Origin of the sequence: Nocardiopsis valliformis DSM 45023, assembly GCF_000340985.1 — a bacterium.
In the GTDB taxonomy this organism is placed as follows: Bacteria; Actinomycetota; Actinomycetes; order Streptosporangiales; family Streptosporangiaceae; genus Nocardiopsis; species Nocardiopsis exhalans.
On the sequence record NZ_ANAZ01000001.1, the window covers coordinates 55,228 to 112,604 of the forward strand.

49 protein-coding genes, 4 tRNA genes and 1 riboswitch (1 of these 54 running past the window's edge) are annotated in these 57,377 nt (G+C 69.7%); of the genes, 21 read left to right on the forward strand and 32 right to left on the reverse strand.

The genetic code is table 11. The annotated features are described in order from the left end of the window. From rpsL to rplJ, 6 genes are all read right to left on the reverse strand, one after another. Positions 1–360: the 5' portion of a 30S ribosomal protein S12 gene (rpsL, locus tag D457_RS0100310; RefSeq protein WP_014912437.1), read on the reverse strand. Its footprint begins 12 nt before the window's first position; 360 of the gene's 372 nt are visible here — the first part of the coding sequence; the start codon lies at positions 358–360; its stop codon lies beyond the left edge, outside the window. Between the two features lie 471 nt (positions 361–831). Beyond that, positions 832–3,702, reverse strand: a complete 2,871-nt coding sequence (locus tag D457_RS0100315; protein WP_026116175.1) for a hypothetical protein — start codon at positions 3,700–3,702, stop codon at positions 832–834. 149 nt (positions 3,703–3,851) lie between these two features. Next, entirely contained in the window at positions 3,852–7,730 is a 3,879-nt protein-coding gene (locus D457_RS0100320; RefSeq protein WP_017578646.1) for a DNA-directed RNA polymerase subunit beta', read from the reverse strand. A 34-nt stretch (positions 7,731–7,764) separates the two neighbouring features. Then, positions 7,765–11,232 carry a DNA-directed RNA polymerase subunit beta gene (gene rpoB, locus D457_RS0100325; RefSeq protein WP_017578647.1) on the reverse strand — a complete coding sequence of 1,156 codons (3,468 nt, stop codon included), beginning with the start codon at positions 11,230–11,232 and terminating at the stop codon, positions 7,765–7,767. A 787-nt stretch (positions 11,233–12,019) separates the two neighbouring features. Beyond that, positions 12,020–12,403: a 50S ribosomal protein L7/L12 gene (gene rplL / locus D457_RS0100330; protein WP_017578648.1), complete on the reverse strand. Its 384-nt coding sequence runs from the start codon at positions 12,401–12,403 to the stop codon at positions 12,020–12,022. A gap of 97 nt (positions 12,404–12,500) precedes the next feature. Then, positions 12,501–13,028: a 50S ribosomal protein L10 gene (gene rplJ, locus D457_RS0100335; protein WP_017578649.1), complete on the reverse strand. Its 528-nt coding sequence runs from the start codon at positions 13,026–13,028 to the stop codon at positions 12,501–12,503. Between the two features lie 323 nt (positions 13,029–13,351). On the opposite strand from rplJ, the gene D457_RS0100340 reads away from it, so the two are divergent. The 3 genes from D457_RS0100340 to D457_RS0100350 all read left to right on the forward strand — a co-directional run bounded on the left by D457_RS0100340 (position 13,352) and on the right by D457_RS0100350 (position 16,052). Then, on the forward strand, positions 13,352–14,143 hold the full coding sequence (locus D457_RS0100340) for a LolA-like protein (protein ID WP_017578650.1): 792 nt from the start codon (positions 13,352–13,354) through the stop codon (positions 14,141–14,143). A gap of 58 nt (positions 14,144–14,201) precedes the next feature. Continuing rightward, complete coding sequence (locus D457_RS0100345; protein ID WP_152514093.1) at positions 14,202–15,074, forward strand: hypothetical protein; 873 nt, start codon at positions 14,202–14,204, stop codon at positions 15,072–15,074. A gap of 135 nt (positions 15,075–15,209) precedes the next feature. Beyond that, positions 15,210–16,052, forward strand: a complete 843-nt coding sequence (locus D457_RS0100350; protein ID WP_017578652.1) for a LolA-like protein — start codon at positions 15,210–15,212, stop codon at positions 16,050–16,052. 100 nt (positions 16,053–16,152) lie between these two features. On the opposite strand, the gene rplA is transcribed toward D457_RS0100350, so the two are convergent. The 5 genes from rplA to D457_RS0100375 all read right to left on the reverse strand — a co-directional run bounded on the left by rplA (position 16,153) and on the right by D457_RS0100375 (position 19,114). Then, entirely contained in the window at positions 16,153–16,830 is a 678-nt protein-coding gene (gene rplA, locus D457_RS0100355; RefSeq protein WP_017578653.1) for a 50S ribosomal protein L1, read from the reverse strand. 88 nt (positions 16,831–16,918) lie between these two features. Next, positions 16,919–17,347, reverse strand: a complete 429-nt coding sequence (rplK, locus tag D457_RS0100360; RefSeq protein ID WP_017578654.1) for a 50S ribosomal protein L11 — start codon at positions 17,345–17,347, stop codon at positions 16,919–16,921. Positions 17,348–17,641: 294 nt separating this feature from the next. Next, positions 17,642–18,454, reverse strand: a complete 813-nt coding sequence (nusG, locus tag D457_RS0100365; RefSeq protein WP_017578655.1) for a transcription termination/antitermination protein NusG — start codon at positions 18,452–18,454, stop codon at positions 17,642–17,644. A 226-nt stretch (positions 18,455–18,680) separates the two neighbouring features. Then, positions 18,681–18,935: a preprotein translocase subunit SecE gene (gene secE, locus D457_RS0100370; protein WP_017578656.1), complete on the reverse strand. Its 255-nt coding sequence runs from the start codon at positions 18,933–18,935 to the stop codon at positions 18,681–18,683. A 106-nt stretch (positions 18,936–19,041) separates the two neighbouring features. Then, positions 19,042–19,114, reverse strand: a tRNA-Trp gene (locus D457_RS0100375). A gap of 227 nt (positions 19,115–19,341) precedes the next feature. Here D457_RS0100375 and D457_RS0100380 point away from each other — a divergent pair. Both D457_RS0100380 and D457_RS0100385 read left to right on the forward strand, forming a co-directional pair. Next, on the forward strand, positions 19,342–20,550 hold the full coding sequence (locus D457_RS0100380) for a pyridoxal phosphate-dependent aminotransferase (RefSeq protein WP_026116176.1): 1,209 nt from the start codon (positions 19,342–19,344) through the stop codon (positions 20,548–20,550). Between the two features lie 139 nt (positions 20,551–20,689). Next, positions 20,690–21,733: an adenosine deaminase gene (locus D457_RS0100385; RefSeq protein WP_026116177.1), complete on the forward strand. Its 1,044-nt coding sequence runs from the start codon at positions 20,690–20,692 to the stop codon at positions 21,731–21,733. A 576-nt stretch (positions 21,734–22,309) separates the two neighbouring features. On the opposite strand, the gene D457_RS37410 is transcribed toward D457_RS0100385, so the two are convergent. Together D457_RS37410 and D457_RS0100395 are read right to left on the reverse strand one after the other, a co-directional pair. Next, positions 22,310–22,519 carry a DUF3060 domain-containing protein gene (locus D457_RS37410; RefSeq protein ID WP_083926622.1) on the reverse strand — a complete coding sequence of 70 codons (210 nt, stop codon included), beginning with the start codon at positions 22,517–22,519 and terminating at the stop codon, positions 22,310–22,312. After that, positions 22,519–23,112, reverse strand: a complete 594-nt coding sequence (locus D457_RS0100395) for a TMEM165/GDT1 family protein (protein WP_026116178.1) — start codon at positions 23,110–23,112, stop codon at positions 22,519–22,521. The genes D457_RS37410 and D457_RS0100395 overlap by 1 nt, the downstream gene beginning before the upstream one ends. A 416-nt stretch (positions 23,113–23,528) precedes the next feature. On the opposite strand from D457_RS0100395, the gene D457_RS0100400 reads away from it, so the two are divergent. After that, positions 23,529–23,837, forward strand: a complete 309-nt coding sequence (locus D457_RS0100400) for a hypothetical protein (protein WP_017578661.1) — start codon at positions 23,529–23,531, stop codon at positions 23,835–23,837. Positions 23,838–23,879: 42 nt separating this feature from the next. Here the strand turns inward: D457_RS0100400 and D457_RS0100405 are convergent, their stop codons facing one another. From D457_RS0100405 to D457_RS0100480, 16 genes are all read right to left on the reverse strand, one after another. Beyond that, complete coding sequence (locus D457_RS0100405; protein WP_017578662.1) at positions 23,880–24,956, reverse strand: UDP-N-acetylmuramate dehydrogenase; 1,077 nt, start codon at positions 24,954–24,956, stop codon at positions 23,880–23,882. Between the two features lie 50 nt (positions 24,957–25,006). Then, positions 25,007–25,435 (reverse strand): MaoC family dehydratase, encoded by a 429-nt coding sequence (locus tag D457_RS0100410; RefSeq protein WP_017578663.1) that lies wholly within the window; start codon positions 25,433–25,435, stop codon positions 25,007–25,009. A gap of 17 nt (positions 25,436–25,452) precedes the next feature. Then, a complete protein-coding gene (locus D457_RS0100415) occupies positions 25,453–25,896 on the reverse strand; it encodes a MaoC family dehydratase N-terminal domain-containing protein (RefSeq protein ID WP_017578664.1) in 444 nt (147 codons plus the stop codon). Positions 25,897–26,009: 113 nt separating this feature from the next. After that, positions 26,010–26,174, reverse strand: a complete 165-nt coding sequence (rpmG, locus tag D457_RS0100420; RefSeq protein WP_026116180.1) for a 50S ribosomal protein L33 — start codon at positions 26,172–26,174, stop codon at positions 26,010–26,012. 101 nt (positions 26,175–26,275) lie between these two features. Then, a tRNA-Met gene (locus D457_RS0100425) sits at positions 26,276–26,351 on the reverse strand. A 102-nt stretch (positions 26,352–26,453) separates the two neighbouring features. After that, positions 26,454–26,529: transfer RNA gene (locus D457_RS0100430), tRNA-Thr, on the reverse strand. 353 nt (positions 26,530–26,882) lie between these two features. Next, the gene (locus D457_RS0100435; RefSeq protein WP_017578666.1) at positions 26,883–28,988 is read right to left on the reverse strand and encodes an ATP-binding protein; all 2,106 of its coding nucleotides are present in this window, start codon (positions 28,986–28,988) and stop codon (positions 26,883–26,885) included. A 204-nt stretch (positions 28,989–29,192) separates the two neighbouring features. Next, a complete protein-coding gene (locus D457_RS0100440) occupies positions 29,193–33,905 on the reverse strand; it encodes an SbcC/MukB-like Walker B domain-containing protein (RefSeq protein ID WP_017578667.1) in 4,713 nt (1,570 codons plus the stop codon). Next, positions 33,859–35,247 (reverse strand): TIGR02678 family protein, encoded by a 1,389-nt coding sequence (locus D457_RS0100445; RefSeq protein ID WP_017578668.1) that lies wholly within the window; start codon positions 35,245–35,247, stop codon positions 33,859–33,861. Before D457_RS0100445 ends, D457_RS0100440 begins: the two co-directional genes overlap by 47 nt. Next, positions 35,247–36,362 carry a DUF2397 family protein gene (locus D457_RS0100450; RefSeq protein ID WP_026116181.1) on the reverse strand — a complete coding sequence of 372 codons (1,116 nt, stop codon included), beginning with the start codon at positions 36,360–36,362 and terminating at the stop codon, positions 35,247–35,249. The genes D457_RS0100445 and D457_RS0100450 overlap by 1 nt, the downstream gene beginning before the upstream one ends. Positions 36,363–36,559: 197 nt before the next feature. After that, a complete protein-coding gene (locus D457_RS0100455) occupies positions 36,560–37,108 on the reverse strand; it encodes a hypothetical protein (RefSeq protein ID WP_017578669.1) in 549 nt (182 codons plus the stop codon). A 131-nt stretch (positions 37,109–37,239) separates the two neighbouring features. Then, positions 37,240–37,515 carry a hypothetical protein gene (locus D457_RS0100460; RefSeq protein ID WP_017578670.1) on the reverse strand — a complete coding sequence of 92 codons (276 nt, stop codon included), beginning with the start codon at positions 37,513–37,515 and terminating at the stop codon, positions 37,240–37,242. 11 nt (positions 37,516–37,526) lie between these two features. Continuing rightward, positions 37,527–37,772, reverse strand: coding sequence for a hypothetical protein (locus D457_RS0100465; RefSeq protein ID WP_017578671.1), 246 nt, complete (start codon positions 37,770–37,772; stop codon positions 37,527–37,529). Positions 37,773–37,784: 12 nt separating this feature from the next. Then, entirely contained in the window at positions 37,785–38,030 is a 246-nt protein-coding gene (locus D457_RS0100470; RefSeq protein ID WP_017578672.1) for a hypothetical protein, read from the reverse strand. Positions 38,031–38,086: 56 nt separating this feature from the next. Next, a complete protein-coding gene (locus D457_RS0100475; protein WP_017578673.1) occupies positions 38,087–38,332 on the reverse strand; it encodes a hypothetical protein in 246 nt (81 codons plus the stop codon). Between the two features lie 393 nt (positions 38,333–38,725). Continuing rightward, a tRNA-Tyr gene (locus D457_RS0100480) sits at positions 38,726–38,807 on the reverse strand. Between the two features lie 222 nt (positions 38,808–39,029). On the opposite strand from D457_RS0100480, the gene D457_RS0100485 reads away from it, so the two are divergent. Further along, complete coding sequence (locus tag D457_RS0100485; protein WP_017578674.1) at positions 39,030–39,527, forward strand: YajQ family cyclic di-GMP-binding protein; 498 nt, start codon at positions 39,030–39,032, stop codon at positions 39,525–39,527. 56 nt (positions 39,528–39,583) lie between these two features. On the opposite strand, the gene D457_RS0100490 is transcribed toward D457_RS0100485, so the two are convergent. After that, complete coding sequence (locus D457_RS0100490) at positions 39,584–40,444, reverse strand: M48 family metalloprotease (protein WP_017578675.1); 861 nt, start codon at positions 40,442–40,444, stop codon at positions 39,584–39,586. A 473-nt stretch (positions 40,445–40,917) separates the two neighbouring features. On the opposite strand from D457_RS0100490, the gene D457_RS0100495 reads away from it, so the two are divergent. From D457_RS0100495 to D457_RS0100520, 6 genes are all read left to right on the forward strand, one after another. Continuing rightward, positions 40,918–42,768, forward strand: a complete 1,851-nt coding sequence (locus D457_RS0100495) for a 2-oxoacid:acceptor oxidoreductase subunit alpha (RefSeq protein WP_017578676.1) — start codon at positions 40,918–40,920, stop codon at positions 42,766–42,768. After that, a complete protein-coding gene (locus tag D457_RS0100500; protein WP_017578677.1) occupies positions 42,761–43,867 on the forward strand; it encodes a 2-oxoacid:ferredoxin oxidoreductase subunit beta in 1,107 nt (368 codons plus the stop codon). Before D457_RS0100495 ends, D457_RS0100500 begins: the two co-directional genes overlap by 8 nt. Positions 43,868–44,010: 143 nt before the next feature. Further along, entirely contained in the window at positions 44,011–44,673 is a 663-nt protein-coding gene (locus tag D457_RS0100505; RefSeq protein WP_017578678.1) for an NAD(P)H-binding protein, read from the forward strand. A gap of 245 nt (positions 44,674–44,918) precedes the next feature. Further along, the gene (locus tag D457_RS0100510) at positions 44,919–45,461 is read left to right on the forward strand and encodes a hypothetical protein (protein ID WP_026116182.1); all 543 of its coding nucleotides are present in this window, start codon (positions 44,919–44,921) and stop codon (positions 45,459–45,461) included. Between the two features lie 349 nt (positions 45,462–45,810). Continuing rightward, the gene (locus D457_RS0100515; protein ID WP_017578679.1) at positions 45,811–46,023 is read left to right on the forward strand and encodes a hypothetical protein; all 213 of its coding nucleotides are present in this window, start codon (positions 45,811–45,813) and stop codon (positions 46,021–46,023) included. A gap of 111 nt (positions 46,024–46,134) precedes the next feature. Continuing rightward, a complete protein-coding gene (locus D457_RS0100520) occupies positions 46,135–46,350 on the forward strand; it encodes a hypothetical protein (protein WP_017578680.1) in 216 nt (71 codons plus the stop codon). A 108-nt stretch (positions 46,351–46,458) separates the two neighbouring features. On the opposite strand, the gene D457_RS0100525 is transcribed toward D457_RS0100520, so the two are convergent. Beyond that, positions 46,459–46,995, reverse strand: coding sequence for a GNAT family N-acetyltransferase (locus D457_RS0100525; RefSeq protein WP_017578681.1), 537 nt, complete (start codon positions 46,993–46,995; stop codon positions 46,459–46,461). A gap of 145 nt (positions 46,996–47,140) precedes the next feature. Between D457_RS0100525 and sigJ the strand changes: the two genes are divergently transcribed. Next, the gene (sigJ, locus tag D457_RS0100530; protein WP_039830850.1) at positions 47,141–48,049 is read left to right on the forward strand and encodes an RNA polymerase sigma factor SigJ; all 909 of its coding nucleotides are present in this window, start codon (positions 47,141–47,143) and stop codon (positions 48,047–48,049) included. A gap of 113 nt (positions 48,050–48,162) precedes the next feature. On the opposite strand, the gene D457_RS0100535 is transcribed toward sigJ, so the two are convergent. Then, positions 48,163–48,531, reverse strand: a complete 369-nt coding sequence (locus D457_RS0100535; RefSeq protein WP_017578683.1) for a VOC family protein — start codon at positions 48,529–48,531, stop codon at positions 48,163–48,165. A 145-nt stretch (positions 48,532–48,676) separates the two neighbouring features. Here D457_RS0100535 and D457_RS0100540 point away from each other — a divergent pair, with 145 nt between their 5' ends. From D457_RS0100540 to cobM, 7 genes are all read left to right on the forward strand, one after another. After that, entirely contained in the window at positions 48,677–49,276 is a 600-nt protein-coding gene (locus D457_RS0100540) for a Uma2 family endonuclease (protein WP_017578684.1), read from the forward strand. 156 nt (positions 49,277–49,432) lie between these two features. Next, positions 49,433–51,319 carry an ABC transporter ATP-binding protein gene (locus tag D457_RS0100545; protein WP_017578685.1) on the forward strand — a complete coding sequence of 629 codons (1,887 nt, stop codon included), beginning with the start codon at positions 49,433–49,435 and terminating at the stop codon, positions 51,317–51,319. Then, complete coding sequence (locus D457_RS0100550) at positions 51,316–53,118, forward strand: ATP-binding cassette domain-containing protein (RefSeq protein WP_017578686.1); 1,803 nt, start codon at positions 51,316–51,318, stop codon at positions 53,116–53,118. The genes D457_RS0100545 and D457_RS0100550 overlap by 4 nt, the downstream gene beginning before the upstream one ends. Before the next feature lie 130 nt (positions 53,119–53,248). Beyond that, a riboswitch (cobalamin riboswitch) is annotated at positions 53,249–53,453 on the forward strand. Between the two features lie 54 nt (positions 53,454–53,507). Then, complete coding sequence (locus tag D457_RS31645) at positions 53,508–54,455, forward strand: hypothetical protein (RefSeq protein WP_017578687.1); 948 nt, start codon at positions 53,508–53,510, stop codon at positions 54,453–54,455. Then, positions 54,452–55,117, forward strand: coding sequence for a precorrin-8X methylmutase (locus tag D457_RS0100565; RefSeq protein ID WP_017578688.1), 666 nt, complete (start codon positions 54,452–54,454; stop codon positions 55,115–55,117). Before D457_RS31645 ends, D457_RS0100565 begins: the two co-directional genes overlap by 4 nt. Then, positions 55,114–56,628 (forward strand): precorrin-2 C(20)-methyltransferase, encoded by a 1,515-nt coding sequence (locus D457_RS0100570; RefSeq protein WP_017578689.1) that lies wholly within the window; start codon positions 55,114–55,116, stop codon positions 56,626–56,628. Before D457_RS0100565 ends, D457_RS0100570 begins: the two co-directional genes overlap by 4 nt. Beyond that, entirely contained in the window at positions 56,613–57,365 is a 753-nt protein-coding gene (gene cobM, locus D457_RS0100575) for a precorrin-4 C(11)-methyltransferase (protein WP_017578690.1), read from the forward strand. Before D457_RS0100570 ends, cobM begins: the two co-directional genes overlap by 16 nt. Positions 57,366–57,377 lie beyond the last annotated feature (12 nt).

A 57,377-nucleotide genomic window follows, 5' to 3' on the forward strand; every position in this document is an offset into this window, starting at 1 on the left:
CTTGGCGCCGTAGTGGCTACGGGCCTGCTTGCGGCCTCGGACACCCTGGGTGTCGAGCGAACCGCGGACAATTCGGTAGCGAACGCCCGGCAGGTCCTTCACACGACCGCCACGAACCAGCACGATGCTGTGCTCCTGGAGGTTGTGACCAATGCCGGGAATGTAGGCCGTGACCTCGATGCCGCTGCTCAGCTTGACGCGAGCGACCTTACGCAGAGCGGAGTTCGGCTTCTTCGGCGTAGTGGTGTAGACACGCGTGCACACACCACGACGCTGCGGACTCCCCTTCAGCGCCGGGGTCTTGTTCTTTGCGACCTTGTCCTGTCGGCCCTTGCGGACCAGCTGCTGGATGGTGGGCACCGCGTCTCCGTCTTCCTCGTGACCTACGCCGGTTCTCGTAGCCGATATCGCTATTGACCTGCTGAATTTCCCGAATCTCCCCGACCCCCGAGGTCGGGCGTGTCGCCCTCGTTCCCACGCATGGTGAACGGGCAAGCACCCGGCCGAAAGGCCGATTCACAGGAGGGGGTTCACGTGCGCAGCGCGCCTTCTGTCCGTCCTGTGGAGGACTGGGGCGCCGCACACACACGTGTGACCCGTCGACTCACGGGCACAATCACACAGGCTACCGCTAACCGAACATGCGGTCAAAACGGTGTGCGACATGGCGAGACAAGCGGAACCGGATCTCGCGTAGCCGTGGGTCAACCTCAGTCTACGCGCTTCCAGACTCGTTTCGCCCCAGATTCCCGCCAAAGGGCGGGTGGAAGGCCGTCAACAGTAAACGGCCGCCCCCGGAGAACCCATTGTTCACCGGAAGCGGCCGAGAAGCTACACCACGAACCAGATCGCGACGGAGATCACCGTCACGACGATACCGATGACCGCGAAGACGGTACCGGTGGTGATCAGGCCCAGGCCGTCGAGGGTGCCGCGCGACTCGCGGATCGCCTTCTTCGCCTTGGGGCCGGTGACGAACAACGCCAGGATCGCGGTGATCACACCGACGACCGGGATCAGCGAGGCAAAACCCAGCCACAGGGTCACGTTCGCCCCGGGCTCGGTGTCGGCCAGGAAGTCGATGCTGTCGTAACCGGGGTAGTCGCCGTCGTCGCGGGCCTCGTCGAAACCGGGGAAGTCCTCGGCGATCTTGTCCCGGCGGCGCTTGGCCGGCTTGGGCTGCTCCGGCATCCCGTAGTCCGCGGGGGTGAAGCCGTCCTCGTAGTCCGACTCCCCTTCGGGGGCGCGATCCTCAGCCGGACGGCCGGCACGCTCCGGGGCTTCGGGGATTTCCGGGGCCCCGTCGAAGCGGTCCTCGGTGAACGGACCGGCGGCGGACTCGTGACCGCGGTCGGCGTAGCCCTGTCGGCCGTGGCCCTGCTGGTCGTCACCCTGGTCATCGGCGTAACCCTGATCGCCATAGCCACGGTCGTCGTAGGCCTGCTCGTCATAACCCCGACCGGTGTCCGGGCCGTCGAAGTCGCCGTAGCCGCGGTCGTCGTAACCCTGGTCACGGTGATCCTGGTCGGTGTAGCCCTGACCGGCAAAGCCCTGCTCGCCGTAACCCTGGTCGGGGTGACCGCGCTCACCGCGGCCGCGGTCGTCGAAGCCGAGCTCGTCGTAGTCGGAGTAGTCCCGGGTCCGGGCACTGCGAGCATCGGGCTCGGGGGCCTGCTCGAACGAGGGCGCGGTGAACATCTGGGTCGCACCCTCACCGCCCCGCCAGGACTCGTCGCCTTCCCCGGGCGTCCCGCCCCAGGCGGCGGGTTCGGACTGTTGGAGCGGATCCCGGAGCGGGTCCTGGTCCCAGGCCGCCTCGGCCCGGGCGGGCGCGTCCCAGGAATGGTCGTCCCACTGCTGCCCGGACTCGGGCCCGGAGGCGTACTCGGTCCGCTCGGGCCGCGAAGCCCAGGCTTCCGCCTCTGTCCGCTCGGGCCGTGAGGCCCAGGTTTCCGCCTCCCCCGCCTCCTGGGGTTCCTTGGCCTTGGCCCGCGACTGCATGTCGGCGATGGCGGCCAGGGGGTCGTCGGAGGTGGCCACGGCGGCGGACAGCTCGCCCGTGTCGGGGCCGCTCTCCCGCTCCGGAGCGCTCTGCGCGGTGTTCTCGCTCTCGGGCTCGACGCCCCAGTCGGAGTAGACGGGCTCCTCCGGGGCCAACTCCCGACGGCGGCGCTCGGCGTCGCGGACGACGTCCGGCAGGCGCGGGTCGTTGCGGTCAAAGGCCCAGGTGTTGCCGCTCCCGCTGCCCAGACCGCCCTCGTCGGCGGGCACCGCGTCGGAGGGAGCCGGGGCCGGGGTCGGGGGAGAAAGCTCGTCGTCGTAGCGGTCGGTGCCGTAGGACGGGGCCGGGGCGGAGGCCGGCTCGCCAACCTTCGGCGCGGGCCGCGGGGAGAGCTCGTCGTCGTACTGGTCGCCGGTGGGGGGCGGGGTGTGGGCGGGCTCGGACCACTGCTGGTCGGCCGGGTCGGCCCACGGCTCGGTGGTGCCCGCGCCCTTCCAGGCCTCCCCGGTGTCCGGGGTGGGGCTCCAGCTGTCCAGGCCGCCGGCGCCCGGCCACTCGTCCGGCTGTTCTCGGGCCGGTTCGGGCTGCCGGAGTTCCTCGGCCGGAGGCGTCCAGTCGCTCTGGGCGGACCGCGGACTCCACGGCTCGTCCACGGCTGGCACCGCGGGCTCCGGAGCCGCCTGCGGGGCCCAAGAGGCCTCGGCGGGCGGTGTCCACGCGTCTTCGGGCCGCGAGGCCCAGGCTTCCGCCTCGGTCCGCTCGGGAGCCCAGGCTTCCGCCTCCGTCTGCTCGGGCCGCGAGGCCCAGGCTTCCGCCTCGACGGGCCCCGGACTCCACGGCTCGTCCTCGACCGGCCGCTCGGTCCGCGGGCTCCAGGTGTCGGCCTCGGGAAGAGGTGCTTCGGGTACGAGGGCTTCCGGGGTCCAGGTGTCCTCGGTCCGCTCGGGCCGCGGGGCCCAGGCCTCCGCCTCGGCGGGCCGCTCGGCCTCGAACCGCTCCGGTGCGGGCTCGGGGGTCCACGAGTCGTTGGTGCCGGTCGCCCAGCTGTCGTGCGCCGGTTCCGAGGGGACCTGGGGGTCCTCGGGGGGCAGCGGCACGTCGGCGCTCGCGGCGATACCCGGATAGCCGCCGGTGGGGGCGGGTTCCTCGGGGGCCGGAGGCGCCTCGTAGGTGGGTGCTTCGTAGGTCGGCGCCTCGTATGCCTGGGGTGCCGCTTGTGCTTCCGGAGCTTCGGGGGGCCGCGGCCCCTCGTCCACGGGGAACCCTCCGGGCTCGCGGGGCGCCTGCGGCTCCCAGGGCACCGGACGCTCCTGCGGGGCCGCCAGCGGGTCGCTCTCCCCCGGGATCCGGGTGACCGGCTGGTAGGCCGACGCGCCCGCGCCCGGGTAGGAGATGGCGCCGGGGGCGTACGGGGGCTGCTCGGTGGCGGGCGGTGCCGCCGGAGGCGTCACGGGAGGAGCCCCCAGGTCCGGGTAGGGCTCGACCATGGCCGGACGCGACGCGCTCAGCCCCGCGTATCCCCCGCTGTCCGGGAAGACCGCACCACCCTCAGGGGCGTCGCCCTCGGGCGCGCCCTCCTGTTCCAGCGGATCCTGGTACTCCGACTGTGTGCGGTTGCGGTTCTCACTGGGCTTGAACCACGAGTCCGCATCCGCTTCGGAGCCCCGGTTACCCGGCGCTCCGCCCCCGTTTTCAGTCACTTGCCTGCTCTCCCGCCGGCGCCGTAGCGCCCTCTCCCCGTCCGCACCGCAGTGTACGAACCGACAACGACGAAAACGGCGGCGGGGCCACCCCCGGAGTGGGGATGGCTGACCGCCGCCGTCAGCTCAGCCAACGTTCAGGTTGGCGCTTACCGGTTGTACGGCCCGAAGTCGTACTCCTCCAGCGGAACGGCCTCGCCCGATCCCTGACCGAAGGTGTACTCGCTCGGCTCCTCGTAACCGGAGACCGAGTACATCGAGGCCTTGGCCTCCTCGGTCGGCTCCACCCGGATGTTGCGGTACTGCGGAATACCGGTACCGGCCGGGATGAGCTTACCGATGATGACGTTCTCCTTGAGGCCGAGCAGCGGGTCGCTCTTGCCGTGGATCGCGTTCTCGGTCAGCACGCGGGTGGTCTCCTGGAAGGAGGCCGCCGACAGCCAGGACTCCGTGGCCAGCGAGGCCTTGGTGATACCCAGCAGCACCGGACGTCCGGCGGCCGGCTGGCCGCCTTCGGACACGACGCGTCGGTTGATCCGCTCGAACTTCGGACGCTCGACCATCTCACCGGGCAGAAGCTCGGTGTCGCCCGACTCCAGGATGTTCACTCGCTTGAGCATCTGGCGGACGATGATCTCGATGTGCTTGTCGTGGATGGACACACCCTGCGACTTGTACACGTCCTGGACCTCCGACACGAGGTGCTGCTGCACCGCGCGCGGACCCTGGATGCGAAGCACCTCGTGCGGGTTGATCGCACCCTGGATGAGCTGCTGGCCGACCTTGACGTGGTCGCCGTCGCTCACCAGGAGCTGCGCACGCATCGGGACCGGGTAGGCGATCTCGTCCGTGCCGTCGTCGGGAATGACGACGATCTTGCGGCTCTTCTCGGTGTCGTCGATCCGGATCCGGCCCTCCATCTCGGAGATCGGGGCCATACCCTTCGGGACACGGGCCTCGAAGAGCTCCTGGACACGGGGCAGACCGTGCGTGATGTCCTGACCGGCCGAACCACCCATGTGGAAGGTACGCATGGTCAGCTGGGTACCGGGCTCACCGATGGACTGGGCCGCGATGATACCGATCGCCTCACCGACGTCCACCGGCTTGCCGGTCGCCATGGAGCGGCCGTAGCAGGTGGTGCAGACGCCGATCTTCGCCTCACAGGTCAGCGACGAGCGGATGCGCACGCGGGTGACCCCGTGGGCGACCAGCTTGTCGATGTTCTGCTCGGAGGTGTCGGACAGGGCCGGGAGCACGAGGTTGCCCTCGGGGTCCAGCGTGTCCTCGGCGATGGTCCGGCCGAAACCGGTGTTCTCGACGTTGTGCTTGCGCACGACGACACCGGCGGCGTTCTTCTCGCCGATCTCGTGCCAGAGCGAACGGTCGGTGCCGCAGTCGATCTCACGGACGATGACGTCCTGCGCGACGTCCACCAGACGACGGGTCAGGTAACCCGAGTCGGCGGTACGCAGGGCGGTGTCGGCCAGACCCTTGCGCTGACCGTGCGTGGAGATGAAGTACTCCAGCACGGACAGGCCCTCACGGTAGGAGGACTTGATCGGACGCGGGATCGTCTCACCCTTGGTGTTGGAGACCAGACCACGGATACCGGCGATCTGGCGCACCTGCATCGGGTTACCACGCGCACCAGACTGGACCATCATCCACACCGGGTTGTCGGCGGGGAAGTTGTCCTCCATGTCCTTGGCGACCTCGGCCGTGGCCTGGGTCCACACCTCGGTGAGCTCCTGGCGGCGCTCGTCGTCGGTGATCAGACCGCGGTCGTACTCCCGCTGGATCTTGTCGGCCTTGCGGTCGTAGCCACCGAGGATCTCGGCCTTGCGCGGAGGCGCGACGACGTCCTCGATACCGATGGTCAGACCGGACCGGGTGGCCCAGCGGTAACCGGCGTCCTTCAGGGCGTCCAGGGTCGTGGCGACCTGGACCTTGGGGTAGTTCTCGGCGAGGTCGTTGACCAGGACCGAGACCTGCTTCTTGCCCACCTGGAAGTTGACGTACGGGTAGTCCACCGGGGTGGCCTCGTTGAAGAGGTACCGGCCCAGAGTGGTCTCCAGGACGTAGACGTCACCCGGCTCCCAGCCCTCCGGCGGCGTCCAGTCCTTGGGCGCGGGAGCGCCGTCGGCGATACGCAGTCGGATCTTGGCCTGCAGGTCCAGGGCGCCCAGGTCGTAGGCCATGATGGCCTCGGCCGGGGAGCGGAAGGCACGGCCCTCACCGGCGGCGCCGGCGCGCTCCGTCGTCAGGTAGTACAGACCGATGATCATGTCCTGGGTGGGCATGGTCACGGGCTTGCCGTCGGACGGCTTGAGGATGTTGTTGGTCGCCAGCATCAGCAGTCGCGCCTCGGCCTGAGCCTCGGCGGACAGCGGAAGGTGGACGGCCATCTGGTCACCGTCGAAGTCCGCGTTGAACGCGGTGCACACGAGCGGGTGGATCTGGATGGCCTTGCCCTCGACCAGCTGTGGCTCGAAGGCCTGGATGCCCAGACGGTGCAGCGTGGGAGCACGGTTCAGCAGAACCGGGTGCTCGGTGATGACCTCTTCGAGGACGTCCCACACGACGGGGCGAGACCGCTCCACCATGCGCTTGGCGCTCTTGATGTTCTGCGCGTGGTTCAGGTCGACCAGGCGCTTCATCACGAACGGCTTGAAGAGTTCCAGAGCCATCTGCTTGGGCAGACCGCACTGGTGCAGCTTCAGCTGCGGGCCGACGACGATGACCGAACGGCCGGAGTAGTCGACTCGCTTACCGAGCAGGTTCTGACGGAAACGACCCTGCTTGCCCTTGAGCATGTCGGACAGCGACTTGAGCGGACGGTTACCGGGACCGGTGACCGGGCGACCGCGGCGGCCGTTGTCGAACAGCGCGTCGACGGCCTCCTGCAGCATCCGCTTCTCGTTGTTGACGATGATCTCGGGCGCACCGAGGTCCAGCAGCCGCTTGAGGCGGTTGTTCCGGTTGATGACGCGACGGTACAGGTCGTTGAGGTCGGAGGTCGCGAAGCGGCCACCGTCCAGCTGCACCATCGGACGAAGGTCCGGCGGGATGACCGGGATGCAGTCCAGCACCATGCCCATGGGGCTGTTGGTGGTGTTGAGGAACGCCGAGACGACCTTGAGCCGCTTCAGGGCGCGGGCCTTCTTCTGGCCCTTGCCGGTGCGGATGGTCTCCCGGAGCTTCTCCGCCTCCTCGTCCAGCTCGAAGTTGGACAGGCGGTCCTGGATGGCCTGGGCGCCCATGCCGCCACGGAAGTACTTCCCGAAGCGGTCGCGCATCTCGCGGTAGAGCATCTCGTCGCCCTCGAGGTCCTGGACCTTGAGGTTCTTGAAACGGCTCCACACCTCGTCGAGGCGGTCGATCTCGCGCTGGGCGCGGTCGCGCAGCTGGCGCATCTCACGCTCGGCGCCCTCGCGCACCTTGCGGCGGGCGTCGCCCTTGGCACCCTGCTCCTCGAGCTCGGCCAGGTCGGCCTCGAGCTTGCGGTGGCGCTCCTCAATGGTGGAGTCGCGGCGCTGCTCCAGGTGCTGCTTCTCGACCGAGATCCGTGCCTCGAGCGACTGCAGGTCGCGCTCACGCGCCTCGGTGTCTACCCACGTGACCATGTAGGCGGCGAAGTAGATGATCTTCTCGAGATCCTTCGGCGCCAGGTCCAGCAGGTAGCCCAGGCGGGAGGGCACGCCCTTGAAGTACCAGATGTGCGTGACGGGAGCGGCCAGCTCAATGTGGCCCATCCGCTCACGGCGCACCTTGGCACGGGTCACCTCGACGCCGCAGCGCTCACAGATGATGCCCTTGAAGCGGACGCGCTTGTACTTACCGCAGTAGCACTCCCAGTCCCGGGTCGGACCGAAGATCTTCTCGCAGAAGAGTCCGTCCTTCTCGGGCTTGAGGGTTCGGTAGTTGATGGTTTCGGGCTTCTTGACCTCGCCGTGTGACCACTGGCGAATGTCGTCGGCGGTGGCGAGGCCAATCCGCAGCTCGTCGAAGAAGTTGACGTCGAGCACTTAATTCGTCCCCTGCTCTCGAATCCCGCGGAAGTTAGACCTCTTCGACACTGCTCGGCTCTCGCCTGCCCAGGTCGATTCCCAGTTCTTCCGCGGCGCGGAAGACGTCCTCGTCACTGTCCCGCATCTCGATGGACATACCGTCACTGGACAGCACCTCCACGTTCAGACAGAGCGACTGCATCTCCTTGATGAGCACCTTGAAGGACTCAGGGATACCCGGCTCAGGGATGTTCTCGCCCTTGACGATGGCCTCGTAGACCTTGACGCGACCCACCACGTCGTCGGACTTGATGGTGAGCAGCTCCTGGAGCGCGTAGGCGGCACCGTAGGCCTCCAGCGCCCAGACCTCCATCTCACCGAATCGCTGGCCACCGAACTGCGCCTTACCACCCAGCGGCTGCTGCGTGATCATGGAGTACGGGCCGGTGGAGCGGGCGTGGATCTTGTCGTCCACGAGGTGGTGAAGCTTCAGGATGTACTTGTAGCCGACGGAGATGGGCTCGGCGAAGGGCTCACCGGTGCGGCCGTCGAACAGGCGGGCCTTGCCGTCCTCGTTGATGAGGCGGTTGCCGTCCTTGTTCGGGCGGACCGACTGGATGAGACCGCTGAGCTCGTCACCGTGCAGGCCGTCGAAGACCGGCGTGGCCACGCGCGAGTTCGGGTCGACCTCGGCCGCTCCGATCGCGTGCAGCGACTTCTGCCACTCCTCCTCGACCCCTTCAACCAGCCAGCCGTTCTTGGCCAGCCAGCCCAAGTGGACTTCGAGCACCTGACCGACGTTCATTCGGCCGGGGACGCCCAGCGGGTTGAGGATGATGTCGACGGGCGTGCCGTCCTCCAGGAAGGGCATGTCCTCCTGGGGCAGGATCTTCGAGATGACGCCCTTGTTGCCGTGACGGCCGGCGAGCTTGTCACCATCGGTGATCTTGCGCTTCTGGGCCACGTAGACGCGGACCATCTCGTTGACGCCGGGGGCGAGCTCGTCGCCCTCGTCGCGGCTGAAGACGCGGACGCCGATGACCTTGCCGGTCTCGCCGTGCGGCACCTTCAGGGAGGTGTCGCGGACCTCGCGGGCCTTCTCACCGAAGATGGCGCGCAGCAGGCGCTCCTCCGGGGTCAGCTCGGTCTCGCCCTTGGGCGTGACCTTGCCGACGAGGATGTCCCCGTCGACGACCTCGGCGCCGATGCGGATGATGCCCCGGTCATCGAGGTCGGCCAGGACCTCCTCGCTGACGTTGGGGATCTCGCGGGTGATCTCCTCCGGGCCCAGCTTGGTGTCACGGGCGTCGACCTCGTGCTCCTCGATGTGGATCGAGGAGAGGACGTCGTCCTGCACCAGGCGCTGGCTGAGGATGATCGCGTCCTCGTAGTTGTGGCCCTCCCAGGACATGTACGCCACGAGGAGGTTCTTGCCCAGCGACATCTCGCCCTGGTCCGTGGACGGACCGTCGGCGAGGACCTGCTTGACCTCGATGCGCTGACCCTCGTGCACGATGGGTCGCTGGTTGAAGCAGGTGCCCTGGTTGGAGCGCTGGAACTTGCCCATGCGGTACGTCTTGCGCGTGCCGTCGTCGGCCATGACGGTGACGTAATCGGCGGTGACGTCCTCGACGACACCGGCCTTCTCGGCGATGACGACCTCACCGGCGTCGGTGGCGGCGCGGTACTCCATGCCGGTGCCGACGAAGGGCGACTCGGCGCGGAGCAGCGGCACGGCCTGGCGCTGCATGTTGGATCCCATGAGCGCGCGGTTGGCGTCGTCGTGCTCCAGGAACGGGATCATGGCAGTGGCGACCGACACCATCTGGCGCGGCGACACGTCCATGTAGTCGACCTCGTCGGTGCTGACCTGCTCGAACTCCCCGCCCTTACGGCGGACGAGCACGCTGGCCTCGGCGAAGGTGCCGTCCGGCTTCATCGGGGTGTTCGCCTGCGCGATGACGTAGAGGTCCTCTTCGTCAGCGGTCAGGTAGTGGACCTCGTCGGAGACCTTGTTGTCGATGATCTTGCGGTACGGGGTCTCCACGAAACCGAAGGAGTTCACCCGGCCGTAGGCGGCGAGCGAGCCGATCAGACCGATGTTCGGGCCTTCGGGCGTCTCGATCGGGCACATGCGGCCGTAGTGGGACGGGTGCACGTCTCGGACTTCGAAGCCCGCGCGCTCACGGGACAGACCGCCCGGACCCAGCGCCGAGAGGCGGCGCTTGTGGGTCAGACCCGCGAGCGGGTTGGTCTGGTCCATGAACTGGGACAGCTGCGAAGTGCCGAAGAACTCCTTGATGGAGGCCACGACGGGACGGATGTTGATCAGGGTCTGCGGCGTGATCGCCTCGACGTCCTGGGTGGTCATCCGCTCGCGGACGACGCGCTCCATCCGGGCCAGGCCCAGACGGACCTGGTTCTGGATGAGCTCGCCGACGGTGCGCAGGCGACGGTTGCCGAAGTGGTCGATGTCGTCGGTCTCGACCGGGCGCATGCCCAGGACGGTTTCCTTCTCGATCTCACCGGCGTGCAGGCGCACGAGGTAGTCGATGGTGGCGACGATGTCCTCTTCGGTGAGGGTCCCCTGGGTGAAGTCGGTGTCGAGGCCGAGCTTCTTGTTGATCTTGTACCGGCCGACCTTGGCCAGGTCGTAGCGCTTGGGGTTGAAGTACAGGTTCTCCAGCAGCGCCTGGGCCGACTCCTTCGTGGGCGGCTCTCCCGGACGCAGCTTGCGGTAGATGTCCAGCAGCGCGTCGTCGGTGCCCGCGGTGGGGTCCTTCTCCAGGGTGTTGCGGATCGACTCGTACTGGCCGAAACGCTCCAGGATCTGGTCGGTGGTCCAGCCGAGCGCCTTGAGCAGGACGGTGACGCCCTGCTTGCGCTTGCGGTCGATGCGGACGCCGACGAAGTCGCGCTTGTCGACCTCGAACTCCAGCCAGGCACCGCGGGACGGGATGACCTTGCAGCCGAAGAGGTCCTTGTCCGAGGTCTTGTCGACGGAGCTGTCGAAGTACACACCCGGGGACCGGACCAGCTGGGAGACAACGACGCGCTCGGTGCCGTTGATGATGAAGGTGCCCTTGACGGTCATGAGCGGGAAGTCGCCCATGAACACCGTCTGGCTCTTGATCTCACCGGTGTCGTTGTTGATGAACTCCGCCGTGACGAACATCGGCGCGGAGTACGTCATGTCCTTGTCCTTGCACTCCTCTTCGGAGTACTTGGGCGGCTCGAACCGGTGATCCCGGAACGAGAGGGACATGGTGCCCGAGAAGTCCTCGATCGGGCTGATCTCCTCGAAGATCTCTTCGAGACCGGACTGCTCCGAAACGTCCTTGCGGCCGGCGTTGCGGGCCGTCTCGACCCGCGTCTTCCACGTGTCGTTGCCAAGCAGCCAGTCGAACGACTCGGTCTGCAGGGCAAGAAGGTTGGGAACCGCGAGGGGTTCCTGAATGCGAGCGAAAGAAACGCGGTGCGGACCAAGGGCGTTAGCGGAGGCGTTGCGCGAGGCTGCCAACAGGGGTCCTTCCGAAGGCTTGTGGCGGTTGAAGCGCGCACGCCAGACGATCCGTCACGAGAAGGACCGCCGCAACGCGGTTGAGACGGTCACATCGAGCGGGAACGGGCCTTCCGGATTCCAGAAGAATGGGATGGCGGAAGCCGAACTCCGACACAGGGATCACCAAAGGGCAGCGCAAAAGAGCAGTGTAGCCGAACACCACACCGCTGTCCACTCACGGTCCACAGCGCCACTCACGACACCGGCAGGATCACCCCTGAAGGGCGATCCGTCAAGCCCGCTCCCCGGGAGGGAGCCCTGGACCATCAAGGTGAAACAGCGCGCCTGCCCTGGCCCCACGGGGGATGTGAGCCAACGGACACCCGGAAAGGTTCCCCCGCCCAAGGCGGGTAAACACTCTGCCCGGGGCCCGTCAAGATTCCCGGGACGGGAGATTACCGCGTCCAAGGGACAGTTCGCACACGCGCACCCGGGGTTCCCCCGCTCGGACCGCCCCAGCTTCGCACATCGCCCAGGTCACGACGGTTCAGACACGGCGTCGTTCACGACAAACGGGACGTCGGACCACGGTGCGCGGGGACGTTCGGGCGCCGAGCACCGGACCGGAACGGCGGGGGTTCCCGGCAGACCGAATCCCGGGGTGTCAACGGCGGGCCCACGGCACGTCCCCGCTACCGACGAGTACACGCTCCAGCGACCCCAGGACACAGGAAAGCGGCCGCCCCTCCCGGAGGAGGAACGGCCGCTTCACGCAGACCAGCGGGCATCTGAGGCCCGCGGAGGACTACTTGAGGGTGACGGAGGCGCCAGCGCCCTCAAGAGCGGCCTTGGCCTTCTCCGCGGTCTCCTTGTTGACGCCCTCGAGGAGCGGCTTCGGGGCGTTGTCGACGAGGTCCTTGGCCTCCTTGAGGCCCAGGCTCGTGAGGCCGCGGACCTCCTTGATGACCTGGATCTTCTTGTCGCCGGGGCCCTCGAGGATGACGTCGAACTCGTCCTTCTCCTCCTCGGCGGCCGGGGCGGCACCGGCGGGGCCGGCGGCGACGACGGCGGCCGGAGCGGCGGCGGTGACGTCGAACTTGTCCTCGAACAGCTTCACGAACTCGGAGAGCTCGAGGAGGGTCATCTCCTCGAACGCGGCAAGCAGGTCCTCGTTGCTGAGCTTCGCCATGATGCGATCTCTCTTTCTCTAACGACACGCGCGCCCGACGGCGCATCGTGCGAGCCAATGGCCGGGCGCCGTCGGCACCCGCCGTGGTTCATGGGGTTTAAGCGGCTTCCTCGTTGCGCTTGTCCGCCAGGGCCTGCGCGAGACGCACAGTCTTGGACGGGAGCGCCTGGAAGACGGCGGCGGCCTGGCCCTGCTTGGCCTTGAGCGCACCGGCCAGCTTCGAGAGGAGAACCTCTCGGGACTCCAGATCGGCCAGCTTGGTGACGTCCTCGGCGCTCATCGACTTGCCGTCGATGATGCCGCCCTTGATCACCAGGGGCGAGTTCGCCTTCGAGAAGTCACGCAGACCCTTGGCGGCCTCGACAACGTCCCCGTGGACGAAGGCGATGGCGGACGGGCCCTCGAGCAGATCGTTGATCTGCTCGTCGACGCCGGCCTCCTTGACCGCGATCTTGGTCAGCGTGTTCTTGACGATGCGAAAACGCGTTGTCTGACCGAGGCTGCGGCGCAGTTCAGAGATCTGCGCGACAGTGAGCCCCCGGTATTCGGTCAGCACGGCGCCGTTCGACTCACGGAACTCGTCCGTGAGTTCGGCGACCGCAGCTGCCTTGTCCGGCCTCGCCATGGGACTCCTTCCAACAGTGAACGCTGGTTGACTCCCAAGGACTCCACGATCGGCGTCAGCACGAGAAAAAGCCCCGAGCGCGAGGCGCACGGGGCACGACCGCGTTCTCAGTACGTGGCTGGCACGCTCCGGAACGGGAAAGCTCTGGTGACACCTGCGCGGGCGCCCATCTATGGGTCCTTAAGGCCACCCGAGCGGGTGACTACCAGCGGTCTTCGGCAATTACTGATACTAGCCGACCGCGGGAGTGCTTTGGCATGCGGTCTGATACGGATACGTATGACCGTCGCCACCTCCCCCGCGCAGAAGGAGCCTGTCGCCCCGTGGAGTCCCCCCGTTCCACCCCCGCCCTCGCCTGCGCCCTCGCCCTCGCCGCGATCCTCACCCTGTCCGGGTGCGTGGTCTTCGGTGCCGCGGACCGGCCCTGGCACGAGGACGCCGACCCCGAGGCGCTGCTCTCGGCCATGGCCGACGCCACCGACAGGGCCAACAACTACACCCTGGAACTGGGCTTCGGCCCCGGCTCACCGGGCAGGCTGGAGGGCTCCGAGGGGCCGGACGGTTCGGGGACGCGTCTGTCCTACGAGGTCTCGGACTCCCCCGCCGCGGTACGGGCCACCCTGACCCGCGCCGACAGATCGGAGCTGGTCGTGGTCTACCCGGAGGACGGCGAGGCCCTGCTGCACGACACCGGGGACCTGCTGGGCGCCCCCACCGAGTGGGTCCGGGGCGACGCCCTGCTGCCCGTGCCCGCCCCTGCCGAGGTGTTCGACCTCGCCTCCCTGTCCGCGCTGGTCGACCTGGTCGCCGGGATGGAGGGGGCCGAGGCGGGCCCTGCCGAGAGCATCGGTGGCGCCGAAGTCCTCCCGCTGACCGGGATCCTGCCCGCCGCGTCGGGCGACGCGGCCGCCGAGCGCGGCGCCGTCGCGCCTCTGCTCGGCGAGGACACCTCCGGGGCCCTGGACGTGTCCGTCTGGGTGGATCGGTCGGGCTTCCCGGTGCGTATGGAGTCCTCCGGTGAGGAGGCTTCGCTGTGGCTGGAGTTCTCCGACCGCGACCGGACCTCCTTCCACGTCCCCAACGGCGACGAGGTCAGCGAACCCGTGGCATCATGACCCGGCCGGGCGCTCCCCCTCCCTGACGCGCCCCTGGTTCAGAAAGCGAACATCCCCCGTGAGATCCCCCGTGCCCGCCCTGCTCACCGCGGGCTGCATCACCCTGTCCCTCGGCCTCGTCCTGAGTGCCTGCGGCTCCGCCGAGCCGGGGCCCGCCCCGGAGACCAAGGCGGCCGACGCCGCCGAGGAGCCCGCGGAGACCGCCCCAGTAGACGTCCCCGAGCTGTTGGAAGGGCTCACCGAGGCCTTCGGCTCGGTGTCCTCCTACACCGTCACGGCCGACGTCTCCGCGGACGGCCTGGAGGAGGGCAACCTGACCAGGACCGTTTCCTGCACGGTCATGGCCGAACGCGAGGCCCACCACTGCGTCAGCGAGATGCCCTACGCGGGCGAGCTCGCGATGGAGGTCTTCGAGGAGTACGGCAGCGTCCCCGAAGGGGCGACCGTGGAGAAGCTGGCCCGCAACGAGTACATCTCCCACGACGGGCTGATCTACATCAACGACTCGGACGGGATCTACGGGGTGGACACCCCATGGCTGCGCAGCGGGAACCCCGAGAGCTCGGTCTCCGTCACCATGCCCCTGGACTTCGAGGTGGCGGAGCTGTCCGACCTGGTCGACGCCCTGAGCACCCTGGGCGGAGCCGAGCAGGTCGGCACCAAGGAGGTCGACGGCGGCGAGGCCGCGGCGATCAAGGGAACGCTGGACGACGAGGGCCTGGCCGCCCTGTCGGAGGCCCAGCGCGAGTCCCTGCACACCCTGCTCGGCCGGACGCCCGAGGAACTGGCCGTGACCCTGTGGGTGGACGCCGACGGTTTCCCCGTGCGGGTGGAGCTGTCCGGCGACGGTTCCGAGGGCGTGATGGAGTTCTCCGAGCTGGGCAGCGCCTCCTTCGACCTGCCCGCGGAAGACGAGGTTACCGTCCGGTGAGGAACTGATGTCGATCCTCGCGTCTGGCGGAACAGGGTGCCCGGAATGTCCGCCGAAGGTGCGAGTATCGAAACCCCAGGGCGTTCTCTGCCTGAAACGCCTTGGCTCCCCCACACAGAAAGCGAAAATTCCCCCGTGCAGACCCGCGCACCGGCCGTGATCGCCGCCGCTTCGCTCTCCCTGGCCCTCGCCCTCACCGCCTGCGGCAACGACGCCGCTGAGGAGGAGAGCACCACCGAGGAGGCAGCCGAGGAGACCTCCGCCGAGGAGTTGCTGGCCAACCTGGACTCCGCCACCGACGGGATCGACAACTACACCCTGGAGATCGAGTCCGTCGCCCTCGACCCGGATCTGGGGGACACCTCCGTCAAACTGGAGTACCTGATCATGGACGACCCGGCCGGGGCCCAGATGACCGCGGTGATGCCCTCCATGGGCGAGTTCATCCTGGATATGCTGGCCCTCTCCGGTTCTGCCCCCGAAGGCCTCACCGGCGAGGACCTCGGCACCAGCACCGCCATCATCCTGGAAGATCAGGACGTACTGCTGGCCGACCCGCACGGTTTCCAGGGCTCCGACACCCCGTGGGTCCGCGGTGAGACCCCCGAGGAGGCGGTCGACCCGACCGAGGACTTCGACATCACGGCGATCATCCCGGCGATCGGTGCCTTCTCCGGCATCGAGGACGTCGAGGAGGTCGGCTCTGAAGAGATCCACGGGGTGGAGACCACCGTCATCGAGGGTGTGCTGACCTCGGAGGGCATCGGCGCGCTGGGCGAAGCGGAGGGCGAGACCCTGGCCAACCTGGTCGGCGGGGTCCTCCTCGACTCCATGGACGCCAAGCTCTGGCTCGACGCCGACGGCTTCCCCATGCGCATCGAATTCGCCGACGCCGGTTCCGAGGGCGTGATGGAGTTCTCCGACATCGGCTCGACCTCGTTCGAGATCCCGTCCGAGGACGAGATCACCGACCTGTAGCCGACTCACCCGTGGAGTACCCCGCACACACGCGAGCGGCCCCCGCACTCCCGAAGGAGGCGGGGGCCGCTCGTTGTGTCACACGAGGACCGCGAAGGTCTTAGGCGTCGAGCGGGATGCTCGGACCCATCGTGGTGGTGACCACGGCCTTCTTGATGTAGCGGCCCTTGGCGGCGGACGGCTTGAGGCGGTTGACCTCGTCGATCGCGGCCTGGTAGTTCTCCAGCAGCTTGGTGTCGTCGAACGAGACCTTGCCGACGATGAAGTGCAGGTTCCCGTGGCGGTCCACGCGGAACTCGATCTTGCCGCCCTTGATCTCGGTCACGGCCTTGGCCACGTCCGGGGTGACGGTGCCCGTCTTGGGGTTGGGCATGAGGCCACGCGGACCGAGCACGCGGCCGAGGCGGCCGACCTTGCCCATGAGGTCCGGGGTGGCCACAACGGCGTCGAAGTCGAGGAAGCCGTTCTGGACCTTCTCGACCAGCTCGTCGTCGCCGACGATGTCGGCGCCGGCGGCCCGAGCCTGCTCGGCACGCTCACCGGTCGCGAAGACCAGGACCCGAGCGGTCTTGCCGGTGCCGTTCGGCAGGTTCACGGTGCCGCGGACCATCTGGTCGGCCTTGCGCGGGTCGACGCCCAGGCGCAGGGCGACCTCGACGGTCGCGTCGAACTTGACCTTGGTGGTCTCCTTGGCCAGCTTCAGAGCCTCGGCGGGGGCGTAGAGCCGGTCACGGTCCACCAGGTTGTTGGCATTGCGGTGGTTTTTGCTGCGCTTCACGCTGTTCTCCTACGGGAACGTGTGGTCATAGGGCCAGCGCTTGGCCCTGCCACGGTGGTTCTTACCGTCGAGCAGTCCCGCAAGGGGGCTACTTGACCTCGATGCCCATCGAGCGGGCGGTACCGGCGACGATCTTGGACGCGGCCTCGATGTCGTCGGTGTTGAGGTCGGGCAGCTTGGTCTGCGCGATCTCACGGACCTGGTCGGCGGTGATCGAACCGGCGGTGCTGCGACCCGGGTCGGTGGCGGCCTTGTCCAGACCAGCGGCCTTCAGGATCAGCCGCGGCGCCGGGGGCGTCTTGGTGATGAAGGTGAAGGAACGGTCCTCGTAGATGGAGATCTCTACGGGGATGACGTTGCCGCGCTGGGCTTCCGTAGCAGCGTTGTACTGCTTGCAGAAGTCCATGATGTTGACGCCGTGCGGACCGAGAGCGGTACCAACGGGCGGCGCCGGGGTCGCCTGACCGGCGGGGAGCTGCACCTTGACGAGTGCGGCAAGTTTCTTCTTCGGAGGCATATCGGGTCCTTTGCCTGATCTGCGTTGTGTGCCGGCCCCTGCCTCCCCCCACGGCGCCACAGGGTCACGTGGACCACGGCGGAGCCGCTGCCGAAGGAGGCTGACCGCGCCCGGGCACGGGGCCTGGGCACGGGGTCACGGCCCGTCGGGACCGGACGGGCCGGAGCGCGTTCCGCCCGGGTTCGCACCAGGGTGGGACACGCGACAGTAGGTCCGTCCCGCGAAGGACGGACCTACCAAGTCTACGTCGCCCGGGCAGTGGTCCGGGCGGCTTGTGGGGAAGCCCCCACGGGGTCAGATCTTGGCGACCTGGTTGAAGGAGAGCTCGACCGGGGTCTCGCGACCGAAGATCGACACCAGCACCTTGAGCTTCTGGGTGTCGGCGTTGATCTCGCTGACGGTGGCGGGCAGGGTCGCGAACGGACCCTCCATGACCGTGACGGACTCGCCGACCTCGTAGGCCACGTCCGAGCGGGCCTCGCCGCTGGCGGTCTTGGCCTGCTGAGCCTGCTCCGGCTCCTCCTCCGGCTCGGGCGCCAGGAGCTTGGCAACCTCGGTGAGGCTCAGCGGGGCGGGCTTGTTGGACAGGCCCACGAAACCGGTGACACCGGGGGTGTTGCGGATGGCCGACCAGGACTCGTCAGTCAGGTCCATGCGGACGAGGACGTAGCCGGGCAGGACCTTCTCGGTAACCTGCTGGCGCTTGCCGCTCTTGACCTCGGTGACCTCGTGCTCGGGCACCTCGACCTGGAAGATGTACTCCTCCATGTTGAGGGACTGGGTACGGCTCTCGACGTTGGCCTTAACCCGCTTCTCGTAACCCGCGTAGGTGTGCACGACGTACCAGTCGCCGGGCAGCAGGACGAGTTCGTTCTTGAATTCCTCGACGGGGTCGAGACGGGGCAGCTCGGGCTCCGCGTCAGCCTCTTCGGCTTCCTCGGTGCCTTCAGCGCTCTCGTCGGCCTCTTCGGCCGGTTCCGGGCTGTCGGCGTCGGTCGGCTCGACCGTTTCCTCGGACAGCTCGCCCGCCAGGCCGGTCTCTTCCGCCGACTGCTGAACCGGCTCCTCTTCGGGGAAGTCGTCAGAGGTCAGTGGGGACTCGGACACGGCTGCTCTTTCTCTCGTCGGATTCGCTAGTGCGCACGACGCACACCGAAAAGGCCGTGCGTCGAACCCAGTTCTGCCAGCTTACGGTCTCTCCGGGCGACGCGAGACCAACGCGCGGACGAGCGGAGCCTCGCGTGGCCGAATACAGGAGGCCGATCGGGAGACTCTGGTGATGGCGCCCACCGCCATCGTCAACGGCGCACAGGAGGCGCCGGAAAGCGGGAGGCTAGACGCCAGCAGGACGACCGAAGGTGGCGTAGAGCCAGGTCACGGCCTCACCGAAAGCGAAGTCCAGCAAGGAGACGTAGGCGAGGACGATCACGACGAACACCATGACGACGATGGTGTAGGTGACCAGTTCCTTGCGCGTGGGCCAGCGGACCTTGCGGAGTTCTCCGACGACCTGCTTGGTGAACGTCACCGGACCGGTACGACGCGTCGGCTCCTTGTCGGGCTTCGCGTCGGCGTCAGTCTGAGTCACCTGGGGTCCTTAGAGTCGCGGGCTGCTTCGTATCCCCGTAGTTCCGTTGTCCCGGCGTGTTCGGGACAGCGACTGATCGCCGTCCCGAACACCGCACGCGGACTTGCAGGGCAGGAGGGACTCGAACCCCCAACCGCCGGTTTTGGAGACCGGTGCTCTGCCAATTGAGCCACTGCCCTTAGCGGAAACTGCGTTCCCCACCATAGCCGGTCCGGAGTGCTGTCGCACACCCCGCGGGGTGTGACGCCCGTATAACGACCGGCCGACGCGGATGAGTGTACGCCCTTCCCGCAGCTCGAACCAAACCGGTTTCCCGGGGAGCCGGTACTGCGAAGGTGACCTTCCCCGCCGGGAGAAGTGACTTTCCCCCCGGCAGGTCCGGGGAGCACGTGACACCATGGGAAACATGACTGACCGACCCCGTGTCTCTGCACGTATCAGCGCCATCTCCGAGTCCGCGACCCTCGCGGTGGACGCCAAGGCCAAGGCCATGAAGGCGGAGGGCCGTCCTGTCATCGGCTTCGGCGCGGGGGAACCGGACTTCCCGACCCCCGACTACATCGTGGACGCCGCCGTGGCCGCCGCCCGTGAGCCGCGTTTCCACCGCTATACGCCCGCCGGTGGCCTTCCCGAGCTGAAGAAGGCCATCGCGGAGAAGACCCGGCGCGACTCCGGCTACGAGGTCGAGCCCGCCCAGATCCTGGTGACCAACGGCGGCAAGCAGGCCATCTACGAGGCCTTCGCCGCCATGCTGGACCCGGGTGACGAGGTCATCGTGATCGCCCCGTACTGGACCACCTACCCGGAGTCCATCAAGCTCGCGGGCGGTGTCCCGGTCTTCGTCGTCACCGACGAGAGCACCGGATACATGGCCGGTGTGGAGCAGCTGGAGGCCGCGCGCACCGAGCGCACCAAGGTCCTGGTCTTCGTCTCGCCGTCCAACCCGACCGGTGCCGTCTACCCGCGCGAACAGGTCCGCGCCGTCGGCCGGTGGGCCGACGAGCACGGGCTGTGGGTGCTGACCGACGAGATCTACGAGCACCTGGTCTACGGCGACGCCGAGTTCTCCTCGCTGCCCGTCGAGGTCCCCGAGATCGCCGACCGCACCGTCATCGTCAACGGCGTCGCCAAGACGTACGCGATGACCGGCTGGCGCGTGGGGTGGATCATCGGCCCGAAGGACATCATCAAGGCGGCGAGCAACCTGCAGTCGCACGCCACCTCCAACGTCGCGAACGTCTCGCAGGCCGCCGCGCTGGCCGCCGTCTCCGGCGACCTTACGGCTGTCGAGGAGATGAAGAAGGCCTTCGACCGCCGCCGCCAGACCATCGTGCGGATGCTCAACGAGATCGACGGCGTCGTGTGCCCCGTGCCCGAGGGTGCGTTCTACGCCTACCCCTCCGTGAAGGGCGTGCTCGGTAAGAAGATCCGCGGGAAGACCCCGCAGACCTCCACCGAGCTCGCCGAGATCATCCTCGAAGAAGCAGAGGTCGCCGTGGTGCCCGGTGAGGCCTTCGGGACCCCCGGCTACCTGCGCCTGTCCTACGCGCTCAGCGACGAGGACCTGGTCGAGGGCGTGAGCCGCGTCCAGAAGCTGCTGGCCGAGGCCGAGTAGGCCTGCCCGTAACAGCGCGCCCCGGGTCGACCGCCAGTGCCGACGCCCCGGGGCACTTTCGTGTCTTGTGCGTTCGTGTTTTCTGTGGTGTTGACCATTCCGGTCCCGCCCGGTGCCCTTCATACGGCAGGCTTACGTCATGGAGACACCGACCACCGCTCGCCGATTGGACCGGCTGCCCAAAGCGCACCTGCACCTGCACTTCACCGGCTCGATGCGCCACGACACCCTCGTGGAGCTCGCCGAGGAGCGGGGGGTCCACCTCCCCCAGGCCCTGGTCGAGGAGTGGCCGCCCAAACTGCGCGCCACCGACGAACGCGGCTGGTTCCGCTTCCAGCGCCTCTACGACATCGCCCGCTCCGTGTTGCGCAAGCCCGAGGACATCTATCGACTGCTCCTTGAAGCCGCCGAGGACGAGAAGGCCGCCGGTTCCGCCTGGTTGGAGATCCAGGTCGACCCCAGCGGCTACGCGGCGCTCTTCGACGGGCTGACCGCGACCCTGGAGCTGATCCTGGACGCCGCCCGCGCCGCCGAGCGCGACACCGGGGTGCACATCGGCCTGATGGTCGCGGCCAACCGCACCCGCCACCCCCTCGACGCCCGAGCCCTCGCGCGCCTAGCACGCCAGTACGCGGGCAAGGGAGTGGTGTCCTTCGGCCTGAACAACGACGAACGCCGCGGCCGCGCCCGCGAGTTCGAGGCCGCGTTCCGCATCGCCAAACGAGCCGGCCTGCTCTCCACACCCCACGGCGGCGAACTGAACGGCCCCCGCAGCGTCCGCGAGTGCCTGGACGAACTCGACGCCGACCGCATCGGCCACGGGGTCCGCGCCATCGAGGACCCCTATCTCCTCGAACGCATCGCCACCCAGGAAGTCACCCTGGAGGTCTGCCCGACCTCCAATGTGAGCCTGGGCGTCTTCGAGGAACTCGACCACGTCCCCCTGCGCAAGCTCTACGAGTCGGGCGCCCCGATCGCCCTGGGCACCGACGACCCCCTGCTCTTCGGGCCCCGCCTCGTCGAGCAGTACCGGATCGCCCGCGAGGTCTTCGGCTTCTCCGATGTCGAGCTGGCCGACCTCGCCAGGATGTCCATCCGCGGTGCCGGGGCCCCGGACTCCCTGAAGAAGGAGCTCCTCTCCGGAGTCGACCACTGGCTGGCCTCCGACCCCACCGAAAACTGATCGAAGCAGGACTGATCCGAACCCCGTAGCGTGCCGCTCAGACCAGCCCCGTTGCGGGGCCAGGCCCGGAGCTCACCGGGCCCAGTGTCACGGGGCGGCGGTGGAAGCCGCCCCGGTCCGGACGACAGGTGCGGTGGTGGGGTTCGGATTCATGAGCGGCCTCATAGACCCGCTCAGCATTGGACACCCCAGGCCGATTGGCGTCATGGGGCTTGGTGAACGCCGCCAGCGCCTTCTCGATCAACTCCGCATCAGCGTCCGCGCCCAGGTCTGTCCGCTGCTTCCGAAACCCCCTCATCCCCGATGATCTTGCTACCAGAAGCAAGTTCGGCGCTGATTTCGCTCCTGGTAGCAAGATCATCTTCGAAACGGGGACCGAAACTGTGCTCGGGGGGTGGCGGGGCGCGGTTGTGGTTCGCCGGTACGGGTGACCGGCCGCGACACGGGAACCGGTGCGCGCGGGGCTAGGGAGTCCGGGGCCTTCGCTGCCGCTTTTCGTTGCTCACCTCGACCGGCCGCGACACGCGAACCATTCCGCGCAGCCCAGGAGAGAGTTCCCAGCTGGAAGGGCTCTGGTCAGTTCTGGGAGGAGATGTCGTTACCGGTGCCCTCGTCGTCGATTTCGGGGCTGCCGTCGTCGTAGGTGATCGTGTTGTCCGAGCCCTCGTCGTCGATTTCACGGACGGTGACCATGTTGACGGTGTTGCGGTCGCCGGTGATTCTGACTCCTCCTGGGCAGGGCGGGCACTGGCGGAGGAGGGAGGGCCACTGTAACCCGGGGAGCATCAGGCGAGGAGCATCCACACGCCTTGGCCGAGCATCGCGGCTCCGGCGACGAAGAACAGGACCGCGGCGCCGATCTGGATGACCCGCTCGGGGAGCTTCTTGCCCAGGACCGCTCCGAGGGCGATGGCAATGGCGTCGGCGGCGACCATCCCGATGGTGGAGCCGATCCAGACCGGGAACCAGTGGTACTGGGTGCCCACGGTGATGGTGGCCAGCATCGTCTTGTCGCCGAGTTCCGCCACGAAGAAGACCAGGACCACGGTCATGAAGCCGGAGCGAATGCGGCGGGAGGCGGCGCGTTCCTCGTCCTTGTCGGTCATCTCGTCGCCGCGCAGGGTCCACAGACCGAAGATGAGGAAGGCGAGACCGGCGGCGAGGGTGAGCCAGTCGGTGGGGATGGCGGCGCCGAGGACCTCGGCGATGAAAACGCTGCCCAGGTGCACCACGGCGGTGGCGACGGTGATGCCCAGGATCACCGTGAGCACGCGGTAACGGGTCGCCAGGGACATCGCGACCAACTGGGTCTTGTCACCCATTTCGGCGATGAAGATGGCCGCGGTGCTCACGCCGAGCGCAATCATAAAGGCTGACATACTACTCCTACTGTCCGTGATGGGCAGAAGGAGGCGGAGAACGCCCCTTCAACCCGGTCGTTTCCTACCGGGTCAAAGGTCTCGTCCGCCCTGACGCTGGGGGCTTTCGCACCTCTCAGCTGGGCTCACACGGCCGGGACGACTGCGTCCAGTATGTCGACCGCGCACATTGGGGACTACTCCCCTTCGACGCTTAAGACATTACCAGAACTATTTTCCATCGCAATTCATTGAAGAGTCGAATTGCTTTATGAGGCTTACCCAAAAAACGTGTTAGGTGCACCTAACTCATTTTTTCGCCATACCGCCCTGACCTGAACTACACGAGTGGCGCGCGAGTGGGAGCTGTTACGTCACAGTGCCGGGGCTCGCGCCTGGATAGACTCGCGTGCCCACTGACATAAGGAGATCCCCCGATGCACCGCCCCCCGGCCCTCACAGCAGGAGCGGTACTGGCCGTGCTACTCCTAGTCGGCTGCTCATCGCAGAGCTATGACCAGGACGCGCACCGCGACCTGATCGAGGCATACGGGCTCGAGGTCCACGACATGGACGCCGTGACCGAGTTCTCCGAGTCGACCTGCGACGCCACCAGCGCTGGCGCCTGGACCAACGGCTACATGGACTCCGAAGGCGACGCGGGACTCCTCGTCATCGCTGTGGAGCAGATGTGCCCCGAACGCCTGGAGGAGTTCGAGGAGGCACTCGAACCGTACGGTTGGTGACCGGCCCCCGCCACTGGCTCACAGGTTCACAGGTTCACAGGTTCACAGGTTCACGCCGAGCATCACCGGCTCGTTGACCAGGCGCACCCCGAAGGCCTCCTCGACCCCGGCGCGCACCTCGCGGGCCAGGTCGAGCAGGTCGGCAGTGGTGGACCCGCCCGGGTTGGTCAGGGCGAGGGTGTGCTTGCCCGAGATCCGCGCGGGGCCGTCGCCGTAGCCCTTGGTGAAACCGGCCCGGTCGATCAGCCAGGCAGCGGAGAGCTTCACGTTGCCCGCGTCGTCCGGGTGTCCGGGGATCTCGGTGTCCGCGCCCAGGCGCTCGGCGGCGCGCTCGCGGAAGGCCGCGTACTCCTCGGGGGACAGGACCGGGTTGGTGAAGAAGGATCCCGCGCTGCGGGTGTCCGGGTCAGCGGGGTCCAGGACCATGCCCTTGCCCTTGCGCAGTCCCAGGACCACCTCGCGTGCCTGGTCGAGCGGCACCCGCTCCCCCGCCTCGACACCCATGGCGCGGGCGACCTCGGCGTAGCGGACCGGGCGGCTGAGCGGTCCCCGGCGCAGCTCGAAGACGACCTCGCACACCACGTACCGGTCGTGGCCCTTGAAGGTGCTGTCGCGGTAGGTGAAGCCACAGTCGGTGTTGGACATCGTGACCAGCTCGCCTGTGGTGCGGTCCAGGACCAGCACCTCGCGGATGGTCTGGCTGACGTCCTGGCCGTAGGCGCCCACATTCTGAATGGGGGTGGAGCCCACCCGGCCGGGAATGCCGGAGAGGAACTCCACGCCGTTGAGCCCCTCGGCCACGGTCCGCTCGACCAGCGGGTCCCACTCCACACCCGCGTCCGACCGCAGCAGGACGATCTCCTCGCCGGTCTCCGGGTCGGTCCCGGCCGCGGCCGTGGTGACGCCCTGGGAGGCCACCAGGATGACAGTGCCGGGGAACCCGTCGTCGGCGACGACCAGGTTGCTGCCGCCGCCGAGCACGAGAACGCGCTCACCCGAGCGGTCGGCCTCGGTGACCAGGCTGACCAGCTCGTCGGTGGAGCCGGCGGTCCGGAAGGCTTTGGCTGGACCGCCCAGGCCGAGGGTGGTGTGGTCGGCGAGCATCGTGGACACGGGCATACCTCTTGGGAAGGGAGCGAACGCGGATGTGGGGTGGGATCGGCGCTGGGCTACTGCGGCAGGCGGACGACCACGGAGGCCTTGGCCAGGACCTTGGCGCCGCCGGATCGGGCAGTGAGCAGCACGGTGACGGTGCCGTCGTCGTGCTTGGCCTTGACCTTGCCAGCGACGGTGATCTCGGCGCCCTCGTCGTCGTCGGGCACGACCACGGGCGCGGAAAAGCGTACCGAGTAGTCGACGACGCTGCCGGGGTCCCCGGTCCAGTCCGTGACCACCCGGCCGGCCTCGGCCATAGTGAACATGCCGTGCGCGATCACGTTGGGCAGCCCGACGGACTTGGCGAAGCGCTCGTTCCAGTGGATGGGGTTGAAGTCACCCGAGGCGCCCGCGTAGCGGACCAGGTCCAGGCGGCGGACCGGGAAGGTCTGCTCGGGGATCTGGGTGCCGACCTCGACGTCGGAGTGGCTGATCCTGCTCATGTCGTCTTCCCCGCTTCCTAGGAACCCCGGACGACGAGCATCATGCCCGCCGTCACCACGTGCTCGCCGTCAGCCGCCTCGGCCACCGTCTCCATGGTGATGAGCTCGTTGCCACCCAACACCTTGATGTCGGTGATGCGAGTGACCGTGCTCAGGACGTCGCCGGCGCGCAGCGGTCGGCTGTACCTGAAGCTCTGGTCGCCGTGGACGACGCGGGAGAAGTCCACCCCGAGGTCCGGATCGGCCAGGGCCAACGCGGAACCAGCCATGCCGAGGATCACCGGGAAGGTCGGCGGGGCGATGACGTCCGCGTACCCGAGGGCCTTGGCGGAGGCCTTGTCCAGGTAGACGGGGTTGAGGTCGTTGATCGCCTCGGCGAACTCGCGGATCTTGCCGCGGGTCACCTCGTAGGCCTCGGGGGCGGGATACTCCCGGCCGAGGTAGTCAGGGTTGATCGCCACGCTCTGCCTCTCCTGGTCCTGAACAAAAAAAGCCCGGTGAGCGATGTGCTCACCGGGCTGGAGTCTACGAGAAGTAGACCGATCCCTGCCTGGGACGAACGACCTGCGATGACCTAGCGGGTCTCGCGGTGGTCGTTGTGCTTGCGGCAGTTCGGGCAGAACTTCTTGACCGTCAGACGGTCAGGGGTGTTCCGACGGTTCTTGCGCGTGATGTAGTTCCGGTGATTGCACTCCTGGCAGGCCAGGGTGATCTTCGGCCTCACGTCTGTGGCAGCCACTTCGGAGTGCCTTTCTCGCTGGAGACATTACCTAGGCGCAGTGGAACACTGCTTTACACCCACGACGACCCCTGAGTGATGTTTCTCAGGGGTCAGCGGGTTGGTAGCGGGGGCCGGACTTGAACCGACGACACAGCGATTATGAGCCGCTTGCTCTACCGACTGAGCTACCCCGCCCCGATCAGAACGGAAGGACATCCTATCGCGGATGTCCCCCGGTCAAGGCCGGCAAAGTTTCACCGGCCACCCACCTGAGTGGACCGGAACCTCATCAAGTGGTGGAGCCCCTTTACGGAATCGAACCGTAGACCTTCTCCTTACCATGGAGACGCTCTGCCGACTGAGCTAAAGGGGCGCGCTGTGAGGCTTTCTCTCGTCCGCCTCGGGGGTGTTGCCCCCTTGCGCTGAACATGACTATACAGGGATCAGGGGGTGGTCTGCCAAATCGAATGCCCGACGCCACTCCGAGGCCCCTTCGGCACCCCTGATGGGCCACTCCCCCGCACCCCTCCGGACACACGAAAACCCCGCTGTCAGCGGGGTTTCGCGCTCTCGGGGCCGCTCCAGCCAGGCCCCGGAACGAGACCGAATGTGACGCCGTGCACTCCTCGAAAAGCGCCCGGGAGGAGACCGCCGGGCCCAGGGTCCTCCAGGAAGCCCCAGGCGAACCCAGGCGGCCCCAGGCGGCCCGGGAATGCCCAGGAGAGCTCAGGGGGTCCCTTCGGCCAGCCAGACGTTGGACATCGCGTCACGGTTGATCGTGCGGATGTCCGCGGGCAGTCCCAGCCGGCGCAAGGCGTCCGACAGACGGGTGTCGTGGGTGAACACGATCAGCTGCCGGTGCCGCCCCACCTCCGCCAGAACCGCGGCCAGCCCTTCGACCGTCTCGGTGTCCATCGCCTGGACCGGGTCGTCCAGCAGCAGGAAGCCGAACGGGTTGCCTTCCACCAGCGCGCGCGGCAGGCAGATGGACAGCGCCAGCGCCTGGAACTCGCCCTGGCTAAGCAGCCCGGGGGCGCTGGTCTGGTCGTCCACGCCGTCCACGGCCACGTCCACCTCGACCCTCCGGCGGGCGCCGCGGCCGATCAGCCGCATGCCCTGGAGGTCGATGTGCCGTTCCTGGCGCAGCCGGAACCACACCTGCTCGGCCTGGGAGGCCACCGGCCCCAACCGCTCCGCCCGAACCCCGCGCGCGTGCTCGGTGAGCCAGTTCAGGGCCGCCTCGGCGGCGCCCAGGGTCTCGCTGGCAGCCACGGCCTCCTGTGCGTCGTCCAACCACCCGGAGAGGCGGTCGGCGAGCTCTCCCCAGCCGTCGGTGGGGTCCTCCAGGCGTTCGGAGGCGTCCCGCCGGGCGCTGACCGCCGCGGCCCGGAGCTTGCGACCCACCGACTCGATGTGCTCGGCGAGCTCGCCGAGGTCCTCGATGGTCGTGCCGGACTCCCAGAGCGCCCACACCTGGCCTAGCTCGCTCTCCGGCGGCAGCCAGGACGGTGCCGGGGAGAGCAGGAAGCGGGCCTGGTCGCGGGCGGCCTGGGCGCGGTCGTAGGCGGCCGAGGCGGTGGCCGCCTGGGGCCGCAGCGCGCGCAGCTGCGCGTTGGCCCGGCGCACCCAGTCGGCACCGAGCGCCCCGGTGGTCGAACAGGTGGGGCAGGTGGTCTCGGTGGGGTGGCGCTTGTGGTGCTCCAGCGCTTGTTCGAGGAGCTGGACCACCCCGTGCGCGTGGTCGCCCTTGCTCCCGGCGGCCATCGCCAGTTCCATGGCTGCGCCGCGCAACTCGTTGACGACATCGGCGATGAGCGTGCGCTCGGGGACGGCCAGGCGGCGCAGTCGGCGCAGCACCACGTGGAGGGCGGGGTCGCTGGGACCGTCGTCGGCGGCCACCCGGCGCAGCGCCTCCAGGTCCATGGAGGGCGCGGAGAGGAGGTTCACGGCCTGGACGGCCCGGGGGTCGCCGGAGGCGCTGAGCACGTCCAGGAGGGTGCGGAGCTCGCGGGAGGGGCGGTCGCGGCGTCGGACCAGGCCGTCGCAGACCTTGGCCAGACGGCGTTCGGCCTCGGCCAGCCCGGTGAGCCCGAGCAGGGCGGTGAGCGTGTCGTAGAGCTCGGCGGCGCGGCCGGTGACCGTGCGGCCGAGTTCGTCGTAGGACAGGAAGGGCCGGTAGCGGACGAGGTTCTCGCCCCAGTCGAGAGTGCGCAGCGGGGACACCTCGCCGCCGGGGTGCACCACCTCGCCGCGGGCCGAGCGGACGCTCTCGCCGGTCCAGCGGCGGCTGATCCGGGTGGGTCCGCTGTCCCCGGCGATGTGGATGTCCACGGTCGCCTCGGTGCGCTCGTCGTAGTGCAGGTTGCGCCAGCCGTCGCGCCAACCGGTGGGCATGGCGTCCCAACGGGGGTTGCGACCGGTCAGGGCGGCCTCGGCGGCCTCGGCGAAGCTGGACTTTCCGGAGCCGTTGCGGCCCACGATCACGGTCAGGCCGGGCCCGGGGGAAAAGGTGAGGTCGGCCGGGCGGCCGATGCCGCGGAAACCCTGGACGCGGATGCCGGTGAGGTAGGCGCGGCGCACCCGCCCGGGCGGGGGTCCTGGCGGCCCTGAGGGAAGGATCTCGGGGAGGTGCTCGCCCCGCAGGAGGGCCTCCAGCGCCTCCTCTCCCCACAGGGCGGCGCTGACCCAGATCCGGACCCCCTCGGGCAGCCCCGAGCGCGCCAAGGCATCGAGGAGGGCCTTAGTGGTGGGGTCGTCGGCCTGGGGCGCGCCCTCGTGGCCGTCCCGTCCTGCGCGTGTGTCCGCCTCGGGTCCCCGAGTCACCTTCGCCACCCCGCTCCGTTCTCGAACCTGCACCAGCAGAGTAGGACAGGACGGGAGGAAGCGCGCTGGTGATGCGGATACCGGAACGCACCCGAAACCCGTTCCACCTCGGCGGAACTGCGGGTTTCCCACTGCCCCGGGGTGACCCAGGACACTCGGGTCCAGGACGCCCCACCCCCGGAAACCCGGCGGTCCCCTCCGCTCCACCACCGGTCACACGCCGACGAGCCTCCTCCGACTGCCGTCCCAGGTGAAGTGCAGCGTGGCGATCCCCGGGACGTTCGGGTCGCGCAGGCACTCGTAGATGTTCAGGCTCGGCACGCTCGCGAAGCAGCCCCAGACGCGTTCGGACGTCAGGACGAAGTCCAGGTCGAGTTCGACCAGCAGCCCGAGCAGGCGCCCGTGGGTGGGTTCGTCGACCTTGGCGAAGGCGTCGTCCAACAGGATCAGGCGCGGCGCCCACGGCGCCCGCTGGGCCAGGGCGTCGAACTGCGCGGCGGCCGCGGCGAACAGCACCAGGTAGGCGACCACGCGCTGTTCGCCCTGGCTGAGGGCGGTTCGGTGGCCCAGGCGGCGCTCGTCCCCGGCCGAATCGGTGACGTACACGGTGAAGGTGAACCAGGACCGGTAGTCGAGGGCGGCGCGCAGCTGGGCGCCGCCGGTGGCGGTCGGGTCCAGGCGGCGGATCGCCTCGATGCAGCGGCGCAGGGCATCGCGCAGGCGCGTGGTCTGGACGCGGGTGCGCTCCTCGACCGGCGTGGCCAGCAGCGGTACGACCGCCTCGATGTCGGCCCCGGCATCGGGCGCCAGGCTCCAGTCCAGGCGCACGCCGAGCCCGGCGGAGGTGGTGACGTCCTTGAGGACGTCGTTCATGGTCGCGATGAGGGCCTGTGCCTCGTCGATCTGGCGGGACAGGTGTCCGGCGAGCTCGCCCAGCAGGTGGCGCTCGAAGGCCTCCTCCTCGGCGATAGCGACGGTCTCCTCGGCGCGGGTGACGGCCTCGGCGACGCGTTCGGCATAGGCGGTGACGTCGTGGGAGCCGTCCTCGTCGTGCACGGTGAGGCGCTTGACACCGCGCGGCTCGGTGAGTTCGGTGCGGGTCTGGGCCCAGCCTGCCGAGCCGAGCAGGCGGTGCAGCTCCTCGCGGCTGCCGAGGATGGTGCTGTCGTCGACGTCGGCGACGTCCTCCTGCGCGGTCAGGCCCTCCTCCAGTTGGCCCACGAAGGAGGCCAGCAGGGCCAGGCGCTCGTCCGGTCCGGCGGGCTCGGCCGCTCCGGTCTCAGCGTCCGGGCGGCCGTTGACCGCCTCCAGGTAGCGGGCCAGCGGCGCCTCGTCCGCGGCGCAGTCCCGCAGCCCGGCGGCGCTGAGCAGGACGGCGTCGGGGACGGTGTCCTCGGTCCCGGTGACGGCCTTGCTGTCGGGGTCGCCGACGGTGGTGACCGACTGGACCAGGGTCTCCCCCACCGCGAGGGTGCGGCGGACCTGTTCGGCGCGTTCGGCGGTGGCGACCTCCAGGCGGGCCTCGGCGCTGACGCGCTCGTCGCGGGCGCGCTGGGCGTCGCGTTCGAGTTCGGGCAGGCGTTGGGCGGCTTCCTCCGCGCGTTCCCGGACCTGGGCGCGGGCGGCGTCGATCTGTTCGGAGGCCACACCGCGGGCGCGGTCGCCGAGCTCGAACTGGCGGCGCACGGTGATCATGTCGTCGATCGCGGCGGCGCGGGCGTCCTCGGCCAGAACTCGGGCGGCGCGGGCGCGGGACCAGGCTGCGGCGTGGCGTTCGTGGTCGGCGAGTTCCCAGGCGAGGACGTCGAGGTCGCGCAGGGCCGCGGCGATCAGGACGCGCAGGTGGTCCAGGGCGCGCAGGGCGCTGTCGAGTTCGGCTCGGGTAGTGGGCAGGTCCTGCTCCCCAGCGGCGTCGGCCAGGCGGGTGCGGATGCCGAGGAGTTCGGACCGCGCGGACTCGGCGGCGGACTGGGCGGTGTCGTGCGCGCGGCGGGCCGCGGCGACGTCGGCCCGGGCGACGTCGAGGATGGCCCAGGCACGGATGAGCGGGGCGGGGTCGGGGAGGTCGCGAGAGACCTCCAGCAGCTCGGAGTAGGAGTGCTCGACCGCCCAGCGGCGTTCCCCGGCCTCGGCCAGAAGCGCCTCGGCGATGGCCATGCGGCGGTCGGTGTTGGCGGACTGGCGATCGCGGGCGCGTTTGCGGGCGGCCTCGCCGATGTACTCGGGTTCGCTCTTGTAGTGGGCGCCGGAGGCCACGCCCAGGCGCCAGCCGCCGGAGAGCGACATGGAGCTGACAGTGGCCACCGAGCTGTCGCGACGGTGTTTGGCGTCGGTGTCCTCGGCGCTGTCAGGGGCCTCCGAGCGCAGGGCGATGGAGGAGAGCAGGGCGCGGAGGTTGTCGTTCTGCACGCCGCGGTCGGGGATGGCCACGGGGACGAGCACGTCGAGGAGGGTACGGCCCTTGGCCGGGCGGGCCGGGGTGACCATGAGGTCGCGCGTGTTGGGGTCGTAGAGGGTGCCATCGGCACGGATCCATCCGGAGAGCAGGCCGCTGGCCTCCAGCGCCGCTTCCAGCCCGGCCTGTTCGCGGGAGGTGAGGCCGTCGGCGAAGTCCACTGCCAGGTGGAAGGGGACGCCGTCGCCGTCCGGGCGCGGGTAGGTGGCCCAGCCGGGGCGCTCGGGGACGCTGTCGGGGTTCTTGGCACGGCGGGCGGCGAGGTCGGCGAGTTCGTCGGAGAGCTGGCCCTCCTCGTTGACGGCGACGTCGCGGCGGGCGCGCAGTTCTTCGAGGAGGGGGTCGACGGCGGTGTGGGCGAGGCGGGCGACGGTGGCCGGGACCTCGGGATCCAGCACGCGCAGGGCTTCGGTGATGGGCAGTTCGACGCTGCCCTCCAGCTCGTGGATGGCCTCGCCGAGGGCGTGGGCGTGGCTGGAGTCGCGCAGGCCCGCCACCCAGGTGCGGACGCCGTCGGCGTAGGCGGCGCTTTCGGCGCGCAGGGCAGCGATGGCCTCCTGTTCGCGGGTGTGGGTGTGCTCCAAGGTGGCCTCGGCGCTCTCGGCCTCGCTGGTCAGGGCGACCAGGCGGCGGTCGGCGGCGGCCTCGGCGGTGGTCAGGCCGGTGAGCCGGGCGGCGAGATCGGTGCGGTCGGCCGCTGCGTTGGCGGCGTTGGTGAGGCGGTCGTGCAGGCGTCCGAGGTGTTCACGCAGGTTGGCGAGGTCGATGCCGTGGACCGGGGCGCGCTCCACTGCCTGTTCGAGGCCTTGGAGGTCGACCCGGGTGGTGTTCTCCCGGGGCGCGTGCACGGTGGTGCGGGCGTCGGGGATCTGGCCGAGCGCCTGGGGGGCGAGTCCGGCGGCGGTGGCGGCGCGGGAGGCCTCCAGGTGGGTCTGGCGCAGGACTTCGAGGGCGCGCTCGATGGCGGCGGTGTCCTCGGCCAGGCGCTCCACCGCGTGGGTCTCGGTGGTGGCGGCGTGTTCGGCGGCGGCCCAGGCTGCCTCGGCGGCGCGGATGTAGGCGCCGACGGCGGCGTCGTAGGCGCGGCGTTCGTTGGTGGTGGCCGTGGCGGCGTTGCTCTGGGCGGCGGCGAGGGTGCCGTCGTCGGCCTCGGCGGTGTCGCGGGTGCGGCGGGCCTGGTCGCGTTCCTCGGCGATCTGGCTTTCGGCGGTGATGAGCTCGTCCAGCTCGGCGCGCAGGCGGTCGGTCTCCTCGGTGCGGCGGGTGCACGAGTCAAGCTGTTCGCGGACCTCGGCGGAGCGGGCGCGCAGGACGTGCAGGAGGTAGCCGTGGTAGTCGGTGAGGAAGGCGCTGACCCCGGCACCGGCCTCGGTGAGCTGGTTCTTATCGGTGCGGGCCTGTTCGAGGTCGGCGATGTTGCGGGCGACCGCGTCCAGGACGGACTCGTCCATAGGCGGGAGGGCCTCGGACAGGACGCCGACCAGCTCGCCCGCCTCAAGGCGGTCGCCGATGGTGGGGCGGCGCAGGCGGTAGAGCAGGTGGATGAGGTTGCGGTAGCGGACGGAGTCGTCGATGCCGAACAGGTCGCGCATCACCCGGGCACGGTAGGGGACGGCGCTGGTGAAGCAGTTGTCGGCGCCGATCTCCGAGCGGAGCCGGTCCACGGGTTTGGGTCGGCCGTCGATGACGAGTTCGAGGTCGTGGCCGACGCGGCGGTCGGTCACGAAGAACACGCAGCGGGGGTCGGCGTCGCCCACGGCCATGACGGCCGCGCCGAGGGTGAGGTGCCGGGGCTGGGCACCGGGGGCGAGCTCTTCTTCCCGGGTCTCCGTGTTTTCCGGGGACTCGGGCGCGGGAGCGGAGGCGGCGAGCAGCGCGGAGGCGGTGTTGGGGCCGGTGGGGGTGCGGTGGGCCGGGGCCGCGGAGTCGAGGCCGCGGTCGCCGCGGGCGGTGGTGAACTCGACCCACAGGTAGCCCAGGCGGGTGCCGGGCCCGGAGCCGGCCGGACCGTCGGAGTCCGTCGCGCTGCCGGAGTCACCGGAGCCACCAGGGACACCGGCGGCGCCCGTGGCGTTGGCGGTCGCGTCCTGGCCAGCCCCCTGCCCGGCCTCGGGTGCGGGCTCCGCTTCGGCGGGTCCGCCCAGCAGGTCGGGGCCGGTGCCCTCCTCGACGGGGCGCGCGGCACGGGGGTCGTCGGCCATGAGCCAGCGCAGGCTGGTGCGATTGGTGCCGGTGGTGTCCAGGCGTCGCATGTCCCCGTCCAGCAGGAAGGGGAGCAGCATCTCCAGCGCCTTGGACTTGCCCGCGCCGTTGCGGCCGCGCAGCAGCAGCCGCCCCTCGGCGAAGTCCAGGACGTGGTCGTCGTACTGCCAGACGTTCCGGATGCCCGCGCGTTCGAGGCGGTAACGGGGGGTGTCGGCAGGGTCAGCCGGAGTTGTTCCGGGGGCCTCGATCGTCTCCTGTGTCACCACTGGTCGCGCTCACCTTCTCGTTCGCCACCGCTTGCAGCACGGACGCCACCCGGTCGAGGTCGCCGCGGGGGTCGGCCTGGGGAGCGGCCCCGCCCTCGGTTTCGTCCTGACCGGATCCACGCGGTTGTGTGGGGTGTGTCCGGCTGTCTTCGTCATTGTCCTGGATCCGGGGGACGCGCTCGTCCACGTCGGCGCCGAACCTGGCCGCCGCGGCGGTGAGCTCCCACGCTCCGGGGCCGCCCGTGAGCAGGCCCAGACCGGTGAGGAGCTCCAGCACGAGCGCGGACAGCCGCTCCGGGTCGGGGATCTCGGGGCCCGCGGTGCGCGCCCAATCGGCCCGGACCGAGGCATCCGATCCGCCCAGGATCTCCAGTGCCATAGTCAGTTCCCGGTCGGGAACGGGGACGGAGGTGGCGGGGCGACCGGGGTGCAGGCGGCCGGAGAGGTGCCGGACCAGGGCCAGGGCCGTGTGTCCGACGGGGTCGTCCGAGGGGAAGCGCGGGGTCGCCGCGGCCTCGTCCGGCATGACGAGCGCCACACCCTCGGCGCGGATCTCGGTATCGCAGCCGAGTAGGTTCCCGAGCGCCGCGGCGGCCCGCCACTGGTGGGCGGCGAGGCGGTCGCGCTGGCGGTCGGAGAGGTGTTCGCGGTAGACGACGGCGGTTTCGGCGAGCAGGCGGCGCAGGGCGACCTCGCCCGCCTGGTCGCTCTCCGGATCCGGGTCGGCGGCGTCGGCGAGGAAGGAATCCGGGGTGTCGCCCGCCTTGGGCAGGTGCGCGGCGACCGAACGCAGGGCCTCGGTGTCCGGGGTGAGTGAGACGTCGGCGGCGGGATCGGCCTGGTGGGCGCGCACGGTTCCGGAGGTCTCGGTGAGCACGCCGAGACCGACCAGGCGCGACAGGGCGGCGCAGTAGGCGCGGCGTTCACCGAGGCCGCGCGCGGGGTCGGCGTCGATCCCGGCCTCACGTGCGGCGGAGCGGACCTTGGCGGCGAGGGTGCGGGCTGTGGTGGGACCGGTCCCCTCGACCAAGACCGCGAGCGCGAGCGCGAGGTAGGTGTGGGTACGCGGGGTGAAACGGGCTCCGGTGGCCCGGTCAGTGGGACTGACCACCTCGTCGACCAGACCGCGTTTGACTAGGCGGGCGTGGTCGTCGGCCACCGTGAGGCGGTAGCCGAGGACCCGCTGGAAGCGCTGGACGAGCCACTCGGCGTGTGCGCGCACGAGGGAGAACTCGACCGGATGGGTGCGCCGGGCGAGCAGGGGCCGAGACATGAGGGCGCGCGCGGCGGCCTGCCGCTCACCGATGAGGGCGGCGTCCTCCAAGTGGGTGTTCGTCTCCATTACCCCCACCTCCGTGTCCAGGGCGTGTGCGTCACGATGTCGATGGGACCGGTGGTCTCCACGTCGGGGTCCGATCCGGGGAGGGTACCGGTGGGTTCGGGTTCGGCGGCAGGGGCGTCGAAGTCAGAGTCGGTGGAGTCGGCGGAGCCGTCCTCGGGCCCCTCCCCGGACTCGTCCGCGGGGGTGTCCGTGAGAACGTCCGCGGGGGTGCCGCCGGGCCCGTCCAGCGGGTCGTCCGAGGGTGCGTCCAAGGGCGTGTCCGGAGACTCCGCGGGGGTCGCGGCGGGGGGTTCGGCAGCAGACTCGGCGGGAGGCTCGGCGAGGGGTTCAGGGCCGGTCACGGGCTCCGGTGATGCCGGAACCTCCGGGGGCTCGGCGGCCTCCGGGGGCTCGGCGGCCTCCGGGGGCTCGGCGGCCTCCGGGGGCTCCGAGAGGTCGGGATTCTCCGAAGGCCTGACCGGGGGCGTGGTGTCCACGGTGTGCTGCTCGTAGGAGGTCACCCGCAGGCGCAGCCCTTCCAGGGTCAGGTCCCCGCCCTCACCGCGGGCCGTGACCTCGGCCCCGGGTGCCGCGTAGACGTGCAGGCGCAGCCCGAACTCCAGGTCCCCGGCGGAGGTGGGGCGGCGGGAGGCATCACCGGAGCCCAGCGCGGCGGTGAGGAGCTCCATGAGCACCTCCATCCCGGCGCCGGACAGGTCCAGACGGGCGTGGTCCCCGGTGGGTTCGGTGAGCAGGGAGCGGATCTGCTCCGCACCGGCGCGGCGCCAGTGGGCGGAGGACTCCGCGGCGTCGCGCAGACGGGCCTGCTGGGCGCGGTGGTCGCGCACGGGTTCGGGGAGACGGGTGCCAGGGTGTTCGGTGACGGTGCTGCGATCGGGCTCGGCCCGCCACCAGCTGGTGGTCGCCGCGACGCTGTCGTCGACCCGTCCCTCCAGGTGGCGGGCGGGGTGGAGTGCGAAGGCGGCGCCGGCCAACGCGTCGGCCCGGTCCGGTTCAGCTTCCTCGAACCAGGTGGCCAGGCGCAGCAGAGCCGCGCGGCCGTGCCTTGGCACCGGCCGGTCGCCGGTGCCCTGTCCGTCGTCCGCGCTGTCGTCCGCCCGCTGGTTGAGTCCCACAACTCAGCAGACTAGAGACCTCCGGGGCTCGCCACGCCCGGTTCGGCCCCCTCGGACCCCGGAGAACTCGACCAACCGTCCGCCCTGACCAGCGATTTTGTGCATTTTCTGAACTTTGTAAGGATTCCGAGAAGACCGGGCGGAGGCGAAGCTCACGTTCGTCCCCGGGCCGACCGGTCCGACCCGGCCCCCGCCGGCTACTCCGCGGACACGGGCACGTTGAGCTGACCGTCGTCGGCCTGTTCCAGGGCCTCCCGCTGCTCCTCGGCCATGTCGTCGTCGTACTCGGTGACCGTGTACGTGGAGAAGTACCAGGTGCCGTCCACCTCCACCGGGTCCCCGAGTTCGATCTCCACGTCATAGGGATCGTCCTGGCAGCCCACGTCCATGCACCAGGTGCCCAGGACCTCGCCCTCGCCCCGGGCACGGTTCTCGTCCCACTCGTCCCACTCCATGTCGGAGAAGGTGGTGAACTGGGTGGCGACGTAGTCCGTCGGGCGCTGGTCGTCGAAGCCTTCCTCGTCGCCGTACAGGTTGAGGACGTGGACGTCACCGGCGTTGCCCCCGCCGTACTCGCTGCCGTCCTCCCCCGGGGTGTGCTCCACGTCCGGGGCGCCCGTCCCCTGGGCGCCTCCGCCGTACTCGCTGCCGTCCTCGTCGGGCTCCTCTGCCTGGCCGCAGGCCGAGACCGCCAGCGTCAGGGCCGCCCCGACCAGGAGGGTGTGGGTCAAGAGTGTGCGCTGCATGTCGCCTCCTCAGATTGCGACCATCATGGCCGCGGACAGCGGCAAGGCCCCTCGGCACACGCCGAGGGGCCTCGTACCCGCTCTGTTCCGTCACCGGAGTCCTGGGACTCCGTCAACCAACCACGCTGTGGTTAGTGGTAGCCGGGCTTCTCGCCCTTGTCGTGGCTGATGTTCGTGCCAGCCGGACCGTTGATGCAGTCACCGGTGGTCTGCGGCGACAGGATCGGCACGTTGGCGCCGACCAGGCCGACGGCCAGCTCGGTGTTGCACAGCTGAATCGGAACCAGCTGAAGGTTCTGATTGAACTGCTGGTCGCCACCGTGCGACGCGGAGGCCGGAGCGGCCGCGAGCATCGCGCCGAGCGCGACACCGGCGATCGCCGTGGCGGCGGTGAACTTGCGCAGCATCTGCGGCCCTCCTACTGGATGTTGGTGCTGACCGGGCCGTTGACGCAGTCGCCCGTGGTCTGCGGCGACAGGATCGGCACGTTGACACCGGCGAGCAGGCCGACGGCCAGCTCGGTGTTGCACAGCTGAATCGGAACCAGCTGGAGGTTCTGATTGAACTGCTGGTCGCCACCGTGGGAGGCGGACGCGGGAGCGGCCGCCAGAATGGCGCCCAGGGCGACACCGGCGATGGCGGTGGCAGCGGTGAACTTACGCATTCTGGGACTCTCCTACTGGATGTTGGTGCTGACGGGGCCGTTCACGCAGTCGCCCGTGGTCTGCGGCGACAGGACCGGCACGTTCACAGCGACCAGGCCGACGGCCGCGCTGGTGTTGCACAGCTGGACCGGGATGGCCTGGAGGTTCTGGTTGTACTGCTGGTCGCCGCCGTGCGAGGCGGAGGCCGGGGTGGCGGCCAGAATGGCAGAGAAAGCAGCACCAGCGACGAGGCCGGCAACACCGAGCTTACGCAGCATTGAATTACCCTTCGAAAAAGTTTGAGATATCGTCTCGGTTGAACTGATTGCCGGAACTAGCTGATGTTGGTGCCGACAGGGCCGTTCACGCAGTCGCCCGTGGTCTGCGGCGACAGGATCGGCACGGTGACGGCAACCAGGCCGACGCTGCCCGTCAGGTTGCAGGACTGCACCGGGACGAGCTGGAGGTTCTGGTTGAACTGCTGGTCACCGCCGTGCGAGGCGTGAGCGGGAGCTCCCATGAGGAGCGCGCCCATCGCGGCACCGGCGACCAGGCCAGCAGCGGTCAGCTTCTTGATCATGTTTCCCCCGGGAAATCAGCGAGGCATTGACAGAAAAAGACGCAGGCGCTTTTGCACCTGTGTCGCGGTGGACTGGTGCAATCATCATCCGGCCCTCAGTTTTTGTCAACGCCGAAACCCGGGAGGCAATTTGTCCAGATTGCCGGACGAATTCCTTTCGCCCAACAAAACAAATGGGACAATGCAATGATTTTTCCGCATGCCCGGAGCGCAACCCGCCCCTGAAAGATCACCCAGAGTGATCACACCGTGCTCGGAGCGTGACCCCCTCGCAACCGCCCGAATCACTTGACCCTCAGTGACACCTGCTACCCAGGGTGACTCCACCCTCGGGGCGGCCCCGGACACGACGAAGCCCCCGGCACCGTTGGTACCGGGGGCTTCGTTCCCCTGTGGCAGGTGAAGGATTCGAACCTTCGAAGGCTAAGCCGACGGATTTACAGTCCGCTCCCATTGGCCGCTCGGGCAACCTGCCTGGGCTGCTGCGACGCTGTGCGTCGCTGCGCATGAACGACAATAGCGGATGATGGCCCTGAACCTGAAATCGGTTTCGCGGGCGCGTCCCGGGTGGGCTCGTCCGGCGGGGGCCGGCTCGCCGCGGCTAAGCTCGGGATCCGGCCCGGACCGGGCCGAAGGAGACGTGCACGGGTGCCCCTGGGGCCCGTGAACCATCAGACGTAGCGGGGTGTGAGAGTACGTGGCCGCCGAATCCAGTTTCGACGTGGTGTCCAAGCTCGACCGGCAGGAGGTCGACAACGCGCTGAACCAGACGGGCAAGGAACTGTCCCAGCGGTTCGACTTCAAGGGCACCGGGACCACCATCGCCTGGCAGGGCGAGGACGGCATCGAGATCAAGAGCGGCTCCGAGGAGCGCGCCGCCGCCGCTCTGGACGTCTTCAAGGAGAAGCTGGTCAAGCGCAAGCTCTCCCTGAAGATCCTCGACGCGGCGGAGGAGGCGAAGATCTCCGGCAAGGAGTACCGTCTGCCGATCAGCCTCAAAGAGGGCATCTCCTCCGAGGACGCCAAGAAGATCTCCAAGCTCATCCGCGACGAGGGCCCCAAGGGCGTCAAGGCGCAGATCCAGGGCGAGGAGCTGCGGGTCAGCTCCAAGAAGAAGGACGATCTCCAGAGCGTCATGAACCTCATCAAGGAGAAGGACTTCGACCTGGCGCTGCAGTTCGTGAACTACCGGTAGCCACCCGGAACGCCGAACGGCCGCCCGCCCCGCCAGGGTCGGGCGGCCGTCGTGCTTCAGCCCAGGTCCCACTTGCGGCGCAGCGCGTGCAGACGGCGGATCCTCTCCTGGACCGGCGGGTGCGCGGAGAAGAGGCGCCCGATGGTGTCCGGGAACGGGTTGGTGGTCATCAGGTGCGAGGTGGCCAGCAGGATGCGTTCCCTGGGCAGCGGGTAGGCCCGGTTGCCGGTCTCCAGCTTGCGCAGCGCGTCGGCCAGGCCGATCGGGTCCCCGGTGAGCTCGGCCGCCTTCTCGTCGGCCCGGAACTCCCTGGCCCGGCCCACCCCGAAGTAGATGACCACCGCCGCCAGCGGGGCGAGTAAGGCCACCATCAGACCGCCCAGCAGGTTGGGCAGGTCCGTCTCCTCCGAGTCCCCCAGCGGGATCAGGAAGGAGATCGCGGTGAGCGCCGTGATGAGCGTGGTCAGCGTCGCCGCCACCGCGCTGATCAGGGTGTCGTTGGAGCGGATGTGCGCGAGTTCGTGCGCCAGGACCCCGCGTAGTTCGCGTTCGTCGAGGGTGCGCAGCAGACCGGTGGTGCAGCACAGGGCGGCCCGGCGCGGGGTGCTGCCGGTGGCGAAGGCGTTGGGCGAGCGCACCGGCGACAAGTAGAGCTTGGGCATCGGCTGCCGGGCGGCCGTGGCCAGTTCCCGCACGATCCGGTAGAGCTCGGGGCGTTCGATCTCGCTGACCGGCCGGGCCCGCATCGCGCGCAGAGCCAGGGAGTTCCCGAACAGGTAGACCAGGATCCCCGCGCAGACCACCAGCGCGGTGGAGAGCTGTGCGCCCTTCTCCGCGCCGCACAGCCAGCCGACCACCACGGCGAGCACCGCGGCCCCGACGAACAGTCCGACCGCGCGGATCGCGTTGACGTGCACGCGCTCTCCCTTCCGCTGTTCGCCGCTGCCCGGCATTTGATGCGTACATGGTGACAAACGTGCGGGTCGGCGTCTTGCGTTCCCCATGTGACCAGCTGTCGGTCACATCCCCCTTCCTGCCAGGATCCGGGAGCCTGTGACAAAGGCCACCCGGACCGCCCCCGAGTGCGGCCGACGACCTATAGTGCGAACGTGGCCCTTGTCACTCCGGGCACCGAAGATGCGGGAGAACCCCTCATCCAGGTGAGCGGAGGGCCGAGTCGTCGGAGGTTGGCAGCCGAGGCGACCCGGTCGCGGTTTCGTACCGTCGAACGCCGCGCTGGGTTGGCGCACCCAGGGCGAGTAGAGGGCCGTGTTGTCCGTATTGCCCTTGATCCAGACACCCGGCCCGTGACGGTGCCCGGTCGGGGGCAGACACCCGAGCGCCGCCGCCCGTCACGACCGGCGGCTCACCGAGGAGGTCGTCGATCTCAGTGGCCAAACAGATCGAACAGCTCGACCGGGTCATCATCCGGTTCGCCGGGGACTCCGGCGACGGGATGCAGTTGACCGGTGACCGTTTCACCCAGGAGACCGCGTCGTTCGGCAACGACCTGTCGACCCTGCCGAACTTCCCCGCCGAGATCCGCGCCCCCGCGGGCACCCTTCCCGGGGTCTCCAGCTTCCAGTTGCACTTCGCCGACCACGACATCATGACGCCGGGGGACGCCCCGGACGTGCTGGTCGCGATGAACCCCGCCGCGCTCAGGGCCAACCTCGGCGACCTGCCGCGGGGCGCCACGATTATCGTCAACACCGACGAGTTCACCAAGCGCAGCCTGGCCAAGGTCGGCTACACGGTCGACCCGCTCACCGACGGCACCCTGGACGCGTTCCACGTCAGCGCGGTGGGCCTCACCTCGATGACGGTGGCGGCCCTGGCCGACTCCGACATCTCCAAGAAGGACGCCCAGCGCGCGAAGAACATGTTCGCCCTGGGGCTGCTTTCCTGGATGTACAACCGGCCGACGGAGGGGACGACGTCGTTCCTGAAGTCCAAGTTCGCGAGCAAGCCGGACATCCTCGCCGCCAACCTCACGGCCTTCCAGGCCGGGTGGAACTTCGGTGAGACCACGGAGGACTTCGCGGTCTCCTACGAGATCAAACCCGCGAAGCTCCCGGCCGGCACCTACCGCAACATCACCGGGAACCTGGCCACCGCCTACGGGCTGATCGCCGGGTCCCAGCAGTCGGGACTGCCCCTGTTCCTGGGGTCGTACCCGATCACCCCGGCCTCGGACATCCTGCACGAGCTCTCCCGGCACAAGAGGTTCGGCGTGCGCACCTTCCAGGCCGAGGACGAGATCGCGGGGGTCGGCGCGGCCCTGGGCGCCTCGTTCGGCGGTTCGCTCGGGGTGACCACCACCTCGGGCCCGGGCATGGTGCTCAAGCAGGAGGCCGTGGGCCTGGCGGTGATGACCGAGCTCCCACTGGTCATCATCGACGTCCAGCGGGCCGGGCCCAGTACCGGCATGCCCACCAAGACCGAGCAGACGGACCTGCTGATGGCCCTCTACGGGCGCAATGGCGAGTCCCCGCTGCCGGTGGTGGCGCCGTCCTCCCCCGCGGACTGCTTCGACGCGGCGGTGGAGGCGACCCGGCTGGCGGTCAAGTACCGGACCCCGGTGATCATGCTCTCCGACGGGTACCTCGCCAACGGTTCGGAGCCCTGGCGGCTGCCGCAGGTGTCGGAGCTGCCGAAGATCGAGCCTGCGTTCGCCACCGAGCCCAACGGACCCGACGGCGAGTTCCTCCCCTACCTGCGCGACGAGGAGACGCTGGCCCGCCCCTGGGCGGTGCCGGGCACAGCAGGGCTGGAACACCGCATCGGCGGGATCGAGAAGCACGCCGAGAGCGGCGACATCTCGTACACGCCTGACAACCACGACCTGATGGTCCGCACCCGCCAGGCCAAGGTGGACGCCATCGCCCGGGACATCCCCGAGCTGGAGGTGTCCGACCCCACCGGGGACGCGAAGGTGCTCGTGCTGGGCTGGGGCGGAACCTACGGGTCCATCACCGCCGGGGTGCGCCGGGTGCGGCGCGCGGGCGGCCGCGTGGCCCAGGCGCACCTGCGCCACCTCAACCCCTTCCCCGCCAACCTCGGCGAGGTACTACGAAGCTACGACCGGGTCGTGGTCCCGGAGATCAACCTGGGCCAGCTGTCGCTCCTGCTGCGCGGCCGCTTCCTGGTGGACGTCATCGGTTACAACAAGGTCCGCGGACTGCCCTTCAAGGCCGAAGAGCTCGCGGACGTGCTGCAGGAGGTCATCGACCGTGACTGAGAACCTCGACGGGGCCTCGCACCAGAACGGGACCGCGGGACCGAACGGCACCGCGCGCGGCGAGGGACTGGCCGGGCTGCGGCTGGTGCCCAAGACCGACACCGAGTACAAGATGAAGGACTTCAAGTCCGACCAGGAGGTGCGCTGGTGCCCCGGGTGCGGTGACTACGCGATCCTGGCCGCCTTCCAGTCCTTCCTGCCGCAGCTGGGCGTGCCGCGCGAGAACATCGTGATGGTGTCCGGGATCGGCTGTTCCTCGCGGTTCCCGTACTACCTGAGCACCTACGGCGTGCACTCGATCCACGGGCGCGCCCCGGCGATCGCGACCGGGCTGGCGACCAGCCGTCCCGACCTCTCGGTGTGGGTCATCACCGGGGACGGCGACGGGCTGTCCATCGGCGGCAACCACCTGATCCACGCGCTGCGCCGCAACGTCAACATCAACGTGCTGCTGTTCAACAACCGCATCTACGGGCTGACCAAGGGCCAGTACTCCCCCACCTCCGAGGCCGGGAAGATCACCAAGTCCTCGCCGGTGGGTTCGCTGGACCACCCGTTCAACCCGGTGTCGCTGGCGTTGGGCGCGGAGGCGGGTTTCGTGGCGCGGACCGTGGACTCGGACCGCAAGCACCTGACCTCGGTGCTGCGGGCCGCGGCGGACCACCCCGGCGCTTCATTCGTGGAGATCTACCAGAACTGCCCGATCTTCAACGACGACGCCTTCGAGCCGTTGAAAGACCCGGCCGCGCGGGACCTGCGGCTGCTGCGGATGGAGCAGGGCGAGCCGCTGCGGCTGGGCCCGGACCGGGGTGTGGTCTCGGGCGAGTTCGGCGGTCTGGAGGTCGTGGACGTGGACTCGGTCGGCGAGGACCGGCTGATCCGGCACGACGCGCACCGCCAGGACCCGGGGTACGCGTTCGCGCTGTCCAGGCTGGATCAGCCTGCGTTCGAGCACGTACCGATCGGCGTGTTCCGGAACGTGCGGCGGCCCACCTACGACGACCTGCTGAACGAGCAGGTGGAGGACGCGCGGGCCGAGCGCGGCGACGGTGAGCTGGCGGCGCTGCTGGCCAGCGGGGACACCTGGACGGTCGACTGACCGGACACGGGCCCCTCGCGTAGTCCCCTCGGACGGCGTCGGGTATCCCCTCAGGTATTCCCCCGGGCGGCGTCGGGAAGTTCACCGGCGCCGCCCGGCTCTGTGCACACGAGAGCCGGGCCCCCAGGCAATACGCTTCCCCCATGCGTATCGTCATCGCCGGAGGACACGGGAAGATCGCGCTGCGGCTGGCCAGGCTTCTGGCCGCCCGCGGTGACCGGCCCGTCGCCCTCATCCGCAACCCCGACCACACCCAGGACGTCGTCGACGCCGGGGCCGAGCCGGTCGTCATCGACCTGGAGCAGGCCTCGGTCACCGAGCTGACCGAGAAGATCATGGGCGCGGACGCCGTGGTGTTCGCCGCCGGGGCCGGGCCGGGCAGCGGCACCGCCCGCAAGTCCACCGTGGACCACAAGGCCGCGTCCCTGACCGCCAACGCCGCCGCCCTGGCCGGGGTGCGCCGCCTGGTGCAGATCTCCGCGATCAACGTGGACCAGCCGGTGCCGGAGGGCACCGACGAGGTCTGGGCCGCCTACGTGGCGGCGAAGAAGGCCGCCGACGACGACCTCAAGGAACACGACCTCGACCTGGACTGGACCATCCTGCGTCCCGGGCGGCTGACCGACGAGGCCGGAACCGGCCAGGTGGACCTGGGCGAGGCCGTGGAGCGCCATGACGTGACCCGTGACGACGTGGCCGCGGTGATCGTCGCGCTTCTGGACGAACCAGGTACGGCCAAGAGGGTTCTCAACCTGGTGAACGGTAGGACACCCGTCCTCGAGGCCGTCCGCACCGTCGCCGGATAGGCGGTTCCGTACCGCGGGGCTCGGGGCTGCGGTCCTCGGAGGTCCCGGTCCTCTCGGGGGAGTCCCGGGAGGTCCTCGGCGGTTCCCGTCTTCCCTGGCGGTTCCGGCCCTCTGTGGCCAGATGCCCTCATAGAAGGCATGATGGTGGGCGGAGCCCGGCGGAATCCCGTCACGGTGGACGCGGACGACCGGGAACGGCCCCGACGGGTGAAGCAGCTCCGCAAAGCAGATGGGTACGGTTATTCATGAGCGTCACACAGGTCGTGAGGGACAGCACGGTCGTCGAGCACGCCAAGGTCGCCGCGCAGCAGAAGCGCCGGATGTTCATCATCCAGCTCGAGGTCAACGCCTACGACGAGGCCTCCAGCAAGCTGCGCCCGGGGCTGACCCGCATCCTCGAGGGCATCGAGGAGGCCGGGTGGCGCCTTGAGCTGATCACCCCGAGCGAGTCCGGCGAGTCCGCGGCCGCGCGGCTGTTCATCTTCCGCCCGGACACCGACTCCAGGAAGGAGCCGGAGCAGGCCGAGGCGCAGCAGCACGCCCCGCAGCAGGACCAGACCGGGCAGCAGCAGGCCCACCACCAGCAGCACCCCACGGGCGGCCAGCCGCAGCAGGACCCGTACGCGGGTTACGGCCAGCAGCCCGGCTACGGGCAGCAGCCGCAGCAGGGCTACCCCGGTTACGACCAGCAGCAGTACCCGGGCTACGGGCAGCAGCAGCCGGGATACGGCCAGCAGCCCGGCTATGGGCAGCAGTACCCGGGTTACGGACAGCAGCAGGGCTGGTAGCCGAACCCGCTTTTCCAGCAGAAGGGCCCGCACGGTGTGACCGTGCGGGCCCTTCTCTGTGTCCCCGATGTCCGACTTGTGCCCGCTTTCGTGTTCCCAAGACATGCGATGTCGGACAGTGCAGGATTCCGATGCATTCGCCAGGAGTCTTCTCTGGCCACGCTTTCGGTTGTGTAACGCGGACGTCCACAAAGCAGCGAAATAACGGTCATGTCGCCCCTGAAGCTGAAGAAACTCCAGGGAAACTCTGGATTCTTCCTCGAAACTACTTCGAGCACGGGCTTGGCTACGCTAAGTTAATTCCGGCGGCCGCAGCCAACCTGTTTTGCACTTCCGAAAGGTAACCACCATGACCCGTATCGCCAAGGTTTCCGGATTCGTCCTGGCCGCTGGCCTCGCCTTCGGTGCCCTGAGCGGGACCGCCGCGGCCGACAACAACGCCAAGGTTCAGAACATCACGATCCCGATCTGCGTGGACGTCCTCAAGGCCTCCGGCGTCAGCGCCAGCGGCTGCAACGTCGTCGACTGGGACTCCGCCACGGGTATCGCCGTCCACGACTAGTCGTCGCGACAGGTACCCGAGCCGTCGCGACACACCCCCGGGTCCTCGCGACACGCCTCAACAGACCTTCCCGTAGCACTCGAACACAGCGATCCGAAAAGGAAGCACACCATGAAGCGCATCACCGCCGTCTCCGGCCTCGTCCTCGCCACCGGCCTCGCCCTGGGCGCCATGACCGGCACCGCCGCCGCGGACAACAACGCCCACATCCAGAACGTCACCGTGCCGATCTGCGCCGACGTCATCTCCTTCGCGGGCTTCAGCTCCAAGGGCTGCAACGTCACCAGCATCACCGAGACCACGGGCATCTCCATCAAGAACTGGTAGTCCACACTCCCAGAGCGCGGATGACGCGGGGCGCGGTGCCACAGCACCGCGCCCCGCTCTCCTGTGTTCCCGGGGGCGAACGCCCGGAACGGAGCCCCCGAACACGGGTCAGGTTCCGCAGACGCCCTCCGCGACGCCCTCCACCGGGTCTGTCACCAGCCGCGCGTGGGCCGCCGTGTCATAGCGCGAGGTCCCGTAACGGAGCTTGGCCCGCTCGATCCCCTCGGGCCGGAAACCCGCCCGCCGCGCGGCCACACACGACCCCGGGTTGTTGATCCGGTGCCCCGTCTCCACCCGGTACAGGTCCAACTCAGCGAAGGCGAACTCCGTGGCCAGCCGGGCCCCGGCCGAGGCCACGCCCCGGCCCTGCTCGGCGGGGTGCGTCCAGTAGGACAGCCAGCCGAAGTCGTGTCTGCGACTGGAGATCGAGACCTGGACGTGGCCCAGCGCCCGGTCCGTGCCGTCGACCACCACGAACCCGTGGACGTCCTTCTCCTTGGCCAGGATCTCCCGCCGCGCGATCCAGTCCAGCGCCTCGTTCGGTGTGTGCGGCACGTCCGACTCCTGCCAGGCCAGTTCGTCCCAGCGGAAGGCCTCCAGCAGCCGGTCGACGTCGCCCCGGTTCCACTCACGTACGCGGTACAACCACAACCCCTCTCACCGACGATCCAGATCGCGCCAACCTAGAACCGTCGCCGGGCCGAGACAAGTCCTTTCCCGCACCGCAGGCGGAAAAGGGGAGAAGCACGGACGTGTCACGGATGGACCGGTGTGGTACGTCTTCCCTGACATGACGACGACAGAGGTCTTCGAGGAGCACCGCTCCCTGCTGAACGGGGTCGCCTACCGCATCCTGGGGACGGCCGCCGACGCCGAGGACGTGGTCCAGGAGGCGTGGCTGCGCTGGGACCGGGTCGCCGGGGGCGAGGTCGACAACCCGCGCGCCTACCTGGTCACCGTGGTCTCCCGGCTGGCCATCGACCGGCTGCGCAAGGCCAGTTCCCAGCGCGAGTCCTACGTGGGCGAGTGGCTGCCCGAGCCGGTCAGCGACCTGCCCGACGGCGCCGAGCGGGCCGAGCTCGCCGATTCGGTGGAGTTCGCACTCATGGTGGTGCTGGAGACGCTCAGCCCCCTGGAGCGGGCCGTGTTCGTCCTGCACGAGGCCTTCCAGCTGCCCTACGCGCAGATCGCCCAGGTGATCGGCCGCAGTGAGGAGGCGACCCGGCAGCTGGCCCGGCGGGCCCGGGACCACGTGCGGGAGCGCCGTCCGAGGTTCGAGGCCGACCGGGCCAAACGCCGCCGGATGACCGAACGCTTCCTCCAGGCCTGCCTGGAGGGCGACCTGGACGGGCTCAAGGGGCTGCTCGCCGACGACGCCACCCTGGTCAGCGACAGCGGCGGCAGGGCGCGGTCCCCGCTGCGGGTTCTGCGCACCTCACACAAGGTGGGCCGGTTCCTGGCCTCGCTCTCCCAGGAGCGCAACATCACGAGTTTCATGGAGTCCGTGGGCCTGGAGGACGCGTCGGACCTGAACACCGAGGTCACCGAGGTGAACGGCGGTCCGGCCGCGGTGGTCTCCGCGTCAGGGACCCCGCTGATCCTGCTGGCGCTGGACGTGTTCGAGGACCGGGTCCAGCACGTGTACCTGTTGGTCAACCCGGACAAGATGTCACGTCTGCGAGTGGCCGATCCGTCCTAGGGGCATGGACATCACCGTTGTGGGCGGTGGCCTCGCCGGACTGGGCGCGGCCGCCGGATCCGGCGCACACGCCCCTGCCGCAAGCCCACGGCGCCCCGGGCGGCCGGGCCCGCTCAGCCGGGGAGGTGGCTGACCGCCTCGACGTTGTTGCCGTCGGGGTCGCGCACGAACGCCCCGTAGTAGTGCTCGTGGTACTCGGGCCAGACCTTCGGCTCGTGCAGGACCTCTGCTCCCGTGCCGACCGCCGCTCGGAAGAAGGCGTCCACCTCCGTCCGGCTCTTCGCCCCGAACGCGATGTGCGACTCCCGGGCCGGGCCCTCCGTCTCGCTGGGAGAGATCCAGAACTGGGGATGCTCGGTGCCGTAGCCGATCACCGGCCCGTACTGGAGCATGCGGCGGTGCCCCAACACGGTGAGGACGGCGTCGTAGAAGGCAGCGCTGGCTTCGTGGTCGGCGACCTGGATACCGAGGTGATCGAGCATGGCCAGAGTGTGGCACGCGCCACTGACATTCTTCGGATGGCGCATCTCCACGCGCCCGCGTGTTCGAGCCTGTGGAAACTCGTCAGTAACCCAGAGTGACTCTGAATACTGGTCTCCATGGACCCGAGGAGGCAGTATGTCTGTCATGACTACCAGGCATCCGGACGTACCCGAACGACGTCTGACCGTGGACGACCTGGAGAACACCCCGGACGACGGGCGTCGGTACGAACTGGCCGACGGGAGGCTTGACGTGTCTCCCGCCCCCAAACCACTGCACACGCGGGTGGCATACCGTCTGGGCTTTCACCTCGGTAACCACGCGTCGGATGACATGGAGATCGGTGAGGGCCCCGGTATCGTCCTCGGCGGGGATCCAGGAAAACACCGGATTCCTGACCTGGCCGTCTTCGATCAGGAGCCCCCTGAGGAGGGCTATTACACCGTCCCGCCACTCCTCGCCGTGGAGATCGTCTCCCCGGAGAGCGTGCTCCGCGACAACCACACCAAACGGTACGAATACGCCGCCTTCGGCATCCCCTCCTACTGGATCATCAACCCGCACCCCGATAAGCCGGGCATCATCGAGTTCCGTCTGGTGGACGGAGCCTACGAGGAGGTCGGGCAGACCCAGGGCGAAGAGCTCTTCGAGACCGAGCTCCCCTTCCCCGTCAGGTTCGTCCCGCACTGGCTTGTTGCCAGCGGCCCCTGGCGCACGAACCTCGGTGGGCCGGAGGCGCCGTAGCCTTCCGGTGGCCCCCGGCTCCCGCGCGGCACACGACAGCACCTGGCGAACCGCAGGCGTATTGCCCGCATCACACCCTGACGCGGGTGCGCCCCCACCCGTCCGGCCCCACCGAACCTCCCGGCGCGGGGTCCCGCGTCCGTGCTGAGGAGCCGCATGGGATTCGTCCGCAAGCGCCCCCGACCGCTCAGGGACCTGCGGGACGCGGGACCGGTACTGGTCACGGCTCTGTTCGCCGTCCGGCTGGCCGAACGACTGGTGCCGCCGCTGACCGCGCTGGCCCTGGCCGCCCTGGTCACCGAGATCTCCCCGCCCGTCTCCCCGGAGCTGTTCACCGCGGCCCTCGTGCCGATCCTCCTGCTCGCCCTGGTCCTGCTGGCCGGGCACCTGGGCGAGTCCGCGGCCGCTCCGCTGGAGTACCTGGTCAAGTCCCGGGTGGACGGCGCCCACCGTTCCCGGGTGGCCCGGATGGCCGCCTCGGCGCCCGGTATCGCCGCTCTGGAGTCCCCCGAGGCCCGAAAACTCCTGCGTGAGGTGCGCGCCGACCCCGACCACGGGGTGGAGACCACCCCGGGCGACGGTGCCGTCGCCGTGCTCAAGTGGGTGTGCGGGCTGCTGGGCGCGGTGGTGACCTGCGCGATCCTCCTCCAGTACGCCTGGTGGGCGGTTCCGCTGATCCTCATCCCGGTGATCGTGAACCGCACGGTACGGTTCCGCCAGTCCGCGACCGCCGCCGACCACTGGCGGCTCGCGATCAAGGGCGAGATGCACGCCGACGTGTGGCGGAACGCGACGGTGTCCCCGGCCGAGGGCAAGGACGTGCGGGTCTTCGGGCTCACCGACTGGATGGTCGAGCGCATGCAGGGCCACATCCGCGAGGCCAACGAACCGCTGTGGTCGCACGTGACCCGCGTCATCCGCTTTCAGTGGCTGTCCGCGGCCCTGATGGTCGCCGGACTGCTGCCGGTGTACCTGCTGGTCACGGCGGACGCGGTCGGCGGGGCGGCCACGGTGGCCGTACAGACCGCGGTGCTCGCCGCCGGGTGGTCGCTGTTCCAGTCCCTGGGCTCCGCGCTGGAGCTGCACCACATGGCGGGCGCGGCCGAGGTCGCCCGCTCCACGGACCGGCTCCGGCAGCTGCTCGCCGGACCGGAGGCGGCCGACGGAACCCGGCCGGAACACCCGGCGGCCGTCCCCGAGCGGGTTCGGGTGATCCGCTTCGAGGGGGTGCGCTTCGCCTATCCCGGCACGGAGCGGAAGGTCCTGGACGGGGTGGACCTGGAGATCCGCACCGACGAGCTGCTGGCAGTGGTCGGCCTGAACGGGGCGGGCAAGTCCACCCTGATCAAGCTGCTGAGCGGGCTGTACCGGCCCACCGGCGGCCGGATCACCGCGGACGGCGTGGACCTCGCGGAGACGGACCCCGAAGAGTGGCGGGCCCGCCTGTCGGTGATCTTCCAGGACTCCAACCGCTACGAACTCACAGCCCGGGAAAACGTCCTGCTCGGGGCGGCGGCCGGAACGGGTGGCGGCGCCGGGGCCGCTGAGGAGGCCGAACTGCGCGCCGCCGCGGTGGAGGCCGGGTTCGTGCCCGTCCTCGAACGCCTCCCCGACGGCTGGGGCACCCCGTTGGCCCGCTCCCGCACCGGCGGGGTGGACCTGTCCGGCGGCCAGTGGCAGCAGCTCATGCTCGCCCGGGCCCTGTACGCGGTCCGGCGCGGCGCGAACCTGATCGTCGCCGACGAACCCACCGCCCACCTGGACGTGCGCACCGAGTTCGAGCTGTTCGACCGGCTGGCCGAGCGGCGCCGCGACACGGGGATCGTGCTCATCTCGCACCGGCTCTCGACGGTGCGCCGGGCCGACCGGATCGTCCTGCTGGACGGCGGGCGGATCACCGAGAGCGGCACCCACGAGGAACTGATGGAACGGGGCGGGGTCTACGCGCGGATGTTCGCCGTGCAGGCTCAGCGCTTCCGGAGCGGGCCGGGCGGGCAAACGGCGGAATCAGCGGACGCAGCGGAAAGGGAGGACCGGGTATGAGGCGCTACCTTTCCCTGTGGTGGGAGGTCCTGGGGCTGTCGTGGAGGAGCACCCCGGGGTACACGGCGGGCACGCTCGGGGTGATCGCGGTGTCCGTGGTCTCGGTCGCCGCGGTCGGTCTGACCATGCGCGCCACCCTCGACGCCACCGCGCGGGGTTCGTCGGAGACCGCGCTGATCGGCGCGGCCGGCGTCGCCCTCGCCTACGCGCTCACCCTAGTCATCCAGGACCTCACCAACGACTGCGTGGGCACCGTCGCGGACCGTACCGGCAGACTCGGCCTGCACCCGCTGGTGCACCGCGACATCAACTCCGTCGAGGGCCTCGAACACCTGGAGCGGAGCGACTTCCTGGACCGGGTCAGCATCGTGCGCCGTTCCACCGGGTTGATCGCCCGCAGCGCCTGGAACGCCCTGCTGAGCCTGTCCAATCTCCTGAAACTGCTGCTCACCGTGGTGCTGCTGGGCAGTGTGCACCCGCTGCTGCTGGTGCTCATCCCGCTGGCGGCGGTACCTGTCTGGTGCAACCACCGGGGGCAGCTGTTCGTGCAGCGCGCCGAGGTGGCCGGAGCGGAGTCCTACCGGTTGCAGCAGCACCTGTTCGAGACGGTGGCCTCGGCCGAGGGCGGTAAGGAGGTCCGGGTCGCCGGAGCCGCCGACCGGCTCATCGGACTCCAGGAGCAGGCCTGGGACGAGGCGGTCCGGATCCGGTTCCGGGCCCGGGTCAGCGCCGCGCTGTGGAACGCCGCCGGGTGGGCGGTGTTCGTGGCCGCCTTCGCCGGGGCGATCGCGCTGGTCGTGTACCGGGCCGCCACCGGGGCCGGCGGCGTGGGCGACCTGGCCCTGACCGTGATGATGGCGGTCAGCCTGCGCCAGACCATGCAGAGCACCGTGGCCGCCACTGTGGAGGCGGCCGGTTCGCGCAGGGTCGTGGAACCGTACCTGTGGCTGCGCGCCTACGTGCGCGCCCAGCGTGCACGCGCCGTCACCGCCGGCCCGCCGCCCACCGCGCTGAGGCGGGGTATCTCCCTGGACCGGGTGGACTTCACCTACCCGGGGACCGACCGCAGGGCACTGGACGGGGTCACCGCGGAGCTGCCCGCGGGTGCGGTGGTCGCGGTGGTCGGCGAGTACGGCTCGGGCAAGACCACCCTGGTGAAGCTGCTGCTGTCGCTGTACGCACCGGATTCGGGGAGTATCCGGCTGGACGGCGCCGACCTGGCGGGGGTCTCGGTCAAGGCCTGGCGGGAACGGTGTTCGGCGGTGTTCCAGGACTTCGGCCGCTTCCACACGCGCTTCGGCGTGACCGTGGGGCTCGGCGACCTGTCGAGGATCGACGACACCGATGCCCTGCGCGGGGCTGTACACGCCGCCGACGCCGGGGATCTGGTCGAGCGGCTGCCCGAGGGGATGGACAGTCAGCTGGGCCGCGAACTGGGCGGCACAGACCTGTCCGAGGGGCAGTGGCAGCGGACCGCCCTGGCCCGTGGTTCGATGCGCGGCGACCCGCTGTTCTTCGTGCTGGACGAGCCGACGGCCTCGTTGGACGCGCACAGCGAAGAGGCGATCTTCCGCCGGTACATGGAACGGGCCCGGGTGTACGGGGCCAGGACCGGCGCGGTGACCGTGGTGGTCTCGCACCGTTTCTCCACGGTGGCCGGAGCCGACCTGATCCTGGTGATGGACCGGGGCCGGATCACGGAATCGGGCGGCCACCGCGAACTGCTCGCCCGGGGTGGAACCTACGCCGAGCTCTACGGCCTCCAGGCCCGCGCCTACGCGCCGGGCGCGGCCGGATAGAGCCGAACAGCTGCCGGTGGCGAAGAGGAACCTGAGGGCGCCCCACCCCTGCCCCGCGTCGGCGGAGGGGGTCCTGCTCCGGTGTGACCTCGTCGAAGTCCGGTCCGCCGAAACACTACGGGAGGGGGCGGGGTACCCTCTTCGGGCCAGTGAAACTCCACTTCGTGGGGCAGGGAACCCGGTGCGAATCCGGGACTGACGCGCAGCGGTGAGGGTGACGGGCGGGCACGTCGCGGGACTCGGTTCCCGGGACAGCCACTGGAGCGACGCTCCGGGAAGGCGCTCCGTACCGGTCGATCCCGAGTCCGAAGACCTGCTGGCGCTGGCGGTGTGAAACCGCCAGGTCACACACGGGCCCCGCGAACAAGCCCCTGACCCGAAAGACACGCATGTCCCCGACCGGTACCCCACCGCCCGTGCGCCGTTCCCGGCGCGACCGCTGCCCCGGCGCCCTGCGCCCCTGGCCCGCGGACGACGGCCTGTTGGTCCGGCTCCGGCTCGTCGGCGGCAGGGTCACTTTCCGTTCGTTGGGCGCGCTGGCCGCCGTGGCCGAGCGGTACGGCGACGGACGGATCCACGTCACCGGCCGAGCCAACCTGCAACTGCGCGCTCTGCCCGGCCGGGAGGGCGAGCTGGACGCCGAGGTGCTCCAGGCGTTGGAGGGGACCGGGTTGCTGCCCTTCCCCAGCCACGAGCTGGTGCGCAACGTGCTGGTCTCCCCAGGTACGGGTGCCGGTGTCGGCGGCCGCGCCGACCTACGACCCGTGGCGGCCGCGCTGGACACCATGCTGTGTTCCGCCCCGCACCGCGCCGACCTGCCCGGCCGCTTCCTCTTCGTACTGGACGACGGCCGGGGCGACCTCCTGGACCGCGCCTGCGACCTGGGGCTGGTCGCCCTCGACGACCGGACCGCGCAGCTGAGGATCGGGGACGCCTGGGGGCCGCTGGTACGGCTCGACGAAGCCGCCGGCGCCCTGCTGCGGTTCGCGGACGAGTTCCTGGAACGGCGCGGGCGGGGCCCGCAGGCGCCGTGGCACGTCAACGAACTCGCGGCCCCACTGACCGCGCCCGAGCAGCCCGATCCGCGGCTGCCCGAACCCGCGCCGCCCCTGCCGTACGGGCCCACCCGCGGCGGCGGACGGCACGTACCGGTCCCGGACGAGGGTCTGGACCGAGCCGCCGTGGAGGCCCTGTGCTCGGAGGCCGCTGCCGCCGGACACCAGGAACTCGTCCTCACCCCGTGGCGCGCCCTCCTCATCCCCGGAGAGAACAGCCCGGGCCCCGGCGAACACAGCCACGACCTTGGAGAACCCACCGACCCCGGGGAGACCCGATGACCGCGCTCCGCCGACCGAACCGGCGCTACGAGTACATCGACCAGGGGCCCGCGATCTACGCCGACTCCTTCGCCATCATCCGGAGCGAGGCACGGCTGGGCCACCTGCCGGCCAATGCCGAGCGGCTCGCCGTACGGATGATCCACGGCACCGGCCAGGTGGAGCTGGCCGACGACCTGCTGATCCATCCCGATCTGGTCCCGGCAGCCCGTGCCGCGCTGGAGTCGGGGGCGCCCATCCTGTGCGACGCCACCATGGTGGCCACGGGGGTGACCGCGAACCGCCTCCCCCACGACAACGACGTGCTCTGCTTCCTCAAGGACCCGAGGGTCCCCGACCTGGCACGCGCGTGGGGCACCACCCGCACGGCGGCCGCGGTCTCGCTCTGGGAGCCGCTGCTGGAGGGTTCCGTGGTCGCCGTCGGCAACGCGCCCACCGCGCTCTTTCACCTGCTGGAGATGCTGGCCGACGGAGCCCCGCGCCCGGCCGCGATCATTGGCTGCCCGGTCGGTTTCGTCGGTGCCGCCGAGTCCAAGGAGGCCCTCGCGGAGTTTGCCCGGCAGCACGGCGCCGACATCCCGTACGTGACGGTCCGCGGGCGCCGCGGCGGGTCGGCGATGACCTCGTCGGCGCTGAACGCCCTCGCGAAGGAGGAGGAATGAGCGGAAGCTTCCACGGGGTCGGGGTGGGCCCCGGCGACCCCGAGCTGATCACCCTCAAGGCGGCCCGTCTGATCGCCGACGCCGACGTCGTGGCCTACCACGCGGGTGTGGGCAAGCGGTCCAACGCCCGCCGTATCGCCGATTCCCTGATCCCGGACTCAGCGGTGGAGGAACAGCTCACCTACCCGGTCACCACCGGCGTGACCGACCACCCGGGCGGGTACGCGGGAGCGCTGGCCGACTTCTACGAGGACTCCGCGGCGCGGCTGGCCGCACACCTGGACGCCGGACGCGACGTTGTCCTGCTCTCCGAGGGCGACCCGCTGTTCTACGGCTCGTACATGTACATGCACGACCGGCTCTCCGAACGGTACGAGACCGAGATCGTGCCTGGGGTCCCGGCGTTCGGCGCGGCGGCGGCAGCGGCAGCGGCTCCGCTGGTCCGGCAGACCGACGTGCTCACGGTGTTGCCCGGCACCCTGCCCGAGCCGGAGCTGGCCCGCCGTCTGGCGGACACCGACGCGGCGGTGATCATAAAGCTGGGCCGGACCTTCCCCGCGGTGCGCCGCGCGCTGGAGTCGGCCGGGCGGCTGGAGCACGCCGTGTACGTGGAGCGCGCCTCCATGGAGGGTGAGCGCAGGCTCCCCGTCGCCGAGGTCGACCCCGCCACGGTGCCCTACTTCTCGCTGATCCTGGTCACCGGGGACAGCCGCAACGGCAGGAGGTCCCGCGAACAGGCGGTACCGGAGCCGCAGGCCACCGAGCCCGCCGCCGTGGCCGCCGAACTCCTGGTCGTCGGGCTGGGTCCCGGCCCCGACCACTGGCTCACTCCCGAGGCCTCCGCCGCGCTGGCCGAGGTCGACCACGTGGTGGGTTACGGCCCCTACGTCAACCGTGTCCCGCAGCGCCCCGGCCTGACCCGGCACGCCTCCGGCAACACCGTCGAACTCGATCGCGCCCGGCTCGCCCTCGACCTGGCCCGCCAAGGGGAGCGGGTGGCGGTGGTCTCCGGCGGGGACGCCGGGGTGTTCGGCATGGCCACCGCCGTTTTCGAGGCCGCCGAGGACCCCGAGTACGCGGCGGTGCCCGTCCGGGTGCTGCCCGGGGTCAGCGCCGTCCAGGCGGTCGCGGCCAGGGCGGGCGCCCCCGTGGGCGGGGACTTCGCGGTGATGAGCCTGTCGGACCGGCTCAAGCCCTGGGAGGTGGTCGAACGCCGGCTGCGCGCCGTCGCCGAGGCCGACATGGCGCTCGCGGTCTACAACCCGGCCTCGCGTTCACGCACCGAACAGATCGCCACGGCGGTCAGGGTCCTGCTGGAACACCGCAAACCCGAAACGGTCGTCGTGGTCGGGCGCGGCATCGGTCGCGAGGGTGAGTCCCTGACGGTGACCACCCTGGGCGAACTCGACCCGGCCGGCATCGACATGCGCTGCCTGCTCATCGTCGGCGCCTCAGGTACACGGGTCTCGCCCTCGGGGAGAGTCTGGACGCCGAGGTGGGTGAAGCCGTGACCGTGCACTTCGTGGGGGCCGGTCCGGGCGCCGCCGACCTGCTCACCGTCCGGGCCACCCGGATGCTCGCCGGGGCGGACGTAGTCCTGTACCCGGGGACCTACCTGGACCCGGAGGTACTGAACCACTGCGCGCCCGGCGCCGAGCTCGTGGACACCCAGGGCCTGGACCTGGACCGCATCACCGAACGGCTCGTCGCCGCGCACGGCGACGGCCTCGACGTGGTCCGGCTGACCTCGGGCGACCCCTCGCTGTACTCGGCGCTGGCCGAGCAGACCCGCCGCCTCGACGACCGCGGCGTCCCGTGGGACGTCACCCCGGGGGTTCCCGCCTACGCCGCGGCGGCGGCGCTGGCGGGACGTGAGCTGACGGTGCCACTGGTGGCCCAGTCGGTGGTGCTGACCAGGACCCAGGCCCGCTCGACCGTCATGCCGGAGTCGGAGTCCCTGGCCGCGTTCGCCGCGACCCGGGCCACACTGGTGCTGCACCTGGCGATCCGCCGGGTGCGGGAGCTGATGGGGCAGATCGAGCCCGAGTACGGCGCGGACTGCCCGGTCGTGGTGGTGTACCGGGCCAGCCAGCCGGACGAGGCGGTGCTGCGCGGCACGGTCGCCACCATCGCCGACGCGGTCGAGGAGGCGGGCCTGCGCCAGGCGGCGGTGATCCTGGTGGGGCGGGCGCTCGATCCCCGGTCGGGGGGAGAGTCGTACCTGTACGACCCGGCGCGGCCCCGTTGACCACGCCCCTGT

What these genes read in the sequence shown, in the direction of transcription:
- rplL (WP_017578648.1), bottom strand. Translation starts at nt 12,403, where the DNA reads ATGGCGAAGCTCAGCAACGAGGACCTGCTTGCCGCGTTCGAGGAGATG.
- rplJ (WP_017578649.1), bottom strand. Translation starts at nt 13,028, where the DNA reads ATGGCGAGGCCGGACAAGGCAGCTGCGGTCGCCGAACTCACGGACGAG.
- rplK (WP_017578654.1), bottom strand. Translation starts at nt 17,347, where the DNA reads ATGCCTCCGAAGAAGAAACTTGCCGCACTCGTCAAGGTGCAGCTCCCC.
- D457_RS0100380 (WP_026116176.1), top strand. Translation starts at nt 19,342, where the DNA reads ATGACTGACCGACCCCGTGTCTCTGCACGTATCAGCGCCATCTCCGAG.
- D457_RS0100385 (WP_026116177.1), top strand. Translation starts at nt 20,690, where the DNA reads ATGGAGACACCGACCACCGCTCGCCGATTGGACCGGCTGCCCAAAGCG.
- D457_RS37410 (WP_083926622.1), bottom strand. Translation starts at nt 22,519, where the DNA reads ATGCTCCCCGGGTTACAGTGGCCCTCCCTCCTCCGCCAGTGCCCGCCC.
- D457_RS0100395 (WP_026116178.1), bottom strand. Translation starts at nt 23,112, where the DNA reads ATGTCAGCCTTTATGATTGCGCTCGGCGTGAGCACCGCGGCCATCTTC.
- D457_RS0100400 (WP_017578661.1), top strand. Translation starts at nt 23,529, where the DNA reads ATGCACCGCCCCCCGGCCCTCACAGCAGGAGCGGTACTGGCCGTGCTA.
- D457_RS0100405 (WP_017578662.1), bottom strand. Translation starts at nt 24,956, where the DNA reads ATGCCCGTGTCCACGATGCTCGCCGACCACACCACCCTCGGCCTGGGC.
- D457_RS0100410 (WP_017578663.1), bottom strand. Translation starts at nt 25,435, where the DNA reads ATGAGCAGGATCAGCCACTCCGACGTCGAGGTCGGCACCCAGATCCCC.
- D457_RS0100445 (WP_017578668.1), bottom strand. Translation starts at nt 35,247, where the DNA reads ATGGAGACGAACACCCACTTGGAGGACGCCGCCCTCATCGGTGAGCGG.
- D457_RS0100455 (WP_017578669.1), bottom strand. Translation starts at nt 37,108, where the DNA reads ATGCAGCGCACACTCTTGACCCACACCCTCCTGGTCGGGGCGGCCCTG.
- D457_RS0100460 (WP_017578670.1), bottom strand. Translation starts at nt 37,515, where the DNA reads ATGCTGCGCAAGTTCACCGCCGCCACGGCGATCGCCGGTGTCGCGCTC.
- D457_RS0100465 (WP_017578671.1), bottom strand. Translation starts at nt 37,772, where the DNA reads ATGCGTAAGTTCACCGCTGCCACCGCCATCGCCGGTGTCGCCCTGGGC.
- D457_RS0100470 (WP_017578672.1), bottom strand. Translation starts at nt 38,030, where the DNA reads ATGCTGCGTAAGCTCGGTGTTGCCGGCCTCGTCGCTGGTGCTGCTTTC.
- D457_RS0100475 (WP_017578673.1), bottom strand. Translation starts at nt 38,332, where the DNA reads ATGATCAAGAAGCTGACCGCTGCTGGCCTGGTCGCCGGTGCCGCGATG.
- D457_RS0100505 (WP_017578678.1), top strand. Translation starts at nt 44,011, where the DNA reads ATGCGTATCGTCATCGCCGGAGGACACGGGAAGATCGCGCTGCGGCTG.
- D457_RS0100510 (WP_026116182.1), top strand. Translation starts at nt 44,919, where the DNA reads ATGAGCGTCACACAGGTCGTGAGGGACAGCACGGTCGTCGAGCACGCC.
- D457_RS0100515 (WP_017578679.1), top strand. Translation starts at nt 45,811, where the DNA reads ATGACCCGTATCGCCAAGGTTTCCGGATTCGTCCTGGCCGCTGGCCTC.
- D457_RS0100520 (WP_017578680.1), top strand. Translation starts at nt 46,135, where the DNA reads ATGAAGCGCATCACCGCCGTCTCCGGCCTCGTCCTCGCCACCGGCCTC.
- sigJ (WP_039830850.1), top strand. Translation starts at nt 47,141, where the DNA reads ATGACGACGACAGAGGTCTTCGAGGAGCACCGCTCCCTGCTGAACGGG.
- D457_RS0100535 (WP_017578683.1), bottom strand. Translation starts at nt 48,531, where the DNA reads ATGCTCGATCACCTCGGTATCCAGGTCGCCGACCACGAAGCCAGCGCT.
- D457_RS0100540 (WP_017578684.1), top strand. Translation starts at nt 48,677, where the DNA reads ATGACTACCAGGCATCCGGACGTACCCGAACGACGTCTGACCGTGGAC.
- D457_RS0100545 (WP_017578685.1), top strand. Translation starts at nt 49,433, where the DNA reads ATGGGATTCGTCCGCAAGCGCCCCCGACCGCTCAGGGACCTGCGGGAC.
- D457_RS0100550 (WP_017578686.1), top strand. Translation starts at nt 51,316, where the DNA reads ATGAGGCGCTACCTTTCCCTGTGGTGGGAGGTCCTGGGGCTGTCGTGG.
- D457_RS31645 (WP_017578687.1), top strand. Translation starts at nt 53,508, where the DNA reads ATGTCCCCGACCGGTACCCCACCGCCCGTGCGCCGTTCCCGGCGCGAC.
- D457_RS0100565 (WP_017578688.1), top strand. Translation starts at nt 54,452, where the DNA reads ATGACCGCGCTCCGCCGACCGAACCGGCGCTACGAGTACATCGACCAG.
- D457_RS0100570 (WP_017578689.1), top strand. Translation starts at nt 55,114, where the DNA reads ATGAGCGGAAGCTTCCACGGGGTCGGGGTGGGCCCCGGCGACCCCGAG.